Origin of the sequence: Paenirhodobacter populi (assembly GCF_004022215.1) — a bacterium.
GTDB lineage: Bacteria > Pseudomonadota > Alphaproteobacteria > Rhodobacterales > Rhodobacteraceae > Rhodobacter > Rhodobacter populi.
The window spans coordinates 1-55,991 of record NZ_SAUZ01000024.1 but is presented as its reverse complement, the minus strand read 5'-3'; the positions used below and the strand labels follow the sequence as shown (position 1 = coordinate 55,991).

At 64.6% G+C, this 55,991-nt stretch carries 54 protein-coding genes, 2 tRNA genes and 1 pseudogene (1 of these 57 running past the window's edge); 34 read left to right on the top strand and 23 right to left on the bottom strand.

Going from position 1 to position 55,991, the window contains the following annotated elements; genetic code table 11:
• The 8 genes from D2T30_RS18075 to phoB all read left to right on the top strand — a co-directional run.
• Positions 1 to 808: the 3' portion of a heme biosynthesis protein HemY gene (locus tag D2T30_RS18075; RefSeq protein ID WP_128179996.1), read on the top strand. It extends 647 nt beyond the left edge of the window; 808 of the gene's 1,455 nt are visible here — the last part of the coding sequence; its start codon lies beyond the left edge, outside the window; the stop codon is at positions 806 to 808.
• A 105-nt stretch (positions 809 to 913) separates the two neighbouring features.
• A tRNA-Thr gene (locus D2T30_RS18070) sits at positions 914 to 989 on the top strand.
• 589 nt (positions 990 to 1,578) lie between these two features.
• On the top strand, positions 1,579 to 2,634 hold the full coding sequence (locus tag D2T30_RS18065; protein ID WP_128179998.1) for a substrate-binding domain-containing protein: 1,056 nt from the start codon (positions 1,579 to 1,581) through the stop codon (positions 2,632 to 2,634).
• A gap of 60 nt (positions 2,635 to 2,694) precedes the next feature.
• Positions 2,695 to 4,155 (top strand): phosphate ABC transporter permease subunit PstC, encoded by a 1,461-nt coding sequence (gene pstC, locus D2T30_RS18060; protein ID WP_128210038.1) that lies wholly within the window; start codon positions 2,695 to 2,697, stop codon positions 4,153 to 4,155.
• The gene (gene pstA / locus D2T30_RS18055; protein WP_128210037.1) at positions 4,152 to 5,507 is read left to right on the top strand and encodes a phosphate ABC transporter permease PstA; all 1,356 of its coding nucleotides are present in this window, start codon (positions 4,152 to 4,154) and stop codon (positions 5,505 to 5,507) included. Before pstC ends, pstA begins: the two co-directional genes overlap by 4 nt.
• 11 nt (positions 5,508 to 5,518) lie before the next feature.
• Complete coding sequence (gene pstB, locus D2T30_RS18050) at positions 5,519 to 6,316, top strand: phosphate ABC transporter ATP-binding protein PstB (RefSeq protein ID WP_128180004.1); 798 nt, start codon at positions 5,519 to 5,521, stop codon at positions 6,314 to 6,316.
• Positions 6,317 to 6,327: 11 nt separating this feature from the next.
• Entirely contained in the window at positions 6,328 to 7,041 is a 714-nt protein-coding gene (gene phoU, locus D2T30_RS18045) for a phosphate signaling complex protein PhoU (RefSeq protein ID WP_128180006.1), read from the top strand.
• A 3-nt stretch (positions 7,042 to 7,044) separates the two neighbouring features.
• Positions 7,045 to 7,737, top strand: coding sequence for a phosphate regulon transcriptional regulator PhoB (gene phoB, locus D2T30_RS18040; protein ID WP_128180008.1), 693 nt, complete (start codon positions 7,045 to 7,047; stop codon positions 7,735 to 7,737).
• Here phoB and D2T30_RS18035 read toward each other — a convergent pair.
• Positions 7,722 to 8,609 carry a ribokinase gene (locus tag D2T30_RS18035; RefSeq protein WP_128210036.1) on the bottom strand — a complete coding sequence of 296 codons (888 nt, stop codon included), beginning with the start codon at positions 8,607 to 8,609 and terminating at the stop codon, positions 7,722 to 7,724. The two genes, phoB and D2T30_RS18035, sit on opposite strands and share 16 nt — an antisense overlap.
• Positions 8,610 to 8,620: 11 nt before the next feature.
• The gene (locus tag D2T30_RS18030) at positions 8,621 to 10,888 is read right to left on the bottom strand and encodes an NADP-dependent malic enzyme (RefSeq protein ID WP_128210035.1); all 2,268 of its coding nucleotides are present in this window, start codon (positions 10,886 to 10,888) and stop codon (positions 8,621 to 8,623) included.
• Positions 10,889 to 10,996: 108 nt separating this feature from the next.
• Here D2T30_RS18030 and mutS point away from each other — a divergent pair, with 108 nt between their 5' ends.
• Positions 10,997 to 13,636, top strand: a complete 2,640-nt coding sequence (gene mutS / locus D2T30_RS18025; protein WP_128210034.1) for a DNA mismatch repair protein MutS — start codon at positions 10,997 to 10,999, stop codon at positions 13,634 to 13,636.
• Positions 13,637 to 13,719: 83 nt separating this feature from the next.
• On the opposite strand, the gene D2T30_RS18020 is transcribed toward mutS, so the two are convergent.
• Complete coding sequence (locus D2T30_RS18020; RefSeq protein WP_128210033.1) at positions 13,720 to 14,268, bottom strand: nucleotide exchange factor GrpE; 549 nt, start codon at positions 14,266 to 14,268, stop codon at positions 13,720 to 13,722.
• A complete protein-coding gene (hrcA, locus tag D2T30_RS18015; RefSeq protein ID WP_128210032.1) occupies positions 14,265 to 15,329 on the bottom strand; it encodes a heat-inducible transcriptional repressor HrcA in 1,065 nt (354 codons plus the stop codon). Before hrcA ends, D2T30_RS18020 begins: the two co-directional genes overlap by 4 nt.
• A 116-nt stretch (positions 15,330 to 15,445) precedes the next feature.
• On the opposite strand from hrcA, the gene rph reads away from it, so the two are divergent.
• The 4 genes and pseudogenes from rph (at position 15,446) to hemW (ending at position 18,290) form a co-directional block, all read left to right on the top strand.
• Positions 15,446 to 16,159 (top strand): ribonuclease PH, encoded by a 714-nt coding sequence (gene rph, locus D2T30_RS18010; protein WP_128210031.1) that lies wholly within the window; start codon positions 15,446 to 15,448, stop codon positions 16,157 to 16,159.
• Positions 16,156 to 16,758 (top strand): annotated as a pseudogene (rdgB, locus tag D2T30_RS23400) (RdgB/HAM1 family non-canonical purine NTP pyrophosphatase); the annotation flags it as partial. The gene rph and the pseudogene rdgB, both read left to right, overlap by 4 nt.
• Positions 16,759 to 16,821: 63 nt before the next feature.
• The gene (locus D2T30_RS23715; protein WP_241649019.1) at positions 16,822 to 17,136 is read left to right on the top strand and encodes a Rid family hydrolase; all 315 of its coding nucleotides are present in this window, start codon (positions 16,822 to 16,824) and stop codon (positions 17,134 to 17,136) included.
• A complete protein-coding gene (gene hemW, locus D2T30_RS18000) occupies positions 17,133 to 18,290 on the top strand; it encodes a radical SAM family heme chaperone HemW (protein WP_128210029.1) in 1,158 nt (385 codons plus the stop codon). The genes D2T30_RS23715 and hemW overlap by 4 nt, the downstream gene beginning before the upstream one ends.
• Before the next feature lie 3 nt (positions 18,291 to 18,293).
• Here the strand turns inward: hemW and D2T30_RS17995 are convergent, their stop codons facing one another.
• From D2T30_RS17995 to D2T30_RS17965, 7 genes are all read right to left on the bottom strand, one after another.
• On the bottom strand, positions 18,294 to 19,181 hold the full coding sequence (locus D2T30_RS17995; protein ID WP_128210028.1) for a ParB/RepB/Spo0J family partition protein: 888 nt from the start codon (positions 19,179 to 19,181) through the stop codon (positions 18,294 to 18,296).
• A gap of 3 nt (positions 19,182 to 19,184) precedes the next feature.
• Positions 19,185 to 19,997, bottom strand: coding sequence for a ParA family protein (locus tag D2T30_RS17990; protein WP_128210027.1), 813 nt, complete (start codon positions 19,995 to 19,997; stop codon positions 19,185 to 19,187).
• Positions 19,990 to 20,613 carry a 16S rRNA (guanine(527)-N(7))-methyltransferase RsmG gene (rsmG, locus tag D2T30_RS17985; RefSeq protein WP_128210026.1) on the bottom strand — a complete coding sequence of 208 codons (624 nt, stop codon included), beginning with the start codon at positions 20,611 to 20,613 and terminating at the stop codon, positions 19,990 to 19,992. Before rsmG ends, D2T30_RS17990 begins: the two co-directional genes overlap by 8 nt.
• Complete coding sequence (mnmG, locus tag D2T30_RS17980; protein ID WP_241651327.1) at positions 20,610 to 22,481, bottom strand: tRNA uridine-5-carboxymethylaminomethyl(34) synthesis enzyme MnmG; 1,872 nt, start codon at positions 22,479 to 22,481, stop codon at positions 20,610 to 20,612. Before mnmG ends, rsmG begins: the two co-directional genes overlap by 4 nt.
• Positions 22,482 to 22,484: 3 nt before the next feature.
• Complete coding sequence (gene mnmE, locus D2T30_RS17975) at positions 22,485 to 23,768, bottom strand: tRNA uridine-5-carboxymethylaminomethyl(34) synthesis GTPase MnmE (protein ID WP_128210024.1); 1,284 nt, start codon at positions 23,766 to 23,768, stop codon at positions 22,485 to 22,487.
• A 15-nt stretch (positions 23,769 to 23,783) separates the two neighbouring features.
• Positions 23,784 to 25,061, bottom strand: coding sequence for a transcription termination factor Rho (rho, locus tag D2T30_RS17970; protein ID WP_128180034.1), 1,278 nt, complete (start codon positions 25,059 to 25,061; stop codon positions 23,784 to 23,786).
• A gap of 135 nt (positions 25,062 to 25,196) precedes the next feature.
• Positions 25,197 to 25,661: a CopD family protein gene (locus D2T30_RS17965; RefSeq protein WP_128210023.1), complete on the bottom strand. Its 465-nt coding sequence runs from the start codon at positions 25,659 to 25,661 to the stop codon at positions 25,197 to 25,199.
• Positions 25,662 to 26,052: 391 nt separating this feature from the next.
• Here D2T30_RS17965 and D2T30_RS17960 point away from each other — a divergent pair, with 391 nt between their 5' ends.
• The 4 genes from D2T30_RS17960 to dnaQ are packed head-to-tail and all read left to right on the top strand — an operon-like array spanning position 26,053 to position 28,766.
• Positions 26,053 to 26,655, top strand: a complete 603-nt coding sequence (locus D2T30_RS17960) for a Maf family protein (protein WP_128180038.1) — start codon at positions 26,053 to 26,055, stop codon at positions 26,653 to 26,655.
• Entirely contained in the window at positions 26,652 to 27,488 is an 837-nt protein-coding gene (locus tag D2T30_RS17955; RefSeq protein WP_128210022.1) for a shikimate dehydrogenase, read from the top strand. The genes D2T30_RS17960 and D2T30_RS17955 overlap by 4 nt, the downstream gene beginning before the upstream one ends.
• Positions 27,485 to 28,081, top strand: a complete 597-nt coding sequence (coaE, locus tag D2T30_RS17950; RefSeq protein ID WP_128210021.1) for a dephospho-CoA kinase — start codon at positions 27,485 to 27,487, stop codon at positions 28,079 to 28,081. The genes D2T30_RS17955 and coaE overlap by 4 nt, the downstream gene beginning before the upstream one ends.
• On the top strand, positions 28,074 to 28,766 hold the full coding sequence (gene dnaQ / locus D2T30_RS17945) for a DNA polymerase III subunit epsilon (RefSeq protein ID WP_128210020.1): 693 nt from the start codon (positions 28,074 to 28,076) through the stop codon (positions 28,764 to 28,766). The genes coaE and dnaQ overlap by 8 nt, the downstream gene beginning before the upstream one ends.
• Before the next feature lie 12 nt (positions 28,767 to 28,778).
• On the opposite strand, the gene D2T30_RS17940 is transcribed toward dnaQ, so the two are convergent.
• The 6 genes from D2T30_RS17940 to rsfS form a co-directional block, all read right to left on the bottom strand.
• Complete coding sequence (locus D2T30_RS17940) at positions 28,779 to 29,267, bottom strand: RNA pyrophosphohydrolase (RefSeq protein WP_128210019.1); 489 nt, start codon at positions 29,265 to 29,267, stop codon at positions 28,779 to 28,781.
• A gap of 46 nt (positions 29,268 to 29,313) precedes the next feature.
• The gene (locus D2T30_RS17935; protein WP_128180048.1) at positions 29,314 to 30,696 is read right to left on the bottom strand and encodes a S41 family peptidase; all 1,383 of its coding nucleotides are present in this window, start codon (positions 30,694 to 30,696) and stop codon (positions 29,314 to 29,316) included.
• Positions 30,697 to 30,705: 9 nt separating this feature from the next.
• The gene (locus D2T30_RS17930) at positions 30,706 to 31,839 is read right to left on the bottom strand and encodes a murein hydrolase activator EnvC family protein (RefSeq protein ID WP_128210018.1); all 1,134 of its coding nucleotides are present in this window, start codon (positions 31,837 to 31,839) and stop codon (positions 30,706 to 30,708) included.
• An 8-nt stretch (positions 31,840 to 31,847) separates the two neighbouring features.
• On the bottom strand, positions 31,848 to 33,368 hold the full coding sequence (gpmI, locus tag D2T30_RS17925; RefSeq protein ID WP_128210017.1) for a 2,3-bisphosphoglycerate-independent phosphoglycerate mutase: 1,521 nt from the start codon (positions 33,366 to 33,368) through the stop codon (positions 31,848 to 31,850).
• 257 nt (positions 33,369 to 33,625) lie between these two features.
• Positions 33,626 to 34,093 carry a 23S rRNA (pseudouridine(1915)-N(3))-methyltransferase RlmH gene (rlmH, locus tag D2T30_RS17920; RefSeq protein ID WP_128210016.1) on the bottom strand — a complete coding sequence of 156 codons (468 nt, stop codon included), beginning with the start codon at positions 34,091 to 34,093 and terminating at the stop codon, positions 33,626 to 33,628.
• A 9-nt stretch (positions 34,094 to 34,102) separates the two neighbouring features.
• Positions 34,103 to 34,462, bottom strand: coding sequence for a ribosome silencing factor (gene rsfS / locus D2T30_RS17915; RefSeq protein ID WP_128180056.1), 360 nt, complete (start codon positions 34,460 to 34,462; stop codon positions 34,103 to 34,105).
• A 394-nt stretch (positions 34,463 to 34,856) separates the two neighbouring features.
• Here rsfS and D2T30_RS17910 point away from each other — a divergent pair, with 394 nt between their 5' ends.
• From D2T30_RS17910 to D2T30_RS17880, 7 genes are all read left to right on the top strand, one after another.
• Entirely contained in the window at positions 34,857 to 35,042 is a 186-nt protein-coding gene (locus D2T30_RS17910) for a hypothetical protein (protein WP_128210015.1), read from the top strand.
• 92 nt (positions 35,043 to 35,134) lie between these two features.
• Entirely contained in the window at positions 35,135 to 36,544 is a 1,410-nt protein-coding gene (gene leuC, locus D2T30_RS17905) for a 3-isopropylmalate dehydratase large subunit (protein WP_128210014.1), read from the top strand.
• 48 nt (positions 36,545 to 36,592) lie between these two features.
• Positions 36,593 to 37,117: an HdeD family acid-resistance protein gene (locus tag D2T30_RS17900; RefSeq protein ID WP_128210013.1), complete on the top strand. Its 525-nt coding sequence runs from the start codon at positions 36,593 to 36,595 to the stop codon at positions 37,115 to 37,117.
• Positions 37,117 to 37,722, top strand: a complete 606-nt coding sequence (gene leuD / locus D2T30_RS17895) for a 3-isopropylmalate dehydratase small subunit (RefSeq protein ID WP_128210012.1) — start codon at positions 37,117 to 37,119, stop codon at positions 37,720 to 37,722. The genes D2T30_RS17900 and leuD overlap by 1 nt, the downstream gene beginning before the upstream one ends.
• Before the next feature lie 68 nt (positions 37,723 to 37,790).
• A complete protein-coding gene (locus tag D2T30_RS17890; protein ID WP_164884354.1) occupies positions 37,791 to 38,840 on the top strand; it encodes an endonuclease/exonuclease/phosphatase family protein in 1,050 nt (349 codons plus the stop codon).
• A gap of 196 nt (positions 38,841 to 39,036) precedes the next feature.
• Positions 39,037 to 40,143 carry a 3-isopropylmalate dehydrogenase gene (leuB, locus tag D2T30_RS17885; protein ID WP_128180066.1) on the top strand — a complete coding sequence of 369 codons (1,107 nt, stop codon included), beginning with the start codon at positions 39,037 to 39,039 and terminating at the stop codon, positions 40,141 to 40,143.
• 172 nt (positions 40,144 to 40,315) lie between these two features.
• Positions 40,316 to 40,489, top strand: coding sequence for a DUF1328 domain-containing protein (locus D2T30_RS17880; protein ID WP_128180068.1), 174 nt, complete (start codon positions 40,316 to 40,318; stop codon positions 40,487 to 40,489).
• 43 nt (positions 40,490 to 40,532) lie between these two features.
• On the opposite strand, the gene trhO is transcribed toward D2T30_RS17880, so the two are convergent.
• Positions 40,533 to 41,453, bottom strand: coding sequence for an oxygen-dependent tRNA uridine(34) hydroxylase TrhO (gene trhO, locus D2T30_RS17875; protein WP_128210011.1), 921 nt, complete (start codon positions 41,451 to 41,453; stop codon positions 40,533 to 40,535).
• Between the two features lie 211 nt (positions 41,454 to 41,664).
• On the opposite strand from trhO, the gene D2T30_RS17870 reads away from it, so the two are divergent.
• From D2T30_RS17870 to D2T30_RS17845, 6 genes are all read left to right on the top strand, one after another.
• Positions 41,665 to 43,419 (top strand): alkaline phosphatase, encoded by a 1,755-nt coding sequence (locus D2T30_RS17870; RefSeq protein ID WP_128210010.1) that lies wholly within the window; start codon positions 41,665 to 41,667, stop codon positions 43,417 to 43,419.
• A 65-nt stretch (positions 43,420 to 43,484) separates the two neighbouring features.
• Entirely contained in the window at positions 43,485 to 43,928 is a 444-nt protein-coding gene (locus tag D2T30_RS17865) for a hypothetical protein (RefSeq protein ID WP_128180074.1), read from the top strand.
• A gap of 8 nt (positions 43,929 to 43,936) precedes the next feature.
• Positions 43,937 to 44,623, top strand: a complete 687-nt coding sequence (locus D2T30_RS17860; protein ID WP_128210009.1) for an ABC transporter ATP-binding protein — start codon at positions 43,937 to 43,939, stop codon at positions 44,621 to 44,623.
• Positions 44,620 to 45,933: an FtsX-like permease family protein gene (locus D2T30_RS17855; RefSeq protein ID WP_128210008.1), complete on the top strand. Its 1,314-nt coding sequence runs from the start codon at positions 44,620 to 44,622 to the stop codon at positions 45,931 to 45,933. The genes D2T30_RS17860 and D2T30_RS17855 overlap by 4 nt, the downstream gene beginning before the upstream one ends.
• A 98-nt stretch (positions 45,934 to 46,031) precedes the next feature.
• Positions 46,032 to 46,640 (top strand): bifunctional nicotinamidase/pyrazinamidase, encoded by a 609-nt coding sequence (gene pncA / locus D2T30_RS17850; protein WP_128210007.1) that lies wholly within the window; start codon positions 46,032 to 46,034, stop codon positions 46,638 to 46,640.
• 5 nt (positions 46,641 to 46,645) lie between these two features.
• Positions 46,646 to 47,953, top strand: a complete 1,308-nt coding sequence (locus tag D2T30_RS17845; protein WP_128210006.1) for a nicotinate phosphoribosyltransferase — start codon at positions 46,646 to 46,648, stop codon at positions 47,951 to 47,953.
• Positions 47,954 to 48,010: 57 nt separating this feature from the next.
• On the opposite strand, the gene arfB is transcribed toward D2T30_RS17845, so the two are convergent.
• The 3 genes from arfB to dapF all read right to left on the bottom strand — a co-directional run bounded on the left by arfB (position 48,011) and on the right by dapF (position 50,934).
• Positions 48,011 to 48,433, bottom strand: a complete 423-nt coding sequence (gene arfB / locus D2T30_RS17840; protein WP_128180084.1) for an alternative ribosome rescue aminoacyl-tRNA hydrolase ArfB — start codon at positions 48,431 to 48,433, stop codon at positions 48,011 to 48,013.
• A gap of 420 nt (positions 48,434 to 48,853) precedes the next feature.
• A complete protein-coding gene (gene mtaB / locus D2T30_RS17835; protein ID WP_128210005.1) occupies positions 48,854 to 50,107 on the bottom strand; it encodes a tRNA (N(6)-L-threonylcarbamoyladenosine(37)-C(2))-methylthiotransferase MtaB in 1,254 nt (417 codons plus the stop codon).
• Complete coding sequence (dapF, locus tag D2T30_RS17830; protein WP_128210051.1) at positions 50,104 to 50,934, bottom strand: diaminopimelate epimerase; 831 nt, start codon at positions 50,932 to 50,934, stop codon at positions 50,104 to 50,106. The genes mtaB and dapF overlap by 4 nt, the downstream gene beginning before the upstream one ends.
• Positions 50,935 to 51,037: 103 nt before the next feature.
• Between dapF and D2T30_RS17825 the strand changes: the two genes are divergently transcribed.
• Positions 51,038 to 51,113, top strand: a tRNA-Lys gene (locus D2T30_RS17825).
• Positions 51,114 to 51,727: 614 nt separating this feature from the next.
• Positions 51,728 to 52,945 carry an AAA family ATPase gene (locus D2T30_RS17820; RefSeq protein WP_164884353.1) on the top strand — a complete coding sequence of 406 codons (1,218 nt, stop codon included), beginning with the start codon at positions 51,728 to 51,730 and terminating at the stop codon, positions 52,943 to 52,945.
• Between the two features lie 335 nt (positions 52,946 to 53,280).
• Here the strand turns inward: D2T30_RS17820 and D2T30_RS17815 are convergent, their stop codons facing one another.
• Positions 53,281 to 54,033, bottom strand: coding sequence for an SDR family oxidoreductase (locus D2T30_RS17815; protein WP_128210003.1), 753 nt, complete (start codon positions 54,031 to 54,033; stop codon positions 53,281 to 53,283).
• 106 nt (positions 54,034 to 54,139) lie between these two features.
• Between D2T30_RS17815 and D2T30_RS17810 the strand changes: the two genes are divergently transcribed.
• Positions 54,140 to 55,066: an AraC family transcriptional regulator gene (locus D2T30_RS17810; RefSeq protein WP_128210002.1), complete on the top strand. Its 927-nt coding sequence runs from the start codon at positions 54,140 to 54,142 to the stop codon at positions 55,064 to 55,066.
• A 140-nt stretch (positions 55,067 to 55,206) separates the two neighbouring features.
• Here D2T30_RS17810 and D2T30_RS17805 read toward each other — a convergent pair whose 3' ends face one another.
• Entirely contained in the window at positions 55,207 to 55,611 is a 405-nt protein-coding gene (locus D2T30_RS17805; RefSeq protein ID WP_206613000.1) for a winged helix-turn-helix transcriptional regulator, read from the bottom strand.
• 98 nt (positions 55,612 to 55,709) lie between these two features.
• Here D2T30_RS17805 and D2T30_RS17800 point away from each other — a divergent pair.
• A partial coding sequence (locus D2T30_RS17800; protein WP_164884352.1) for an NmrA family NAD(P)-binding protein occupies positions 55,710 to 55,991 on the top strand: 282 nt, incomplete at its 3' end.

Here is a 55,991-nt window from a genome sequence, read left to right as displayed (position 1 = left end):
GCGCGAGGTGCTCAGCGCCAAGCGCTGGCAGGGCCTGCTGCCGAAAGACGTGCATCGCCGCCGCGACGCCGTGATGGCCCTGCAGGAGGCGAAGGGCGTTTTCGAGGAAGGCGCCACGATCGAGGCGCGCGAAGCCGCGATCGCCGCCAACAAGGCCTCGCCCGACCTGATCCCCGCCGCGGTGATGGCTGCGCACGCCTATATCGACGAGGGCAAGCCGAAACATGCGTCGCGGGTGATTCTCAAGGCGTGGGAGGCCCAGCCCCACCCCGATCTGGCGGCCGTCTATGCCGCGATCCTGCCCGAGGAAACCCCCGAGGCGCGGCTGAAACGCTTCGGCAAGCTGCTGGCCCTGCGCCCGGATCACGAGGAAACCCGCCTGCTCGACGCCGAGCTGAACATCGCCGCCGAGGATTTCCCGGCCGCGCGGCGCGCCCTTGGCGATCTGGTCACCACCCATCCGACGGCGCGCGTCCTGACCATCATGGCCGCGATCGAGCGGGGCGAGGGCGCGGCCGATGCGGTCGTGCGCGGCTGGCTGACCCGCGCACTCACGGCTCCGCGCGGGCCGCAATGGTGCTGCGACAAATGCCAGAACATCCAGTCCGACTGGACCCCGATCTGCGAAAACTGCGGCGGCTTCGACACCCTGTCCTGGCGCGAGCCGGTGCAGTCGCAGATGCCCCTGCCGAACGGGGCCGAGATGCTGCCGGTCATCATCGGCCGCCCCGACGCGACGCAACCGCCGGACGCGGCGCCGGAGCCCGCCAAAGATTATGCCCCCGAACAGGTGGCGGAGAAAAATTAGGGCTACACATCGGTCGATTGGCGTGCTAACTGCCCGCCAACGACCGATCCGGTCATGTTCCCGCCGCGTCACCGATGATGCGTCACGGAATATGGCGGTCCGGTTGCCGGTGTAGCTCAGCTGGTAGAGCACGTCATTCGTAATGATGGGGTCGGGGGTTCGAGTCCCTTCACCGGCACCAGTAACTTACTGGAATACCAGAGAAAAATGGCCGTCCTTCGGGGCGGCCTTTTGCTTCTCGAATTCGCGGGACCAAGCAGAACAGGCATTAAGGCATCCTATCCTCGCGCCGATGTGATGGGTGGCGCGCACTCCCAAGGTCAGAGAACGGCAGAGCCTCGCGATTCATAGGGTGAGGTGCCATCTCGCTGGCGATGATCCGTCCCACGGCCATCGCTGCGGCAACTGCTCCGTCAATCCGCCCTCGGGCCTTGGCCTTCGTGAACTTCTCGTTCTCGGCCACCCTGTTGGCGAAGCACAGGCTCGCCAACGCCGTCGCCGTTCACAAAGGCGGTGGCTTCCTTCTTCCCGAAGTCTTCTGCCAGCAGGCCGCAGCGCCGGGACCTGCTGATCCCGACCGGACGGACCGGAAAGAGGCTGTCCAGCGAGGCAATGACATCGCCCGGCGCGCATATATCGTTTCCGGCCGGATGACACATCCGGGGTGCCGCCTGTCATGCAACTGTCATATTACTTTTGCATAAGCGTCACGCAGTGCGCCTAGGGAAAGGTGCGCGGCCATGATGGCCCCAGATATTCAGGAGTGATCCATGAACAGCGTGAAACTCGGCGTCTCGGCCCTTGCCCTGGTGGCCGTGTCTGCCACGGGCTCGTATGCCCGCGACCAGATCCAGACGGCCGGCTCGTCGACCGTGCTGCCCTATGCCACGATCGTCGCCGAAGCCTTCGGCGAAAACTTCGACTTCCCCACCCCGGTCGTCGAATCCGGCGGTTCGGGTGCCGGCCGCAAGAAACTGTGCGAAGGCGTCGGCGAAAACACCATCGACATCGCCAACTCCTCCTCGCGCATCTCGCAGTCGGACATCGACACCTGCAAGGCGAACGGCGTGAACGAGATCATGGAAGTCCGCTTCGGCTATGACGGCATCGTCTTCGCCAGCGACATCAATGGTCCGCAATTCGCCTACACCCCGGCCGACTGGTACAACGCCCTTGCCGCGAACGTGGCGAAGGACGGTGCGCTCGTCGCCAACCCGAACAAGACCTGGCAGGACGTCAACGCCGACTTCCCGGCGCAGGAACTGCTGGCCTTCATCCCGGGCACCAAGCACGGCACCCGTGAAGTGTTTGATGAAAAGGTCATCGTCGCGGGCTGCAAGGCCTCGGGCGCGTTCGACCTGTTCGCCGCCGCCTCGACCGGCGCCGACGACAAGGCCAAGGCCGCTGACGCCGCCAAGGCCTGCAACGACCTGCGCAAGGACGGCGTTTCCGTCGACATCGACGGCGACTACACCGAAACGCTCGCCCGCATCGCGGCGAACAAGAACGCCATCGGCGTCTTCGGCCTGTCGTTCTACCAGAACAACACCGACAAGCTGCGCGTCGCCACCGTGGACGGCGTGACCCCTTCGGTCGAAACCGTCGCCAAGGGCGAATATCCGGTGTCGCGTCCGCTCTACTTCTACGTGAAGAAGGCGCATATCGGCGTGGTCCCGGGCCTGCAGGAATACATCGACTTCTTCGTGTCCGATGACATGGCCGGCCCCGATGGCCCGCTGGCGGCCTACGGCCTGGTTCCCGATCCGGAACTGGCCAAGACCCAGGAAGACGTCGCCAACGACGTCGCGATGGGCCCGCTTCAATAAGACCAGGATCTGACGGTGGCGCCCCCGGGCGCCACTTTTCCCTTTTCATCGGAAAGTTCCATGAGCATCGGCCTTCTTTCCCTGATCGTGATCGTGCTGGCGGTTGCAGGCTATTTCGCGGGGCGCCGGCTGGCGGTCTCGAAAGTGGCCGGCGACATCCGCAAGCTGCATTCGCTGCCCAGCTATTACGGACAGACCGTATTCCTTTTCACCGCCGTTCCGGCGCTTTTGTTTCTGGCCGCGTGGCTGCTGATCCAGCCCCTGCTGATCGAATCGCGGGTTTCCGCGATGCTGAATGTCGCCGATGTGCCTGATGGATCCTCCGTCTCGCTGATGATGACGGATGTGCGGCGGATCGCCAACGGCATCGACCTGATGCTTGCGAAGGGCGGACTGAACAGCGCCGACATCGCCGCGATGCGCACCGACCTGACGGATGTGCGCGGCCGTCTGGCCGAGGTGGGCGTCGCCCTTGGCACCAATGTCACCCCCGCCGTCTTCGCGGCCGGCAAGGCCTATCACGACCTCTCCGGCACCAGCCGGATGATGATGACGGTGGGCGTCCTCGCGCTGGCGCTGGCGGGGTTCGTCTATGCGATCTCGCGCATCCAGCCCGAATTCCGCGCCCGCAACGTGACCGAGGCCTTCGTCAAGGTCCTGCTGATAGGCGCGTCCTGCATCGCGATCCTGACCACGGTCGGCATCGTCCTGTCGCTTGTCTTCGAAACGATCAGCTTCTTCCGCATCTATCCGGCGAAGGACTTCTTCCTCAGCCTGACCTGGAACCCGAAATTCGGCGGCGGCTCCGACCTCGGCATCTGGCCGCTGATCTGGGGCACGCTCTATATCTCGTTCATCGCGCTCCTGGTATCGGTGCCGGTGGGCATCTTCGCCGCGATCTTCCTTGCGGAATACGCCTCGAAGAAGGTGCGCGCCGTCGCCAAGCCGCTGATCGAGATCCTCGCCGGGATCCCGACCATCGTCTACGGTCTCTTCGCGCTGATCACCGTCGGCCCGATGCTGCGGGACTATTTCGCCCAGCCGATGGGGTTCGGATCGTCTTCCAGCTCGGTGATGACGGCGGGCGTGGTGATGGGGCTGATGCTCATCCCCTTCGTGTCCTCGCTGTCGGACGACATCATCAACGCGGTGCCGCAATCGCTGCGCGACGGGTCCTACGGGCTTGGTGCGACGCAATCGGAAACCATCAAGCAGGTGATCCTGCCCGCCGCCTTGCCCGGCATCGTCGGCGCGGTGCTGCTGGCCGCCTCGCGTGCCATCGGCGAAACGATGATCGTGGTGATGGGCGCCGGTGCCGCCGCCAAGATGTCGCTCAATCCGTTCGAGGCGATGACCACCGTCACGGTCAAGATCGTCAGCCAGCTCACCGGGGATACCGAATTCGCCAGCCCGGAAACGCTGGTGGCCTTTGCGCTCGGCCTGACGCTTTTCGTCTTCACCCTCGGGCTGAACATCCTCGCGCTCGTCATCGTGCGCAAGTATCGGGAGCAATATGAATGACCGCGCCCTCGACGAACATTCCGGTTCCGGCCGCGGACTTCCGTCCGTCGCTGTACAAGACCGACAGCCGCACCAAGCGCCGCAACGCGGCAGAGACCCGGTTCCGCGCCTATGGGATCGCCGCGGTGGCCTTTGGCGTGCTGGCGCTGGTGGTGCTGCTGACCTCGGTGCTCAGCCAGGGGCTCAGCGCCTTCCGCCAGACCACGATGGTCATGCAGGTCGAACTCGACCCCGCGGTGCTGGACAAGACCGGCAACCGCGATCCGGCGGAACTGGGCAAGGTGACGACCATCACCTATGGCCGGCTTCTGGATGACGCTCTGAACAAGGAACTGGCCGGAAAGGGCCTGATCCCCGAGGGCATGTCGGCGCGCGACGTGTCGGCCATGATCTCCAAGGAGGCCCCGGCGCAGCTGCGCAAGATCGTGCTGGCCGATCCGTCGAAGATCGGCTCGACCATCAGCTTCGACGCCTGGACGGGGGGCCGGATCGACGGCTTCTTCAAGGGCCGCGTGACGATGGAAAGCGCGCAGCTCGACAGCAACGTCACGCCCGAACAGCTGCAACTGGCGCAGGCCATGCGCGACGCCGGGCTGATCACGATGCCGTTCAACTGGGCCTTCATCACCGGGCCGGACGCCTCCGAAGTGCGCCCCGAGGCCGCGGGCCTTGGCGTCGCGATCCTCGGCTCGGCCTACATGATGCTGATCGTGCTGGCGCTGGCGCTGCCGATCGGGGTCGCCGCCTCGATCTACCTTGAGGAATTCGCCTCCAAGAACTGGTTCACCGACCTGATCGAGGTGAACATCGCCAACCTCGCCGCGGTGCCGTCGATCGTCTTCGGTATCCTCGGCCTCGCGGTGTTCATCAACTTCGCCGGGATGCCGCAGTCCTCGCCGCTGGTCGGCGGGCTGGTGCTGACGCTGATGACCCTGCCCACCATCATCATCTCGACCCGTGCCGCGCTGAAGGCGGTGCCGCCCTCGATCAAGGATGCGGCACTTGGCGTCGGCGCGTCGAAGACGCAGACGATCTTCCACCACGTCCTGCCGCTGGCCATGCCGGGCATCCTGACCGGCACGATCATCGGCCTTGCGCAGGCCCTTGGCGAAACCGCGCCGCTGCTGCTGATCGGCATGGTGGCCTTCGTGCGCGACTATCCCGGCGCCCCGCCGGAAGGCTTCCTCGACCCCGCCTCGGCCCTGCCGGTGCAGGTCTACAACTTCACCCAACGTGCGGATCCCGCGTTCGTCGAACGGGCATCGGGCGCTATCATCGTGCTTCTGGTCTTCCTCCTGGCGATGAACATCCTCGCGGTCATTCTGCGTCGCAAATTCGAGCGCCGCTGGTAAGGATTGATATGATGAACGACATGAGACTTACGGAGAGAGTCGTGGACGCCACCAAGATCAAGATTTCCGCCAAGGACGTGCAGGTCTATTACGGCGCCTCCCACGCGATCAAGGATGTGAACATCGAGATCCTCGACAAGACGGTCACCGCCTTCATCGGGCCGTCGGGTTGCGGCAAATCGACCTTCCTGCGCTGCCTGAACCGGATGAACGACACGATCCCGATCTGCCGGGTGGAAGGCAAGATCCTGCTGGACAGCGAGGACATCTACGACCGCAAGGTCGACCCGGTGCAGCTGCGCGCCCGCGTCGGCATGGTGTTCCAGAAGCCGAACCCCTTCCCGAAATCTATCTACGACAACGTGTCCTACGGACCGAAGATCCACGGCCTGACCCGCAACAAGGCGGAACTGGACGCGGTGGTCGAAAGTTCGCTGCGCAAGGCCGCCCTGTGGAACGAGGTCAAGGACCGTCTGGACGCCCCCGGCACCGGCCTGTCGGGCGGTCAGCAACAGCGCCTGTGCATCGCCCGCGCCGTCGCCACCTCGCCCGAGGTTCTGCTGATGGACGAACCGTGCTCGGCGCTCGACCCGATCGCCACGGCGCAGGTCGAGGAACTGATCGACGAACTGCGCACCAACTTCTCGGTGGTGATCGTCACCCACTCGATGCAGCAGGCCGCGCGGGTCAGCCAGAAGACCGCCTTCTTCCACCTCGGCAACCTGGTGGAATACGGGGATACGGCGCAGATCTTCACCAAGCCCTCGGACCCCCGCACCGAAAGCTACATCACCGGCCGCATCGGCTGACGGAGGAAGATATGGAAAACCAACACATCCTTTCCGCATTCGACCGCGACCTGGAGGCCGTTCAGGCGATGGTCGTCAAGATGGGCGGGCTGGTGGAGGCGCAGATCGTCGATGCGGCGACCGCGCTCGAAACCCGCGACGAGGAACTGGCCGAGGCCGTGCGCAAGCGCGACAAGGCCGTCGACAAGCTGGAGGAACAGATCAACGCCGAGGCCGCGCAGCTGATCGCGCTGCGCGCCCCCACGGCGTCCGACCTGCGCATCGCGCTGTCGGTCATCAAGATTTCCGGCAATCTGGAACGGGTCGGCGATTATTCCAAGAACATCGCCAAGCGCACCAAGGTCCTGTTGCAGATGCAGCAGATCAACGGTTCGACCAGCGCGCTGCGCCGGATGGCGCTGGCGGTCGAGGGGATGCTCAAGGACGCGATCGACAGCTACATCCAGCGCGATGAAAAGCTTGCGGCCGACGTGCGTTCGCGCGACATCGAGATCGACCAGATGTACAACGCGCTCTTCCGCGAATTCCTGACCTACATGCTGGAAGACCCGCGCAACATCACCGCCTGCATGCACCTGCATTTCATCGCGAAGAACATCGAGCGGATGGGCGATCTGGCCACCTCGATCGCGGAACAGGTGATCTACCTCGTCACCGGCGAGATTCCGGATGACGAACGGCCCAAATCAGAGGGCGTGACCCTTGCCAACCACCCGGAGATATAAGTCATGAGCCCCGCCCAACAGCCCTGCGTGCTGGTGGTCGAGGATGAATCGGCCCAACGCGAAGTCCTGCAATACAATCTCGAAGCCGAGGGGTTCCGCGTCGCGGTTGCCGTGAACGGCGACGAGGCGCTTTTGATGGTACGCGAGGAAAAGCCCGATCTGATCGTGCTCGACTGGATGCTGCCCAATGTCTCGGGGATCGAGATCTGCCGCCGGGTGAAGGCGAACCCGGAAACCCGCCAGATCCCGATCATCATGCTGTCCGCCCGGTCGGAGGAATCCGACCGCGTGCGGGGGCTGGAGACCGGCGCCGACGATTACGTCGTGAAACCCTATTCGGTGGTGGAACTGATGGCGCGCCTGCGCACGCAGCTGCGCCGGACGCGGCCGGCCTCGATGGGGGAACGGCTGGCCTATGACGACATCATCCTCGATTCCGGCGAACACCGGGTGTTCCGCGACGGTCAGATGCTGAAGCTCGGCCCGACCGAATTCCGTCTGCTGTCCACGCTGATGGAAAAGCCGGGCCGGGTCTGGACGCGGGATCAGTTGCTGGACCGGGTCTGGGGACGGGACATCTACGTGGACACCCGCACGATCGACGTGCATGTGGGCCGTCTGCGCAAGGCGCTGATGGCGCATGGCGGCACGGATCCCGTGCGCACCGTGCGCGGCACGGGCTATTCGCTCGGCTGAGTTTTCAGGAAAGCCTCGACTTCGGCGCGGGCGGGGATGGCATCGGCCGTTCCCGCCCGTGTCACCTTCAGCGCCGCCGCGGCCGAAGCCAGCCGCATCGCATCCGCCGGGGGCAGCCCTTCGGCCAGACCGGCCACCAGATAGCCCGCGAAAGTGTCCCCCGCCCCCGTCGTGTCGACGGGCGTCACGTGGAACGCGGGGGCCGAAACCTGCGTTCCCGCGGCAAGGTCATACCACATCGCGCCCCTTGCCCCGAGTGTCACGACAAGCCGCGCCACCGGAAGCTCCTGCAAGGTCACGCCGAAATCGGCGCACAGCTGCGCCGCCTCGATTTCATTGACGATCAGCAGCGAGATGTGGTCGATCACCGCGCGCACCGATCCGGCGTCGAAGGGGGCGGCGGAATAGACGACCGTCATCCCCGCGGCCCGGGCGGCCTGTGCCGCCTCGACCTGCGCCGAGGTTTCGTTCTGCATCACCAGCCAGTCGCCCGCCCGCGCGGTATTCAGCGCGAACAGCGCCTGCCCGGGCGAGATCGCCCGGTTCGCGCCGGGATAGACGATGATGAGGTTTTCACCCGAAGCCTCGACCTCGATGATCGCATGGCCGGAGGCGCCGGGCAGCTCGGCGACGTGGCGGCAATCCACCCCCGCCGCGGTCATCCGGTCAACCATCCACCGCCCGTCCTCGCCGATCGCGCCGACATGGCGCACCTCCGCCCCGGCGCGGGCCAGCGCCACCGACTGGTTCGCCCCCTTGCCGCCAAGGCCTGTCGCATAGTCCTGCGCGGCCAGCGTCTCCCCCGGCGCCGGCAGATGCGGCAGCCGGTAGAAGTGATCGGCGTTGATCGACCCGAGGTTGAAGACCGTCATCGCCGCCCCCGTTACTTGCCCTGACCGAGTTCGCAGGCCGCGATCGCCGCCATGTTCAGGATATCGTTCACCGTGGCGCGCGTGGTGCACAGCTGGATCGGCTTTTCCACCCCCGTCAGCACCGGCCCGATCACGGTGGCCCCGGCCATTTCCTGCATCAGCTTGGTCGAGATCGAGGCCGCGTGCCGCGCCGGCACCACCAGCACGTTGGCGGGCCCGGTCAGGCGGCAGAACGGATAGGATTTCATCTGGTCCATGTTCAGCGCCACATCGACGGTCATTTCGCCATCATATTCGAAATCGACCCCGCGCGCGTCCAGCACCTTGGGCGCCATATACATCTTGCTCGCGCGTTCCGAGACGGGATAGCCGAAGGTCGAGAACGAGGCGAAGGCCACCCGCGGCTCCAGCCCGAGCCCGCGCGCCACCATCGCACCCGCCTCGGCGATGTCGGCGAGGTCTTCGGCTTCGGGCCATTCATGCACCAGCGTATCGCCGACCAGAACCACCCGCCCGTTGTGCAGGAGCGCGGTGATGCCCACCGCCCCGTCCGAGGGCTTGGCGTCGAACACCTTGTTGATGCGTTCGAGGATATAGCCGGATTTCCGCGTCGCCCCGGTCACCAGCCCGTCGCCATGCCCATGCGCCAGCATCAGCGCGGCAAAGACATGCCGGTCGCGGGTGGCAAGCTTGTGGACATCCTCGGCGTCGTGGCCCTGCCGTTGCAGGCGCTCATACAGGAAGGCCTTGTAGGCATCGAGATGCCGGGAATTCGCCGCGTTCACCACCGTGATCTCGCGGTAGGCATCGCCCAGACCGGCGGCTTCCAGCTTTTCGCGCACATCGGCCTCGCGGCCCACGACCAGCGCGCGGCCCATGCCGCCACGCTGCCATGCCACGGCGGCGCGCAGCACGCGGGGGTCGTCCCCCTCGGCAAAGATCATCGTCGCCTGCGCCTGCCGGGCGCGGGACTGGATGCCCTGCAGGATCGCCGCCGTCGGGTCCATGCGGACGCGCAGGTCTTGGGTATAGGCCTCCATGTCGATGATCGGGCGGCGGGCGACGCCGGTATCCATCCCGGCCTTGGCCACGGCGGGCGGGATCACATGGATCAGCCGCGGGTCGAAGGGCGTCGGGATGATGTAGTCGCGCCCGAAAGTCAGCTTGCGGCCATAGGCCATCGCCACCTCGTCCGGCACGTCCTCGCGCGCAAGGCGGGCCAGCGCATGGGCACAGGCGATCTTCATTTCCTCGTTGATCGCGCGGGCGTGGATATCCAGCGCGCCACGGAACAGATAGGGGAAGCACAGGACGTTGTTGACCTGGTTCGGATAGTCGGACCGCCCCGTCGCCACGATCGCATCCGGGCGGACGGCATGGGCCTCTTCGGGGGTGATTTCCGGGTCGGGGTTCGCCATGGCGAAGATGACCGGATTGTCGGCCATGGTCTTGACCATCTCGGGCGTCAGCGCGCCCTTGGCCGAAACGCCCAGGAACACATCCGCGCCCTTCATCGCATCTTCCAGCGTGCGGGCGTCGGTCACGGCGGCATGGGCCGATTTCCACTGGTTCATGCCCTCAGTCCGGCCCTGCCAGATCACGCCCTTTGTGTCGCACATCAGGCAGTTCTGCGGCCGCGCGCCCATCGACTTGAGCAGCTCGAGGCACGCGATCCCCGCCGCGCCGGCACCGTTGAGGACGATCCGCACATCCTCGATCTTCTTGCCCGACAGTTCCAGCGCGTTGATCATCCCCGCCGCGCAGATCACCGCGGTGCCGTGCTGGTCATCGTGGAACACCGGAATGTCGCAGATCTCTTTCAGCCGGCTTTCGATGATGAAGCATTCCGGCGCCTTGATATCTTCGAGGTTGATCCCCCCGAAGGTCGGCGCCATCAGGCTGACGGCCTTGATGATCTCGTCCGGGTCCTCGGTCGCCAGTTCGATGTCGATCGAGTTCACATCGGCGAAACGCTTGAACAGGACCGACTTGCCCTCCATCACCGGTTTCGAGGCCAGCGCGCCCAGATTGCCCATGCCAAGGATCGCCGTCCCGTTCGAGATCACCGCGACCATGTTGCCCTTGACGGTATAGTCATAGGCGGTTTCCGGACGGTCCGCGATCGCCTGCACCGGCACGGCGACGCCCGGGCTGTATGCCAGGCTCAGGTCGCGCTGCGTCGCCATCGGCTTCGAGGCGACGACCTCGTATTTGCCGGGCTTCGGTTCGATGTGGTAGGCCAGCGCCTCCTCGGGCGTGACGCGGTTCTTGTTGGTCATGGGGGTCTCCTCGGATCTGGAACCTCCTTAGCGTCGGGCCGCGGACGTCTCAATGGATTTGCACGCGGTTTTCGCCTTTTGTAGGGTCGCGCCAAATCAGGGGGCATCATGACCGAACCGACAGTCACGCCGATGATGGCACAATATCTGGCGATCAGAGAGGCGAACCCGGGGGCACTGCTGTTCTACCGGATGGGCGATTTCTACGAAATGTTCTTTGAGGATGCCGTGGCGGCATCGGCGGCGCTGGACATCGCGCTGACGAAACGCGGCAAGCATCTGGACCAGGACATCCCGATGTGCGGCGTGCCGGTCTTTGCCGCCGAGGGGTATCTGCTGACGCTGATCCGCAAGGGCTTCCGCGTCGCCATCGCCGAGCAGATGGAAGACCCGGCCGAGGCGAAGAAGCGCGGCTCCAAATCCGTGGTGAAGCGCGACGTGGTGCGGCTGGTGACGCCGGGGACCCTGACCGAGGACAGCCTGCTGGAAGCGCGGCGCAACAACTTCCTCGCCGCCTGGGGCGAGGTGCGGGACGAAGGCGCGCTGGCCTGGGTCGACATTTCCACGGGCGAGATCCGGGTGATGCCCTGTCCTCTGGTGCGGCTGGGGGCGGAGCTGGCGCGGCTCGCCCCGCGCGAGCTGCTGGTGGGTGAAATGCGCGAGGCCGACTGCCGCCCCGTGACCGAGGATATGCGCGTCGCGCTGACGGTGGTGCCGCGCGCGGGCTTCGACAGTCAGGGGGCGGAAAAGCGGCTGCTGGATCTTTACGGGATCGGCTCGCTCGACGCTTTCGGCGGGTTCTCGCGGGCCGAGGTCTCGGCGCTTGGGGCGATCGTCGATTATCTGGACCTGACGCAGCGGGGCAAGCTGCCGCTGCTGCGCCGCCCGGTGCGCGAGGAAGCCGGCGCCCTGATGCAGATCGACGCCGCCACCCGGCGCAATCTGGAACTGACGCAGGCGCTGTCGGGCGGGCGCGAGGGATCGCTGCTGTCGGTGATCGACCGGACGGTGACGGCGGGGGGCGCGCGGCTGCTGGAACGGCGGATCTCGGCGCCGTCGCGCGATCTGGCACAGATCCGCGCGCGGCACGATGCGGTGCGTTTTCTGCTGGAACAGAGCCGCTTTTGCGAGGATCTGCGCGCCGATCTGAAGCGCGCGCCGGATATGGACCGCGCGCTCGGGCGGCTGGCGCTGGACCGGGGCGGGCCGCGCGACATGGTTTCGATCCGGGCGGCGCTGACGCAGGCGGGGCATATCGCCGGGCGGCTGCCCCCGGACGCGCCCGCCCTGCTGACCGAGGCGGCCCGCGCCCTGACCGGGCATGAGGACCTCGTGGCGCTGCTGGATGCCGCGCTGGTGGCCGAGCCGCCCTTGCTGGCACGCGATGGCGGCTTCATCGCGGCGGGCTATGATACGGAACTGGACCGGACGCGGCAGCTGCGCGACGAAGGGCGCGGCGTCATCGCCGGGATGCAGGCGCAGTATATCGGGGACACCGGGATTTCCTCGCTGAAGATCAAGCACAACAACGTGCTGGGCTATTTCATCGAGACGACGGCGACCCATGCAGAACGGATGCTGGCGCCGCCCCTGTCGGAACGGTTCATCCACCGGCAGACGACCGCCAATCAGGTGCGCTTCACCACGCTGGAACTGAGCGAGCTGGAAACCCGCATCCTGAACGCCGGCGCCCATGCGCTGGAGATTGAAAAACGCCTGTATGACAGCCTGAAATCCGCGATCCTCGCCCATGCCGGTCCGATCGGCGAGGCGGCCCGGGCGCTTGCCGAAATCGACCTTGCCACGGCTTTCGCCGATCTTGCCGCCGGGGAGGATTGGGTCGAGCCGCTGATCGACGAAAGCCGCGCCTTCGAGGTGGAAGGCGGCCGTCACCCGGTTGTCGAGGCCTCGCTGAAACGCCGGGGTGAATCCTTCATCGCCAACGACTGTGGCCTGACCTCCGGCGCCACGCCGGCGATCTGGCTGCTGACCGGGCCGAACATGGCGGGGAAATCCACCTTCCTGCGGCAGAACGCGCTGATCGCCCTACTGGCGCAGGCGGGCAGCTTCGTTCCCGCGCGGCGCGCGCATATCGGGCTGGTGAGCCAGCTTTTCAGCCGCGTCGGCGCGGCGGACGATCTGGCGCGGGGACGTTCCACCTTTATGGTGGAAATGGTGGAAACCGCGGCAATTCTCAATCAAGCGGATGACAGGGCGCTGGTTATTCTGGATGAAATCGGGCGCGGCACGGCCACCTATGACGGGCTGTCGATCGCCTGGGCGGTGCTGGAACATCTGCACGGCGCGAACCGCTGCCGCGCGCTTTTCGCCACGCATTACCACGAAATGACCGCACTCGCCCGCAAGCTCGACGGCGTGGAAAACGCCACCGTCAGCGTCAAGGAATGGGAAGGCGAGGTGATCTTCCTGCACGAGGTGCGCAAGGGCGCAGCGGATCGCAGCTACGGCGTGCAGGTGGCGCAACTGGCGGGCCTGCCCGCCTCGGTCGTGTCACGGGCGCGGATCGTTCTCGACGCGCTGGAAACCGGCGACCGCGAGGGTGGGTCGAAGAAGCAGATGGTGATCGACGACCTGCCGCTGTTCTCGGTGGCGAAACCGGCGCCCGCGCCCGCCGCACCGTCGAAGGTCGAGGAGCGCCTGCGCACCCTCCATCCCGACGAGATGACGCCGAAACAGGCGATGGAGGCGCTTTACGAACTCAGGGGGCTCCTGAAGGAAGCCCCCTGATCTTCATTCTTCCATAAATATCCCGGGGGAATCCTTGCGGCTTTGCCGCAAGGATGGGGGCAGCGCCCCCCGCCCGCCATCGGTCAGCTTTTCGGTGTGGAACTCACGCCGACCTTCGCCGGACGCAGCAGCCGGTCATGCAGCATGAAGCCGTTGTCCATCACCTGAATGATGTCGCCCGCCTTGGTGCCGGGAACCGGCGCCTCGAACATCGCCTCGTGATGCTGCGGATCGAAACGGTCGCCGACCACGGGCGTGATGGCGACGATGCCGTGGCGCTTGAAGACGTTCAGCAGTTCGCGCTGCGTCAGTTCCACGCCCTCGATCAGCGCGGGGGCCGCGGCGCGCACATCCTCGCCCGCCGCATCCAGCGCGCGGTTCAGCGCGTCGAACACCGGCAGCATGTCGCGCGCCAGTTTCGAGCCACCGTAGTTTTCCGCCTCGCGGCGGTCGCGGTCGGCGCGCTTGCGGGCATTCTCGGCATCCGCCAGCGCCCGCATGAACCGATCCCTGAATTCATCCCGCTCGGCGCGCAGCGTTTCCAGTTCACCGCTTTCGTCCACCGAATCTTCGGCCAGCGGTTCGTTCAGTTGCTCCTGATCTTCGAGCATCTCGTCTTTCTTTTCACTCATGGTCCTACCCTTTTGCCGGACAGAACGCGCCCGACAAGCTGCGCCGTGAAATCCACGATCGGCACGATGCGTCCGTAGTTGAGCCGTGTCGGCCCGATAACCCCTATCGCCCCGATGATCTTGCGTTCAGCGTTCATATAGGGAGAGACGACGACAGAGGAACCCGAAAGTGAAAAAAGCTTGTTCTCCGAGCCGATAAAAATGCGCACACCGTCGCCTTTCTCGGTCAGATCGAGGAATTCGGCGATGTCGCGCTTGCGTTCCAGATCGTCGAACAGGCTGCGGACCCGGTCGATATCGCCCTCGGCATCCAGAAGGTTCGACTGGCCGCGCACGATCAGCCGTTCATAGGACTCGCCCTTGTCGGCCCATTGCGCCAGACCGCTTTCGACCAGCGCCGAGGCGAGCGTATCCAGTTCCTGCCGGCGCGAGGCGATCTCGGCCGTGATCTGCTTGCGCAGGTCGGCGAGCGTCAGCCCCTCGGCCAGTGCGTTGAGGAAATTCGCCGCCTCGCGCATCGAGGACGGCGTCTGCCCCGGCGGCGGAGTGAATACGCGATTTTCGACCTGTCCGTCAGCAAAGACCAGCACCACCAGCGCCCTGTCAGGCCCGAGCGAGACGAATTCGATATGCCGGATCGCCGCTTCGTGTTTCGGCGCCAGAACGATGCTCGCCCCATGCGTCAGCCCCGACAGCGCGCCGCTGACCCGATCGAGCAGCGAGCCGACATCCGGGTCGCTTTCGCCCAGTGTCGCCTCCAGCGCCTGTCGGTCCCGGGCGTGAAGCTCGCTCATCTCCATGAAGCCGTCGACGAAGATCCGCAGGCCCAGCTGCGTCGGAACCCGTCCGGCGGAAACATGCGGGCTGCCCAGAAGCCCCATGTATTCAAGGTCCTGCATCACATTGCGGATCGTCGCGGCGGACAGCTTTTCGCTGAACTGCCGGGTCAGGGTGCGCGATCCGACCGGATCCCCGGTTTCCAGATAGCCCTCGACCACCCGGCGAAAGACTTCACGCGAGCGTTCATTGAGGTCGGACAGCAATCTGGTCTGGTCGTCCATCACGTTCTTCATTGCCAGCATTAAAGCCCAAGACACGATCAGGTCAATCGTGCCTTCGGGCTTGCATCGCGGCCTTCCTCGCCTCAAATGAGGCAAACTCTTCGAAAGGAACGATCATGCGCCCTTCTGGCAGGAATCTAGGCGAAATCCGCACGATTTCAATCGAGACCGGCATCACCAGACATGCGGAGGGATCCTGCCTGATCAAGGTCGGCGACACCCATGTGCTGTGCACCGCCACGCTTGAGGAAAAGGCGCCCTCTTTCCTGAAGGGCACCGGGCTCGGCTGGGTCACGGCGGAATACGGCATGCTGCCGCGCGCCACCAATTCCCGCACCCGGCGCGAAGCCGCGGTGGGCAAGCAATCCGGCCGAACGCAGGAAATCCAGCGGCTGATCGGGCGGTCCTTGCGGGCCGGCGTTGACCGCTCGGCGCTTGGCGAACGGCAGATCGTCGTCGATTGCGACGTGATTCAGGCGGATGGCGGGACGCGCTGCGCCTCGATCACCGGGGGCTGGGTGGCGCTGCGTCTGGCGGTGAACAAGCTGCTGAAGGCCGGCGTGATCTCCTCGGACCCGATCCTCGACCACGTGGCGGCGATTTCCTGCGGCATCTACGCCGGGCAGGCGGTGGCCGATCTGGACTATGCCGAGGACAGCGAGGCCGGCGTTGACGGCAATTTCATCCTGACCGGCGCGGGCAAGCTGGTCGAGGTGCAGATGTCAGCCGAGGGCGCGACCTTCACCCGAGACCAGATGAACCAGTTGCTGGATCTGGCCGAAGCGGGGATCGCCAAACTCGTCGCCGCGCAGAAGGAAGCCGTGGCATGAGGAAGTTCACCGGCAAGACGCTGCTCTTCGCGACGCATAACGCGGGCAAGGTCGAAGAGATGCGGGCGCTGCTGGCGCCCTACGGGATCGAGGTGAAGTCGAACGCCGATTTCAATCTGCCGGAACCCGAGGAAACAGGCACTACTTTTGCCGAAAACGCCCGGATCAAGGCCCATGCGGCGGCGCAGGCGACCGGCCTGCCGGCGCTGTCGGACGACAGCGGGATCGAGGTCGACGCCCTTGGCGGTGCCCCGGGGGTCTATACCGCCGACTGGGCCGAAACGCCGAACGGGCGCGATTTCACCATGGCGATGACCAAGACCTGGACCGAATGCGAAAAGATCGCGGCGCCGTTTCCGCGCACCGCCCGGTTCCGCTCGACGCTGGTTCTGGCCTGGCCCGATGGGCATGACGAGATCTTCGACGGCAAGGTGGAGGGCCAGCTCGTCTGGCCGATGCGCGGCACGCATGGGCATGGCTATGACCCGATGTTCCAGCCCGACGGTTACGACATCACCTTTGGCGAGATGGAACCAGCGGAAAAGAACCGGATCAGCCACCGCGCCAATGCCTTCCGCAAGCTGGTGACCTGCTTTGGCGGGCGCAGGAATGTGTCCAGCGGCTCGCCCTATGAGCCGAAGCTGGGCTATTCGCGGGCCGTAATGCAGGGCGACTGGTGCTTTGTCGCCGGGACCACGGGCGCGGATCCGGTGACAAGAACCTTCCCCGACAGCGTTCTGGATCAGGCCCGCAACGCGCTGGCGACCATTCGGGGCGTGCTGGAGGCGCAGGGCTTCAGCCTGTCCGACGTGGTGCGGGCGAATTACGTGATCACCGATCCGTCCTATGTCGAGGCGATCATTCCTGCCCTGTCGGAGACCTTCGGCGAGATTCGCCCGGCGGCGATGATGATCGTGGCAGGGCTGGTGAATCCGGCGATGAAAATCGAAATCGAAGTCACGGCGCTGCGCGGATGACCGAGGATTGGCGGCACGGAGGGTTCGGCCTTTACCTCCACTGGCCCTTCTGTGCCGCCAAATGCCCTTATTGCGACTTCAACAGTCATGTCTCGGCGGCGATTGACCAACGCCGCTGGCAGGCCGCCTATCTGGCCGAGATCGACAGGGTTGCGGCGGAGGTGCCCGACCGTATCCTGAACACCGTATTCTTCGGCGGCGGGACACCTTCGCTGATGGAGCCGGAATTGGTCAGCGCCATTCTGGACCGTATCCGCGCCCGCTGGCGGTTGTCGAACGATCTGGAAGTGACGCTGGAAGCGAACCCCACCAGTATCGAATCCGGCCGGTTCAGAGCCTATTCCGAGGCCGGGGTGAACCGGATTTCCATGGGAATGCAGGCGCTGAACGACACCGACCTGCGTCGCCTTGGCCGGATGCACACCGCTGCCGAGGGGCGCCGGGCCTTTGACATCGCGCGGACGCATTTCCAGCGGGTGAGCTTCGATCTGATCTATGCCCGGCAGGAGCAGGATCTTGCCGCATGGGAGGCGGAGCTGCGCGAGGCGATCGGCATGGCGGTGGATCACTTCTCCCTTTATCAACTGACGATCGAGGAAGGCACAGCCTTTGGCCGCCGCGCGGCGATCGGCAAACTGCCCGGTCTGCCGGACGAGGATCTGGGCGCGGATATGTATCTGCGCACGCAGGAAATTTGCGACAGCGCCGGCCTGCACGCCTATGAGGTGTCGAACCACGCCCGCGAAGGCGCGGAATGCCGGCACAATGAGGTCTACTGGCGTTATGGCGATTATGCCGGTATCGGCCCCGGTGCGCATGGACGGTTGACGCTTGCCGGCCAGCGCCACGCCACGACAACGCCGAAGGCACCGGGAGCATGGCTGGAGATGGTCGAGCGGGACAGATGCGGGGAGCTGCCGCGCGAAGCCCTGCCCCGTGACGAACAGGCGATCGAATTTCTGCTGTTCGGGCTGCGACTGGCCGAAGGGATCGATCCGCTGCGGTATCGCGCCCTTTCCGGCCGCGATCTGCCGCAGGACAAGATCCGCGATCTGCAGGAATTGGGCCTGATTAGTGACGATTCCGGTCGGATTCGTGCGACCGCCGAGGGCCGCGCCGTGCTGAATGGTGTGATCCGCGAGCTGATGCCCTGAGCTTCAGTGACTGCTGAGAAGCTGGCACAGGCGGTCAAGTTCATCCAGATCGGCGTAGGAAATCACCAACTGCCCGCTTTGTGCCGATTTAGGCATGATCGAGACCTTGAGACCGACAGCGGCGCTCAGATCGTTTTCCAGCGCGACGGTATCAGCATCCTTGTTGCGCGTGGGAGCGGGGTTGGATTTTGCGCCGGTCTCGCGGGGCTTCTGCGCCAGACGTTCGACCTCGCGCACCGAAAGCCCGCGCGAAACAGCCTCGCGCGCAAGACGGATAGGGTCTGCCGAAGTGATCATCGCCCGCGCATGACCCGCCGTCAGCTTGCCGTCGCGCAGAAAATCCTGAACTTCGTCAGGGAGTTGCAGCAGACGAAGCTGGTTTGCGATATGGCTGCGGCTTTTTGAAAGCGCTTCGGCCAGTTTTTCCTGCGTATGGCCGAAACGGTCCATGAGCTGGCGATAGCTGAGCGCCTCTTCCAGCGGGTTCAGATCGGCGCGCTGGATGTTTTCGATGATGGCGACTTCGAGAACCTCGGTATCGCTCAGATCGCGAACGATGGCCGGAAGTTCGTGCAATTGCGCGATTTGCGCGGCGCGCCAGCGGCGTTCGCCGGCAACGATTTCGTAATGGCCATCTTTGTGCGGATGCTTGCGAACGATCAGCGGCTGGATGACGCCCTTTTCGCGGATCGAGGCCGCAAGTTCATCGAGCGCCTCCGGGTCGAAGGTGCGGCGCGGCTGGTCCGGATTGGGCTCGATCATCTCGATCGGAAGATGGGTTTCCGGCCTGCGCGGCGCCGCATCGACATCCGCCGGGGTCAGATAGGCATCCGCCATCAGGGCCGAGAGGCCCCGGCCCAATCCGCGACGTTCCGGCTTTTTGTCGTTCATCTTTTATCCCTTCGTCTGCGCCGCATGATGGGCAAGGAATTCGCGCGCCAAGGCCCGATAGGCTTCGGCCCCGCGCGAGGAGGAATCGTAGCTCAGAACCGGCATCGCATAGGACGGCGCCTCGGATACGCGGACATTGCGCGGAATCATCGTCCGGAATACCAGTTCGCCCAGGGTCGCGCGGGCATCTGCCTCGACCTGTTGCGAAAGGTTGTTGCGCACATCATACATTGTCAGCACGATTCCGTCGATCCGCAGGTCCGGATTGGCGGATTGGCGAACCTCGCGCACCGTCAGCATCAGTTGCGACAGACCTTCGAGCGCAAAGAACTCCGCCTGCAACGGCACAAGCACCGAATCGGCCGCAACCATCGCATTGACCGTCAACTGGTTGAGGGACGGCGGACAATCTATCAAGATATAGTCTACATCAAGGTCATCGACCAAAGGCTGGCGGAGCGAATCGTGCAGCAGAAAGCTGCGCTTTTCGTTCGAAACCAGCTCCATATCTGCCGAGGACAGATCGGTGGTCGCCGGACAGATCATCAAACCGTCAATCGCAGTCTTCTGAATGACCGAGGCAAGCGGCACAGCATCTATCAGCAGGTCATAGCTGGTGAAATCGCGGCTGTCCGGCTCAATCCCCAGTCCGGTCGACGCATTTCCCTGCGGGTCCAGATCGACGAGAATCACGCGCTTACCGTGTTCGATCAGCGCCGCGGCCAGGTTGATCGCCGTCGTGGTCTTGCCCACCCCACCCTTCTGGTTGGTGACCGCGACAATTCTGGATCGCCTTTGACGCAGCGGATCAGACATGGACGGGCTCTTTCATCTTCAGGATCACGGCGTCTTTGTCGGTAAGGCTTGGAAACTGTTCATGGGAGAATGACCAGTTTTTCGCGGCCTCGGCAAGCTCATCCCGCCACCGGATGCCTTTTGGGAAAAGACAAATGCCATCCTTCGCAAGATGTCGCGCAGCATATCCCAGAAGGTCCGACAGCGGCGCCAAGGCCCGGGCGCTGAGAATGTCGCAATTGGCTGGCGGCAGTGCCTCGATCCGATCGGCTTTGACGGTCACCTTGAGGCCGAGCTTCACGGCGGCCGTCGTCAGAAATGCCGCCTTTCGGCGATCGCTCTCAACCAGCATAACCGATAGGTCCGGACGTTTCTCCGCCGCCAGAATGGCCACGATCAGCCCCGGAAATCCCCCGCCACTGCCAATATCCATCCAAAGGCCACTCCGTCCCTCTGACAGATCGAAAATCTGAGCGGAATCAAGGAAGTGACGGCTCCAGATTTGCCTGATCGTATGCGGCGAGACCAGATTGATCGCCCCATTCCATTTGATCAGGAGCTGTTCAAACCCCTCAAGACGCTCCAATGTTTCACGTGAAACATCCACGGATTTCAGAAATTCGGCCTTTTCGCTCATGCGATCGCAGCCCGCCTACCCTGCCGCAGCCGCGCAAGAATCAGCGCGAGCGCCGCGGGCGTCATTCCGTCAATCCGTCCCGCCTGAGCCAATGTCTGCGGTCGCGCCCGGCCAAGCTTGAGCTTCAGCTCGTTCGACAAGCCCGAAAGCGCGGAGTAATCGAAATCGTCCGGAATCACCCAATCCTCATCACGCTTGAGCGCGGCGATATCGTTTTCCTGCCGGATGATATAATGCGCATAGAGTGCGTCCCGCGCAAGTTGCTCACCGATTTTCGGATCCATCGCCCCAAGTTCAGGGATAACGGCCGCGAGTTGGCTGAAATCGATATCAGGGAAGGACAAAAGCGAATAGGCGCTCCTTTTAGCGCCATCCTGATTGACCCGCAGACCCCGCAACGCGGCTTCTTTCGGCGTCAGAACGATCGACGCGAGAAGATCCTTGCCCGCGGAAAGCCTCTCCATCTTGTCGGAAAAGCTCCGCCGCCGTTCCTCCCCAACGCATCCAAGCGCGAGTCCCACGCCCGTCAGGCGCTGGTCCGCGTTATCTGCGCGCAGAGAAAGCCGGAACTCCGCACGCGATGTGAACATCCGGTAGGGTTCGGACACGCCACGGGTCACCAGATCGTCGATCATGACCCCGATATAGCTGCTGGTCCGGCTGAAGATCATCGGATCGCGCGATTGAACGCACAGCGCCGCATTCAGGCCGGCAACAAGCCCCTGAGCGGCGGCTTCTTCATACCCGGTCGTGCCATTGATCTGGCCCGCCAGATACAGACCCGGCAGGTCGCGCAACTCCAACGTCGGCTTCAATGCGCGCGGATCGACGAAATCATATTCAATCGCATAGCCCGGCTGCAGGATCCGGACATTTTCAAGACCACGAATCGACCGGATATAGCGTTCCTGCACATCCTCGGGCAGCGAAGTCGAAACCCCGTTGGGGTAAATGGTATCGTCATCCAGCCCCTCGGGCTCCAGAAAGACCTGATGCGCATTCTTATCCGCGAAGCGGACAACCTTGTCCTCGATCGACGGGCAATAGCGCGGCCCGACGCCCGAAATATGCCCACCATACATTGCCGAACGATTAAGGTTTTCTCGGATGATGTCGTGCGTCTGTTCGTTCGTGTGCGTGATTCCGCAGGAAACCTGCCTGACGAATGGCTTGTCATGCAGAAAGCTGAACATTTCCGGATCGTCGTCACCAGGCTGGCTATCCAGGATATCCCAGCGAATCGTCTTCCCATCCAGACGCGGCGGGGTGCCGGTCTTGAGCCGCCCCAGTGGCAAGGATAGATCGCGCAACCGGGCCGCCAGTGCAACCGACGGCTGATCTCCAATTCGCCCGCCCGGCTTCTGCCGGTCGCCGATATGGATCACACCATTCAGGAAGGTCCCCGTCGTCAGCACAATGCCACCCGCCGCCAGCTGACTGCCATCGGCCAGGATAACGCCTGAAACCTTTCCTTCGGTCACGATCAGATCCGCGACCTCACCCTCAATCACCGTCAGGTGTGGTTGATCGTCGGTCAGTTTTTGCATCGCTTCGCGATAAAGCTTGCGGTCTGCCTGAGTCCGGGGTCCCTGCACCGCCGGTCCCTTGCGGCGATTCAACAGCCGGAACTGGATCCCGGCAAAATCCGCCGCACGGCCCATCACGCCATCCAGCGCATCGATTTCCCGAACCAGATGCCCCTTACCCAGCCCACCGATCGCCGGATTGCAGGACATCACCCCGATTGCATCGCGACGCAAGGTGACCAGCGCCGTTTCCGCACCCATACGGGCCGAGCCATGCGCCGCCTCGGTCCCGGCATGACCGCCGCCGACAACGATGACGTCAAAATGTTTCACGTGAAACACTCCTCACTTCCCGATGCAAAAACTCGCAAAAATCTCGTCAAGAAGATGTTCGACATCCACATGTCCGACAAGAGCTTCCAGCGCCCGCAGAGCCTGCCTTAGCGATTCCGCCGCCAGTTCTGCCCTCTCGGTGCCGCGCAATACCTCATTCCGCGCCGAATCCAAAGCATCAAATGCGCGTGACAGGGCGGCGCGATGACGTTCCCGACTCATGACACCGGCACCTGCCGCGCGATTGGCCAGTATTGCCGTCACTTCAGCGATCAGCCGATCAAGCCCCTCGCCCGTCTTTCCGGAAATCGCAAAGCCATCCACTGACCGCAAATCCGCCTTGCCAAACACGATCAGATCATCCGGCTTGGGCGCAATCATCGGCACATCCGCATCATCCAGAAGAAAAATCCGCAGATCCGCACCCTGCGCGCGCTGAACAGCGCGCTCGACCCCAATCGCTTCCACCACATCAGCGGTCTCACGCAGGCCCGCCGTATCCAGAAGCGTCACCGCGAGACCGCCAAGATCCATCCGCACCTCGATCACATCGCGGGTCGTGCCCGCGATTTCCGAGGTGATAGCCGCTTCCCGTCCCGCCAACATATTGAGAAGTGTGGATTTTCCGGCATTCGGACGGCCCACGATCGCGACTTCGAATCCTTCGCGAATGCGTTCTGCCGCGCCGCTGCGATCCATTTCCCACCGAAGATCGCGGCGCAGATCGTCGATCAATTCAATCACTTCCGGCGTCACATCGACCGGAACATCCTCATCCACGAAATCAATCGTCGCTTCAAGCAATGCCGCGGCCCGCACCAGCTTTGCCCGCCAGCCCTCGACCATCGTTCCGACCGCCCCGGAAAGAACGGCAAGTGCTTGTTTTCGTTGTGATTCTGTTTCGGACTCAATCAGATCCGACAGGCCCTCGACCTGCGCAAGATCCAGCCGGCCATTTTCCAGCGCGCGCCGGGTGAATTCCCCCGGTTCCGCCAGCCGCAGCCCCTCCATCCCCGAAAGCGCACGCAGAACGGCGGTCACCGTCGCCATGGCACCATGCAGATGCAGCTCGGCGACCTCTTCCCCCGTGAAACTCGCACCTTCCGCGAAGCAGATCACCACCGCCTCGTCCAGCGTCTCCCCGTCCAGCCGCAGATGCCGCAGGCCGGCGACGCGCGGCTCCGGCAGGCGCCCCGCCAGACGGCCAGCCGCCTCCCACGCCAGCGCCCCGGAGATACGAATAACGGCGACGCCCGCCTTTCCGCGGGCCGTCGCCAGGGCAAAGATCGTCTCCATTTGCCCCTCCGGGCGTCAGCCGTTCATGGAATCGAAGAATTCCGCGTTGGATTTCGTCTGTTTCAGCTTGGAAATCAGGAATTCGATCGCATCCGTGGTGCCCATCGGGTTCAGAATGCGGCGCAGCAGATAGGTCTTCTGCAAGTCCTTGGAATCGACCAGCAATTCCTCTTTCCGCGTGCCGGATTTGAGGATGTCCATCGCCGGGAAGACACGCTTGTCCGCCACCTTGCGGTCGAGCACGATTTCCGAGTTGCCGGTGCCCTTGAATTCTTCAAAGATCACCTCGTCCATCCGCGATCCGGTGTCGATCAGCGCGGTGGCGATGATGGTCAGCGAGCCGCCTTCCTCGATATTCCGCGCGGCACCGAAGAAGCGCTTCGGCCGTTGCAGCGCATTTGCGTCCACACCGCCGGTCAGCACCTTGCCGGACGACGGCACGACGGTGTTGTAGGCCCGCCCGAGCCGCGTGATCGAGTCGAGCAAAATCACCACGTCGCGCTTGTGCTCAACCAGCCGCTTGGCCTTCTCGATCACCATCTCCGCAACCGCCACGTGGCGCGAAGCCGGCTCGTCGAAGGTCGAGGAAATCACCTCGCCCCGCACCGAGCGCTGCATGTCGGTCACTTCCTCGGGCCGCTCGTCGATCAGCAGCACGATCAGATAGCATTCCGGGTGGTTGCGTTCGATCGAATGGGCGATGTTCTGCAACAGGACCGTCTTACCCGTGCGCGGCGGCGCCACGATCAGCGACCGCTGCCCCTTCCCGATCGGCGACACAAGGTCGATGATCCGCGCCGATTTATCCTTCAGCGTCGGATCCTCGATCTCCATCTTCAGCCGTTCGTCGGGATACAGCGGCGTGAGGTTGTCGAAGGCCACCTTGTGGCGCGCGCGCTCCGGCTCCTCGAAGTTGATCCGTTCGACGGCGGTCAGCGCGAAATAGCGTTCGTTCTCGCCCGGCGCGCGGATGATTCCCTCGACCGTATCGCCGGTGCGCAGCGAATATTGCCGGATCATCTCGGGGCTGACGTAGATGTCATCGGGACCGGGGAGGTAGTTCGCCTCGGTCGAACGCAGGAAGCCGAAACCGTCCTGAAGAACCTCAAGAACGCCGTCGCCGCCGATCTCGACGCCATCCTCGGCATGTTCCTTGAGGATCGAGAACATCATCTCGCCCTTGCGCATGGTCGAGGCGTTCTCGATTTCCCAGTCTTCGGCCATCGCCAGCAGGTCTTTCGGGCTTTTCGCCTTCAGATCCGCAAGATTCAACCGTTCCGTTTCCGTGCTCATCGCATACCCGTCTGCAAAGGGGCGCCTGCCCCGATGGGCGGCGCTGCGTCATGTCATTTGGTGCTGAAACCTTTCGGTCGGACGACCGGGGCTGACCTTGCAGATAAGACCGCAACCGCCACGAGTCAACGCCTGTCAGAATTTCACGATCACGGCGATGACGATGACGATCATCAGAACCGTCGGTATTTCGTTCATCATCCGCCACTGGCGGCCACTCAGCCGGTTCTCCCCTTCGGCAAAGCCTCTGCGTGCCCGCGCCAGCCCCATGTGGAACGCCGTCATCGCGATCACCCCCGCCGCCTTCGCCCAGGGCCAGGCGGCCGTCCAGTCCACCACACCGGGCGTTGCAACCAGCAGCAGCCCGAAAACCCAGCTGGCGATCATCGCCGGATTCATGATCGCCCGCAGCAGCAGCCTTTCCTGATGGCGAAACAGCAGATCCATCTCGGATCCCGGCGCCACGCCGCGCTTTTTCAGGCCTTCCACATGATAAACGTACAGCCTCGGCAGGTAGAACAGCCCCGCCATCCACGCGATCACGGAAATCACATGCAGGGCTTTCACCCAAGGATAGTGGATCAAAAGGAAGTCGGTCATCGCACCTCCGGGGCCGGACAACTTCTTAAAGATAAATATTTAAAAGAAAAGATGATGATGATGTAAGGCCTGTGGATGGTGGGGATAAATCACTTTTCAACAGATTGTTCCCGGCGTGGACAAAATCCGGCCTTCCCGTCGCATGGGCTGTGGATTTCACGGTTTCGGCCATGATTTCAAAATCTTGCGAAAACGAAAACTGTGGATAGTTTCGCGGGAATCCCGTTTCGTTCTGTGGGCGGCCAGAGTCATGCACATCTTGCCGGAGTCCCTGCCAACAGCTGGAAAAACGCTCTTCGTTCCGCTACAAAACGGCGTCGGTCGGTGGGAAACAATCTGTCCCCAGTGCGATCCACATCGCCCGCCCCTGAGTCCTCCCGGAGTTTTCCACATGGCTGAACCGGACATTCTGCTTGCCTCAAGCTCGGAAATCCGCGCGAAACTGCTGCGCGATGCCGGTCTGTCGCTGCGGGTGGAACCTGCCCGCATCGATGAAGAGATGATCCGCGACGCGCTTCTGGCCGAGGGTGCCAATCCCCGCGACGTGGCCGATACGCTCGCCGAAATGAAGGCGGCCAAGGTCTCCGCCCGCAATCCCGGAGTCATGACGCTGGGGGCCGATCAGGTGCTGGAGCTGAAAGGCCGGATATTTTCCAAACCCGAGACGCCCGAGCAGGCGGTGGAACATCTGCACGCGCTTTCGGGCCGCACGCACCGGCTGCTGTCGGCGGCGGTGGTGTTCCGCGACGGCACGCCGATCTGGCGGCATGTGGGTGAGGTGCGGCTGACGATGCACCGGCTGTCGGACGGGTTCGTTCAGGATTATGTCAACCAGAACTGGGAGAACATCCGCTGGTCCGTCGGTTGCTACCGGCTCGAGGCCGAAGGCGTGCGGTTGTTTTCCGCCGTCGAGGGGGATTACTTCTCTGTCCTCGGGTTGCCGCTGCTGCCCTTCCTCAACTGGCTCCATATCCGGGGAGATATCAGAACATGACCGCGCATCCCGCCATCCCGCTGGCCGGAGTCATCGGCAATCCGATCGGCCATTCGCTGTCACCGGCGGTGCATGGCTTCTGGCTGCGCCGTTACGGTATTCGCGCTCACTATATCCCCATGCAGATCGCGCCCGAGGATCTGGCCGAGGTTTTGCGCGCTCTGCCCAAGGCCGGTTTCGTCGGCTGCAACGTCACCATTCCGCATAAGGAGGCGGTCTTCGCCCTTGCCGATGCGGTGACGGACCGGGCCGCCCGGATCGGTGCGGCGAATACCCTGACATTTCAGCCGGATGGCACGATCCACGCGGACAATACCGATGGCTACGGCTTCATCGCCAACCTGCATGCCGGCGCGCCGCTCTGGCGCGCCGACGCGGGGCCGGCGGCGGTTCTGGGGGCGGGCGGCGCGGCGCGGGCGATCGTCGCCTCTCTGCTCGACGCTGGAGTGCCGGAGTTGCGCATCGCCAACCGCACCCGCGCCCGGGCCGAGGCCTTGCAGGCTGAATTCGGCGACCGGATCCGGGTTCATGACTGGGCCGCGGTGGGCGCAATGCTGGCCGATGTGGCGACGCTGGTGAATACATCGTCGCTCGGCATGGGCGGCGGCGGTGATCGCGTGCCGATGGCGGCGCTGCCCCCGGATGCGGTGGTGACGGATTGCGTCTATACGCCGCTGATCACCCCGTTTCTGGCCGATGCGGCGGCGCGGGGCTGCACGGTGGTCGACGGCCTTGGCATGCTGCTGCATCAGGCCGTGCCGGGGTTCGAACGCTGGTTTGGCCGCACGCCCGAGGTCACGCCCGAACTGCGCCAGACGGTGCTGGGTCAATGACCCGCCCGTTCCTGCTGGGCCTGACCGGCTCGATCGGTATGGGCAAGTCCACCACCGCGCAGATGTTCGCGGATGAAGGCATCCCCGTCTGGGATGCCGATGCCACGGTCCATGCACTCTACGCACGGGGCGGTGCGGCGGTGGCGCCCATTGCCGCCGCCTTCCCTGAGGCGGTGCTGGATGGCGCCGTTGACCGCAGCCGCCTGCGCACCGCGTTGGCGGCGCAGGAAGGCGCCCTCGCCCGGCTCGAATCCATCGTCCACCCGCTGACCACCGCCGCGCGCCAGGCTTTCATCGCGGCCCATGCCGATGCCGATCTGATCCTTCTGGATATCCCGCTGCTCTATGAAACCGGCGCGGATGCGGAATGTGATGCCGTTCTGGTCGTCACCGCCGCGCCCGAGGTGCAACGAGACCGGGTGCTCGCGCGGGGCACGATGACGGGCGAACAGTTCGACCTGATCCTGTCGCGCCAGATGCCCGATGCCCGCAAGCGCACCCTTGCGCATCATGTGATCGAGACGCACAGTCTGGACGAAACCCGCGCCGCCGTGCGCGATCTGATCCGCACCATCAGGAGCCGCCATGCGTGAAATCGTCCTCGATACGGAAACCACCGGCTTTGAACCCGGCGAGGGCGACCGGATCGTCGAAATCGGCGCGGTGGAGCTGTTCAACCACGTGCCGACGGGCCGCACCTATCACCAATATATCAACCCCGAACGCGACATGCCGACCGAGGCCTTCAACGTCCACGGGCTGAGCGCCGAATTCCTCTCCGACAAGCCCGTCTTTGCCGCGATCGCACAGGATTTTCTGGATTTCATCGGCGCGGATTCCAAACTGGTGATCCACAACGCCAGCTTCGACATGAAATTCCTGAACGCCGAGCTGAGCTGGGTGAAAAAGCCGCTGATCGCCGATGACCGGGCGGTCGACACGCTGATGATGGCGCGGCGCAAGTTTCCGGGCTCGCCCGCCTCGCTCGACGCCCTGTGCCGGCGGTTCAACATCGACAATTCGTCGCGGACGCTGCACGGCGCGCTGCTCGACTCGGAAATCCTTGCCGATGTCTATCTGGAACTGATCGGCGGCCGTCAGCCCGTCTTCGGCCTGACGATCGAGCCCGCGCGCAACCGCACCACCGCGATCAGCGAGGAATGGCGCCCGCGGCCCCGGCCCGTCCCCCTGCCCCCGCGCCTTACCGAAGAAGAGGCGCAGGCGCATGAGGCATTCGTGGCCAAACTCGGCGAAAACGCGATCTGGCTCAGGTCCTGATCGCGCGACCCGTCACCACTTCAGGTAGTCCTTGAACTCGGTGAAGACCTGCGCATAGACGGCGCGCTTGAACGGCACGATGCCCGTCAGGATCTCTTCCGGCGATTTCCACGCCCAGACGGAAAATTCCGGAATCTTGGTCTGGATGTTCACATCGCTGTCTCCGCCCAGAAAGCGGAACAGGAACCATTTCTGCTTCTGGCCCTTGTATTTGCCCTTCCAGACCTTGCCCAAAAGCTCGTCCGGCAGGTCGTAGGTCAGCCATTCATGGGTCTTGGCGACCTTCTCGACCAGATTGGCGGTGACGCCGGTTTCTTCCCACAGTTCGCGCAGCGCGGCTTCCTTGGGCTTTTCACCCTCGTCGATCCCGCCTTGCGGCATCTGCCAGGCGGGGACCGGGTTGTCGATCCGCTGCCCGGCGAAGATCAGGCCATCCTTGTTCATCAAAACCACGCCCGCGCAGGGGCGATAGGGCAATGCGTGCAGATCCTTGGCGGTCATTTTCGTCTTCCGTGAAATAAGGGGGCCCGAAGGCCCCCGCTTGAAATCAGTTCGCGCTTTTCTGTTCGGGGACAGGCACCGCCGCGGTATTCGTCGGAACGTCCTGACCCAGAACGACCATCCCCTTGAGAATGTCGATCGCATAGGCAAGCTGGTAATCGTCCTGCCGAAGTTTTGCCGCCGCCTCGGCCTTTTCCTGATCCGCCTTGTATTGCTGCTTCTCTTCCTCGGTCATCGAGTCGTTCGACAGCACGCCGCGCAGATCGGCTTCCGAGCGGGTCTGCGCCGCCGCCTTGTCCTGATCCTCCTCGTTCGCCGGAACGGGATCGGGCTGTTGCACCACGATGTCGGGCGCGATGCCAAGCGCCTGGATCGAGCGGCCCGACGGCGTGTAATACCGCGCCGTGGTCAGCCGCATCGCGCCTTCGCCCTTGATCGGGATGACCGTCTGGACCGAGCCCTTGCCAAAGCTCTTGGTGCCGACGACGACCGCGCGGTGATGGTCCTGCAACGCCCCGGTGACGATTTCCGAAGCCGAGGCCGACCCGCCGTTGATCAGCACGACCATCGGCTTGCCCTCGGCCAGATCTCCGGGGGTGGCGTTCCAGCGTTCGCTGTCTTCCGGGTTGCGGCCACGGGTCGAGACGATCTCCCCCTTGTCGAGGAAGGCGTCCGATACCTCGATCGCCTGATTCAGCAGCCCGCCCGGGTTGTTGCGCAGGTCGATGACGATGCCGTTCACCTTGTCCATGCCGCCCGCATCCTGCACCGCCTTGGCAAGGTTTTCCTTCAGGTTGGGGAAGGTCTGGTCGTTGAAGGTGGTGATCCGCAGCACGACGGTATTGCCTTCGACCCGGCCCCGGACGGCGGTCATCTTGATCGTGTCGCGGGTCATGGTGACGTCGAAGGGTTCCTGCTGCCCCTGCCGGACGATGGTCACGGTGATCTCGCTGCCGACCGGGCCGCGCATCTTGTCCACCGCCTGATCCAGCGACAGGCCCATCAGGCTTTCGCCGTTGACCTGCGTGATGAAGTCGCCCGACTGGATCCCGGCCTGATCGGCCGGGGTGCCGTCCATCGGCGAGACGACCTTGATCGCGCCGTCTTCCTGCGTGACCTCGATCCCCAGCCCGCCGAACGAGCCGCGCGTCTGCACCTTCATGTTGTCGTAGTCGTCGGGGGGCATGTAGCTCGAATGCGGATCGAGCGAGGTGAGCATGCCGTTGATCGCGGCTTCGATCAGCTTCTTGTCGTCGACCTTTTCGACATAGCCCGCGCGGATGCGTTCAAACACATCCCCGAACAGGTCGAGCTGTTCATAGACCGAAGCGGGCTTTTCCGCGCCCTGGGCCAGCAGCGGCGCCACCTGCGTGGAAATCACCGCTCCGGCAACGGTGCCGCAGATCGCGGCCATGACGAATTTTTTCATTGCCAACCTTCAGTCTTTCGTCTGGATGAACCACTCGGCGGGGTCCACGGGCGTCTTGCCCTTCCTAAGTTCCATATAAAGCGTTTCGGTCCGGTCGGCGCTACCGCCTTTCAGCGCCGCGCGAACGAATTCCGCCCCGAATTCCTGTGCTGCCGGTTCCGCACCACTCATCAGACCCACGGGTGCCCCCGCGGCAAGCACGTCCCCGACTTCACCATAGACGGTCCCGAGCCCGGCAAGAACCAGAAGATACCCCCTCGCGGGCTCCAGAATCATCACATTTCCGTAGTCGAGCAGCGGACCGCGGTAGCGGATGGTCGCGGGCCAGGGTGCCGTGACCAGCGCCGAGGGCGCCGTCGCGACCACCAGACCGGGCCGCCGGATCCCCGCCGCATCGGCTTCGTTGAACTTGCGCAGCACCTTGCCCAGCACCGGCATCGGCAGGCTGCCCTTCGCCCCGTCGAAATCCGCCAGCGGCGGGCCGATGTCGCTGTCGATCCCCGCCATGCCTGTGGCGAATTCGTCCAGCGTCTTGGCGCTGTCGACAAGGCTGCGCAGTTCCTCGGGGTCTTCCAGATAGCGGCGCGGCAGGTCGGTGCGTTCCGAAATCGCCTGACTCAACGCGGTCCGCGCCGCCTGAACCGAGGCGAGCCCCTCTTCCAGCACCTGTTCCGCATTGCCCTGAACCGCCCGCAGCGCGGCGATTTCCTCCAGCGAGGCGCGCATCTTTTCCGCCTCGTCCTGCAAGGCCGGCGCGATGGAGCCCATCACCATCCCCGACCGCGCCGAGCCAAGCGCCCCCGCCGGATGCAGCAGCAACAGCGGCCCCTCGGATTGCTGCATCGTGCTCATCATGCCCAGAAGGCGGCCGAGTTCCGCCCGCTTGCGGCTGAAACCGGCCTCGATCTCCTGCTCGCGGATGGCGGCGCGGCGCAGCCCGCCGCGCAGCGCGGACAGCCCCTCTTCATAGGCGGTGATCGTCGTGGTCAGGGCGGCGATGCGATCCGATCGCGTCTGCGCCGCGTTCAGCGCGGAAACGGCCTCGCGCAGACCCGCCGCCGCGCTCAGCGCGGCATCGGTCGAAGAATCCGCCATCGCCGCCGTTGCCGAGGCGATCAGACAGGCCAGCAGGGCAGCGCGCATGCCTTGCCTCAGCGCCGGATCAGCGTCTTGCCGGTCATCTCGGGCGGGACGGGCAGTTGCATCAGGTCCAGAAGCGTCGGTGCCAGATCGGCCAGCCGTCCGTCGCGCAACGTGACGCCCTCGGGCCCGCCGACCAGCGCCACGGGCACAAGGTTGGTCGTATGCGCGGTATGCGGCTTGCCGGTTTCCGGGTCGATCATGGTTTCGCAATTGCCGTGGTCGGCGGTGATGATCATCGCCCCGCCCGCCTGTTTCAGCGCCGCCAGAACCCGGCCGATGTCGCGGTCGATTTCCTCGCAGGCGGCGATGGCGGCGGGCAGGCTGCCGGTATGGCCCACCATGTCGGGGTTGGCATAGTTCACCACGATCAGGTCGTAGCCCTTCTCGATCGCGCCGACGAACTGATCCGTCACCTCCGGGGCGCTCATTTCCGGTTGCAGGTCATAGGTCGCCACTTTCGGCGATTTCGGCATGAAGCGATCCTCGCCCGTCCACGGCTCCTCGCGCCCGCCATTCAGGAAGAAGGTCACATGGGGATATTTCTCGGTCTCGGCGCAATGGAACTGCGTCAGACCCTGTTTCGAGACCCATTCGCCAAGCGTGTTGACCAGATCGCGTTTCGGATAGGCGGTGGCCATATAGGCGTTGTGGCCCGAGGAATATTCGACCATGCCCAGCATCGCCGACCATTCCGGCCGGGCGGAGGTGTCCAGCTCTCCAAAACCCGGCTCTGCCAGCGCGCGCAGGATTTCCCGCGCCCGGTCGGCGCGGAAGTTGAGGCAGAAGAACCCGTCGCCATCCTTTGTGCCCGCATAATCGCCGATGACGGTGGGCTGGATGAATTCGTCCATTTCCTTCAGCGCATAGGATTGCGCCACCGCTTCGGCGGGCGTGGCGGCGTGCAGCCCCTCACCCTTCACGATCGCGTCATAGGCGCGGCCCACCCGTTCCCAGCGGTTGTCGCGGTCCATCGCCCAGTAGCGGCCGATGACCGTGCCGATGGTCGCTCCTTCCGGCAGGCGGGCGGCAAAATCGTCGATGAAAGCGGCGGAGGAATCCGGCGCCACGTCGCGCCCGTCGGTGATCGCATGAACGACGACCGGCACCCCTGCCCCGGCGATCATCCGGCACGCCGCCAGCACATGCTCGATATGCCCATGCACCCCGCCGTTCGAGATCACGCCCATCAGATGCGCCCGCCCGCCCGCGGTCTTCACCGCGTCGATGAAGGAAAGGATCGCCTCGTTCTCGAAGAAGGATCCATCCTCGATCGCCAGATCGATCTGTCCCAGATCCATCGCCACCACCCGGCCCGCGCCGATATTGGTGTGCCCGACCTCGGAATTGCCCATCTGCCCGGTCGGCAGGCCGACATCCGGGCCAAAGGTGATCAGCGTCGATTTCGGGCAGGTCGTCCAGATCCTGTCGAGGTTCGGTGTATTCGCCTGAGCGGGGGCATTGCCCTCGGTCTCGGCACGTTCGCCCCAGCCGTCAAGAATGCACAGGACAACGGGTTTCGGACGGGTCATCGCAGCCTCCACGGAATTATCGCCCCCGTCTTACGCCGCTACGCGCGATGCGGCAACAGCACTAAGGCCCCCGCGTCCGCATATCCCGGTGAACGCATGGCTGGGCGCTCCGAAGGGCGCTTCAAAACCGCCCCATCGGATGATCTCTTTCATCTTTCCTTAAATATCCCGGGGGTGAATTTGCCGTAAGGCAAAGAGGGGGCTGGCCCCCTGCCGACCTGTCCACGCAGGCCAAAGACCGCGGTTCTGAAGCCGCTCTAGACCCGGTGATAGGGCGTCCCGGCCAAAATCTGCCCCGCCCGGTAAAGCTGTTCCGCCAGCATCACCCGCACCAGCATATGCGGCCAGACCATGCGCCCGAAGCTCAGCGACCAGTCGGCCCTGGCGCGCAGGCCGGGCGCAATGCCGTCCGCCCCGCCGATGACAAAGGCCACATCGCGTGCGCCATCGCGCCATCCGCCCAGCTTCGCCGCGAATTCGGGCGAGGAGACCAGATCCCCCCGCTCGTCCAGCGTCACCAGAACCGATCCGGCGGGAATGGCGCGTTCCAGCAGAACCGCCTCCGCCTCCATGCCAAGGTTCTTCTTGTCCTCGACCTCGATGATCGAGGCCTGCCCAAAGCCGATCGCGCGACCGCCCTTGTTGAAACGGTCGAGGTAATCCCCGGCCAGCGCCTGTTCAGGACCCTTGCGCAGCCGGCCGACCGCGCAGACCGTCACTTTCATCCGTCAGCCTCAGACCCGACCGCCCGCCGGCAGCCACATCTTTTCAAGCTGGTAGAACTCCCGGACCTCGGGGCGGAACACATGGACGATCACGTCCTGCGTGTCGATCAGCACCCAGTCGCCCTGATCCTTGCCCTCGATCTTGCTCTGCCGGCCGAAATCCTCTTTCAGCCGCTCGGTGAGCTTTTCGGCGATCGCCCCCACCTGCCGCGAGGACCGCCCCGAACAGATCACCATGTAATCCGCGATCGAGGACCGGCCCCGAAGGTCGATGGTGACCACATCCTCGGCCTTGTCGTCGTCAAGAGAGGTCAGGACGCGCTCCAGAATCTGGTCACTCGTCACTTCGGCACCCGCAAGATCGCTCATCGGGGCCGCCTTTGCATCCCTGTCCGTGGATGCGAGAGAAATATGAGACAGGACATTGTCCTCCGAAGGTTCGCGCGCCGCCTCCGCCCCCGGCGCGGGGGATGTTGAAAATGTAGCATTGCGGGGGCCAAATCTCAACCAAGCCCGCAAAGGATCACGCCCCCTGCGCGACCGGACGCCGATTGTCAACCCTTGGCAGCACCGGAACACCCCGAGTATCCCGTCTTCTGCCTTCATTCTTCCCTAAATATCCCGGGGGTGAGCGCGCATGCGCGAGGGGGCTGGCCCCCTTTCCTGCTTTCCGCCCGCGTTCCGTGATTTCGGGGATTCCCGGACCCAACGTCGCCAAGGGGGCGCTGCCCCCTCGGCCTTCGGCCTCACCCCCGGGATATTTATGGAAAAACGACGGCAGAAAAACCGCCACAATCTTAGGTCAGCCCCCCTGACCCGAGATTTTCTTGCGGGAATCCGCGCGCCGGCGTATATCGCCCGGATGATCGTGGTGTTCGACATAACCGAACGCGTCCGCCTGAGCGAACGCTTCACCGGCGAAAGCCGCTCCGCCCTCGCGCGACTTTGATGTCCGCGGGGCAGCCCTGCCCCATGCCTTTCCCTGCCCCGCCGCGCCCGCGTGGGGAATGATCATATCCAGAGCCATCGAGAGAGAGAGCCATGTCCGCTCCGAAAACGCTGTATGACAAGATCTGGGATGCCCATGTCGTCTCCGAAGACGACGACGGCACCTGTCTGCTGTATATCGACCGCCATCTGGTCCATGAAGTGACCAGCCCGCAGGCGTTCGAGGGCCTGCGCATGGCGGGCCGCAAGGTGCATGCGCCCGACAAGACGATCGCGGTGCCAGACCACAACGTGCCCACGACCGAGGGCCGCGAGACCCATATCGAGAACGAGGAATCCCGGATCCAGGTCGAGGCTCTCGACCGCAACGCCCGGGAATTCGGCGTGCATTACTATCCGGTGACCGACATCCGTCAGGGCATCGTGCATATCGTCGGCCCGGAACAGGGCTGGACCCTGCCCGGCATGACGGTCGTGTGCGGCGACAGCCACACCGCCACGCATGGCGCCTTTGGCGCGCTGGCACATGGGATCGGCACCTCCGAGGTGGAACATGTTCTGGCCACCCAGACGCTGATCCAGAAGAAATCCAAGAACATGAAGGTGGAAATCACCGGCAGGCTGCGCCCCGGCGTGACGGCGAAGGACATCACCCTTGCCGTCATCGGCAAGACCGGCACGGCGGGCGGCACCGGCTATGTCATCGAATATTGCGGCGAGGCGATCCGGTCGCTGAGCATGGAAGGCCGCATGACCGTGTGCAACATGGCGATCGAGGGCGGCGCCCGCGCCGGGCTGATCGCGCCGGACGAAACTACCTTTGAGTATGTGAAGGGCCGCCCGCATGCGCCCAAGGCCGCGCAATGGGAAGCGGCTGTGAATTGGTGGAAGACGCTCTTCACCGACGAAGGCGCGCATTTCGACAAGGTCGTCACGCTCCGCGGCGAGGATATCGAGCCGGTCGTCACTTGGGGCACCTCGCCCGAGGACGTGCTGCCGATCACCGCCACCGTCCCCGCCCCCGAGGATTTCCACGGCGGCAAGATCGAGGCGGCGCGCCGCTCGCTCGAATACATGGACCTGAAGCCGGGCACCCGGCTGACCGATATCCGCATCGACGCGGTGTTCATCGGCTCCTGCACCAACGGCCGGATCGAGGATCTGCGCGCCGCCGCCGAAATCCTGCGTGGCCGCAAGGTGGCCGAGGGCGTGCGCGCGATGATCGTGCCGGGCTCGGGCCTCGTGCGGATGCAGGCCGAGGAAGAGGGTCTGGCGCAGATCTTCATCGAGGCGGGCTGCGAATGGCGGCTGGCGGGTTGCTCCATGTGCCTCGCCATGAACCCCGACCAATTGGCGCCGGGGGAACGCTGCGCCTCGACCTCGAACCGCAATTTCGAGGGCCGGCAGGGCCGCAACGGGCGCACCCACCTCGTCAGCCCGGCAATGGCCGCGGCGGCCGCGGTGACCGGACATCTGACCGACGTGCGGGAATTGGTGGCGTGACGCGGCTTTCACGCTAAGTTGAAGGCAAACAATCGCAGGAGTCGCATCATGAAGGGCACCACCGTTCTTGTCGTTTCAGGCATTCTCGCACTCGTGGGCGGGTTTGCGGCGCTGATCTTTCCGCTTCCCGCCTCGCTGGCGGTGACGGTGCTGGTCGGCTGGGCATTCCTGATTTCCGGCGTGCTGGGCCTCTGGGCGGCATTTTCCGACAAGGAGATGTCGCACCGGGGCTGGGCCGGGTTCTTCAGCCTGCTCGATGTGATCGTCGGCGTCTGGATGCTGGCCAATCCGCTTGCCGGCATGGTGTCGCTGACGCTGGTGGTGGGGGCGCTGTTCTTCGCCTCGGGTCTGACGCGGCTGTTCCTCGCCTTTTCCAACTTCCGCGGCACGGACATGTTCTGGCTGATGCTGCTGTCGGGTCTGATCTCGACCGGGCTTGGCCTGTTCATCCTCGTCAAGCTGCCTGCCGCCAGCCTCGTCATCCTGGGCACGCTGGTCGCGATCGAGCTGATCGTGATCGGCACCACGCTTTTGTCGATGGGCATCGCCCTCAAGAAACACGGAAAATTCTGATGGATAAATTCACCCAACTGACCGGGATCGCGGCGCCCATGCCGCTGGTCAATATCGACACCGACATGATCATCCCGAAGCAGTTCCTCAAGACGATCAAGCGGTCGGGTCTGGGCGTCCATGCCTTTGACGAGATGCGCTATGACGACAACGGCGCGGAAAAACCGGATTTCGTGCTGAACAAGCCGCAATACCGCAAGGCCGAGATCATCGTCGCGGGCGACAATTTCGGCTGCGGATCGTCGCGCGAACATGCGCCCTGGGCGCTGGCGGATTTCGGCATCAAGGCGGTCATCTCGACCTCCTTCGCCGATATCTTCTACAACAACTGCTTCAAGAACGGCATGCTGCCGATCAGGCTGCCGCAGGAACAGGTCGACATCCTGATGAAGGATGCCGAGCGCGGCGCCAATGCGCGGATGACGATCGACCTCGAAAAGGAGGAGATCACCACCTCGGACGGTGAGGTGATCCGCTTCGACATCGATCCGTTCAAGAAGCACTGTCTGCTGAACGGGCTCGACGATATCGGGCTGACGATGAAGAAGGCGCCCAAGATCGACAGTTACGAACAGGCGCTGGCGCAGTCGCGCCCCTGGGTCTGAAAGCTGGGCCGCCCTCGGGCGGCCCTTTTCATGTTGTGTTTCGCCGGATTCCGGGCTTCCGTTCCTCCATGATCGGGACGAAACGGATATTCTGCTGGCTGTTGCCGCTTTGCGCGGCCGTCCTGCCCGTTCAGGCGGAAACCCTCCGCATCGCAACCTATGACCCATCCCTGACCCGCGACGGGCCGGGGCTGCTGCTGCGCGATCTGACGGCGGGCAGGGACAGGCAGATCGACGCCGTGGTGGCGGTGATCGCCGGGGTTTCGCCCGATATCCTGCTGCTGACCGGCTTCGATTGGGACCTGCAAGGCGCCGCCCTGCGCGCGTTTCAGGCACGCCTTGCCGACGCCGGAGCGGATTACGATCACCTTTATGCGCCGCGGCCGAATACGGGAATGGCGACAGGCCTTGATCTCGACGGCGACGGCCGCAAGGGCGGGCCGCGCGACGCACAGGGTTACGGCCTGTTTTCCGGCGCGGACGGGATGGCGCTGCTGTCGCGCCTGCCGATCCGGACCGGGGAGGCGCGCGACTTCTCCGCCTTTCTCTGGAACGATCTGCCGGATTCTCTCATTGACGGCGCGGATCTGACGCCCGAGGCCCGCGCCCTGCAACGGCTTTCGACCACGGCGCATTGGGATGTGCCGGTCACGCTGCCCGATGGCAGCACGCTTAGCCTCCGGTCCTTCGCCGCCACGCCGCCGGTCTTCGATGGGCCCGAGGATCGCAACGGCCGCCGCAATCATGACGAAACCGCCTTCTGGCTGCGCTATCAGGAGGGACGCCTGCCGGTCGCCCCACACCCGGGACCCTTCATCGTGCTGGGCTATATCGGCCTGGATCCGGCGAAGGGGGAGGGCAGGCGCCCCGCCTTGCAACAGCTCATGGCCCGCATGACCGACCCGCTTCCAGAATGGATCGACCACTCAGGCGATCGATCGTCGGATACCGCGGATTACGGCGATTCCGTCGGTCGTTTGCGGGTGGATTACGTGCTGCCCTCATCCGATCTGACCATCACCGGATCGGGCGTCTACTGGCCCGCGGGCGCCGAAGGCGAAACCGCCGCGCGCGCCTCGCGCCATCGGCTCGTCTGGGTCGATGTGGCCCTGCCCTGACGAACCGGCCCCGCAGCCAAGCGCGCTTCCCCGGTCTCCGGGCTTTTCATCTTTCCGAAAATATCCCGGGGGTGAGCCCGGAACGGGCGAGGGGGCTGGCCCCCTTGCTTCCTCTCCGTGAACCGCACAGCGCCGCGCTTGACCCACGCCGCCCCTTTGGCTAGGCCATTCCCGACCCTGTCGGAGGAGAAAACGCATGGCCAATCCTTCCCTTCTCATCCTCGCCGGTGACGGCATCGGCCCCGAAGTCATGGCCGAGGTGAAAAAGATCATCGGCTGGCTTGGCGACAAGCGCGGCCTTGTCTTCGACGTCAGCGAGGATCTCGTCGGTGGCGCGGCTTATGACGCGCATGGCGTGCCACTGACCGATGAAACCATGGCCAAGGCGCAGGCGGTGGATGCCGTGCTGCTCGGCGCCGTGGGCGGGCCGAAATACGACACGCTCGATTTCGCGGTGAAACCGGAACGCGGCCTGCTGCGCCTGCGCAAGGAAATGGACCTCTACGCCAACCTGCGCCCGGCGCAATGCTTCGACGCGCTGGCGGATTTCTCCTCGCTCAAGCGCGACGTGGTGGCGGGGCTCGACATCATGATCGTGCGCGAGCTGACCTCGGGCGTCTATTTCGGCGAACCCCGCGGCATCTTCACCGAGGGGAACGAGCGCGTCGGCATCAACACCCAGCGTTACACGGAATCGCAGATCGCCCGGGTGGCGCGCTCGGCCTTTGAACTGGCGAAGCGGCGCGGCAACAAGGTCACCTCGGTCGAAAAGGCCAATGTGATGGAATCCGGCATCCTTTGGCGCGAGGTCGTGCAGAAGATCCGCGACGAGGATTACCCCGAGATCGCGCTGAACCACATGTATGCCGACAACTGCGCCATGCAGCTTGTCCGCACGCCCAAGCAGTTCGACGTGATCCTGACCGACAACCTGTTCGGCGACATCCTTTCGGATTGCGCGGCGATGCTGACCGGCTCGCTCGGCATGCTGCCGTCGGCCTCGCTCGGCGCGCCGATGGCGAATGGCCGGCCCAAGGCGATGTATGAACCCGTCCACGGCTCGGCGCCCGACATCGCGGGGCAGGGGAAGGCGAACCCGATCGCCACGATCCTCAGCTTTGCCATGGCCCTGCGCTATTCCTTCGATCAGGGGGACGAGGCCACGCGGATCGAAGCGGCGATCGAGAAGGTTCTGGCCGACGGCATCCGCACCGCCGATCTGATGGGGCCGGACGGAGGCGTGCCGGTCACCACCTCGGGCATGGGCGATCATATCGTCGCCGCGCTGGACGCGAGCCTCTGATCCAGCCGCCCGCGCGGTTACTGCCCCGGCCATCGGCCGGGGCTTTTCCTTGCCATCCCGCCAGAATTCCTCTGCGGAACCATTCCGCGCCACCATGCGTTGCTGGCTCATGGTCCGAGTAACGATCATGGGCCGCCCCAGCGGCCGATCAACTCACCCGAAGGAGGACGACATGCTTGGATGGGCACTGACTTTTCTGGTCATCGCACTGATTGCGGCGGCGCTCGGCTTCGGCGGCATTGCGGGGACTTCGGCCGGGATCGCAAAGATCCTGTTCCTGATCTTCATCGTGCTGTTCGTCGTGGCGATGATCGCCCGCGCCGTGCGTGGCAAACCACCGGTCTGACGCGGTTTCCCGCCGCCTTTCCCTCGCGGCGGGTGACGACGGCTCAGTCCGGCATCCGGTTCGCCTTGGAATGCGGCTCCGCGCCGCGTTCCGCGGCAAGGCGGATCTGATGCTCGCGCTCGCGAAAGCGGGCGCGATCGTCGTTTGAATACTCGCCGATGCAGCGCGGGCAACTGACGCCCTGTTCGTAATCCGGGCTCAGCTTGTCCGCGGCCGAGATCGGCCGGCGGCAGGCGTGGCACAGGTCATGTTCGCCCTGTTTCAGCCCGTGCTTCAGGCTGACGCGCCGGTCGAAGACGAAGCATTCCCCCTGCCAAAGGCTTTCTTCCTCGGGCACCTGTTCCAGATATTTCAGGATGCCGCCCTTCAGGTGGTAGACCTCGTCCACGCCCTGCGACATCAGGTAATTGGTCGATTTCTCGCAACGGATACCGCCGGTGCAGAACATCGCGATGCGCTTGTTGTGGAAACGCGCCGCGTTTTCCTGCCACCAGCGCGGGAAGTCACGAAAGCTGCGGGTCTGCGGGTCGATGGCGCCGTCGAAGGTGCCGATCCCCACCTCGTAATCGTTGCGGGTGTCGATCACCACCACATCGGGGGCCGAGATCAGCGCATTCCAGTCCTGCGGTTCGACGTAATGCCCGACGGAGGCGCGCGGATCGACATCCGGCTGGCCCATCGTGACGATCTCCGCCTTGAGCCGCACCTTCATCCGGCCGAAGGGCATCTCCCGCGCGCTGCTTTCCTTCCACTCCAGATCCGCGCAGCCGGGCAGGGCGCGGATATGCGCGAGTACCCTGTCGATCCCCTCCCGTGTGCCGGCGATGGTGCCGTTGATCCCCTCGCGCGCCAGCAGCAGCGTCCCCCGCACCCCGTTCGCGCAGGCGACCTTGGCCAGCGGCGCCTTCAGCGCCTCGGGGGATTCGAATCGGGTGAAATGATACAGCGCGGCGACGGTCAGCATGGGGTTCTCAAGGCTTGAGTGATTTTATAACATATTGTATTCGTTATGTTATCACTGGAATTTCGCACCCCGAAACGGGGTTCGCGCGGCGTTTCCGGCGACAGGACTGCTTATCGTCGCAAGAAGGGGCAAAAAACAATATCCTGTCACGGATCTGTGACAATCGGGGTCTAGCGCACCGGCAGGAGATCACGACCACAAGAGGCGATCCATGCGTATCCTGCTTGCTGCACTCGCGGCGACGACTGTTCTGACCGGTGCGGCATTTGCCGACACCACCATCTATCCGCTCGACCGGGCAACGATCCTTGTGAACTCGAAGTTCGACTTCAAGGTCGAGCTGGACAACGTCCATCCCGAAGATGCGGTAGAAGTCACCGTGAACGGCAAGCCCTACGCCGAGGTTTTCGGCGCACCGGCGCAATTCGTGACCGAGGAAAAGGGCAAGGACGACAAGGTTCTGGGCTCGGCCCTGATCCTGCGCGATCTGGCGCTTGCCGAACCGGGCGCCTACACCGTTTCGGTCAAGGCAGGTGACGAGGCGAAATCGGTCACCTGGGACGTCTTCGGCACGGACGCGACGCCCAAGGCCAAGAACATCATCTTCATCCTCGGCGACGGCCTGTCGGTCGCCCACCGCACCGCCGCGCGGATCATGTCCAAGGGCATGACCGAGGGCAAGGCCGACGGCCGGCTGGCGATGGACGACCTCGACCGGATGGCCTTCATCGGCACCTCCTCGACCCATTCGATCGCGACCGACTCGGCCAATACGATGTCGGCTTACATGACCGGCCACAAAAGCCGGGTGAATGCGCTTGGCGTCTATGCCGACCGCACGCCGGACAGCTTCGACGATCCCAAGGTGGAAACCATCGCCGAGGCGCTGCGCCGCGCCTCGAACAAGTCGATCGGCATCATCTCGACCGCCGAGCTGGAAGATGCGACGCCCGCCGCGCTCGTCGCGCACACCCGCAAGCGCGCCGACAAGCCCGAGATCGTGGGCATGTTCTACGACGTTCAGCCCGACGTTCTGCTGGGCGGCGGTTCGGCCTATTTCCTCAAGTCGGATATCCCGGGCTCCAAGCGCAAGGACGACAAGGACTACATCCAGCTGTTCCAGGATGCGGGCTACAGTGTCGTCACGACCAAGTCCGAACTCGCCGCGGCCGAAGGCTCGAACCAGGGCAAGCTGCTCGGCCTGTTCCACACCGGCAACATGGACACCTGGCTTGACCGCAACCAGCTCAAGAAGGGCACCGTCGGCAAGTTCGGCGATCAGCCCGGCCTCGTCGACATGACGAAGGTGGCGCTCGACCAGCTGTCCAAGAACCCCGACGGCTTCTTCCTGATGGTCGAGGGCGCCTCGGTCGACAAGATGTCCCACCCGATGGACTGGGAACGTGCGGTGGTCGAGACGATCGAGCTTGACCATGTCGTCGCGCTCGCCCGCGAGTTCGCCGCCAACAACCCGGATACGATGATCGTCGTGACCGGCGACCACACCCACGGCGTCGGGCTCATCGGCACGATCGACGAGGACAAGCCCGGCGAAGGCCGCGACAAGGTCGGCGTTTATGACGAGGCCGGCTTCCCGAACTATGTCGACGCCGACGGCGACGGCTATCCGGACAGCATCGCGGTGTCGCGCCATATCGCGATGTTCGCCAACAACTTCCCCGACTATTACGAAACCTGGGGCCCGAAGCTTGACGGTCCGTTCGAGCCGGCCGTGAAGAACGAAAACGGCGAATACATCGCCAACGAGGCCTACAAGGACGTTCCCGGTGCGGTTCTGCGCGTCGGCAACATCCCCAAGGACAACGACACCGCCGTCCACGCGGTCGATGATGTGGTCCTTCAGGCGACCGGCCCGGGCTCCGAAGGCTTCAGGGGCTACATGGAACAGTCGGACGTCTACAAGGTGCTGGTCGACGCCTTCGCCCTTGGCGCCGACAAGAAGTGATGTGACCATGAACCTGTCCGGGCGGCGAGCCCCGGGCAGGTTCCCCTGATTTCAGGAGGCTGACGATGCAACGCAGAGACTGTCTGACCGGAATGGCGGCAACCATGGCGCTTGTCGCGGCGCGACCGGCGCTGGCCGCACCCCCCGAGATCACCTTTGACGAGCTTTACGCATCCTTCAGCGCGCTTGGCCTGAAATTCTCCGACAAGGTGCTGAACCTGACGGATCAGACCATCCGCATTCAGGGGTTCATGGCCCCGCCGCTCAAGGCCGAGGCGCAGTTCTTCGTCCTGACGCAGATCCCGATGTCGATCTGTCCCTTCTGTTCCAGCGATTCCGACTGGCCGGACAACATCATGGTCGTCTATCTGGACAAGCGGCAGACCTTCGTGCAGCCGAACCAGCGGATCGCGGTGACCGGGCGGCTGGAACGCGGATCCTGGATGGATCCTGAAACCGGCTTCGTCAGCCAGCTGCGGCTGCGCGACGCCCGCTACGGAATGGCCTGACACAGAGAATGCCCTCCCTTCATCTCGATGACATCGCGGTGACCTTTCCGGGTCTTGCCGCGCCGGTGCTGCATGTGCCCGCACTGGATATCCCCGCGGGCGACCGCGTCGTGGTGGTCGGCCCGTCCGGGTCTGGAAAATCCACCTTCGTCAATATCATCACCGGGCTCGAACGCGCGACGCGGGGCCGGGTGAACTGGGACGGGACCGACATCGGCACCCTGTCCGAAGGCGCGCGGGACCGCTGGCGCGGCGCCAACATCGGTCTGGTGATGCAGGATTTCCACCTGTTCCCCGGCCTTTCCGCGCTGGACAACGTGCTGCTGCCGGCGCGCCTGTCGCGGGTGGCCGATGCGGCGATGGTCGCGCGGGCAGGGGCGCTGCTGGAGCGGGTTGGCCTCTCGCGCCCCGGCCAGAAGGTCGAAACCATGTCGCGCGGCGAAATGCAGCGCGTCGCCGTGGCGCGGGCGGTGCTGCGCGATCCGGGTGTCATCGTCGCGGATGAACCGACGGCCAGCCTCGATCCCGAAAACGGCGCGGCGATCGGCTCGCTGCTGCTGGATCTGGCCGTGCAGACCGGGGCGACGCTGATCGTCGTTTCGCACGATCCGCGCCTTGCCGCGCAGATCCCCCGCCGCATCGCGCTGGCGGACGGCCGCATCGTTTCGGACACCATCGGGGAGCCTGTCGCATGATCCGTTTCGTTCTGGCGGACCTGAAACGGCTTTGGGCCGGTTCGGTGGTGATCGTCCTGCTGATCGCTCTGGCGGTGGCATTGGGCGTTGGCGTCAGCCTGCAGGAACGGGCCTTGCGGCTCGGCTCGGCGCGGGCGGCGGAGAAATTCGATCTGGTGATCGGCGCCCCGGGCAGCGAGACGCAGCTGATCCTGTCCTCGGTCTTCCTGCAACCCTCGGCACTGCCGCTGATCTCGGGCGACAACCTGATCGACCTGTCCGAGGATCCGCGCGTCGACTGGGCCGCCCCGGTGGGCTTCGGCGATTTTCACGCGGGCTATCCGATCGTCGGCACCACGACGACGCTGATCGACCGCACCGGCAGCGGCTTTGCCGCCGGCCATATCTTCGACGTCGAGGGGGAGGCGGTCATAGGCTCCGCCGTGGATCTGGCGATCGGCGAGACGATCACCCCGACCCACGGGCGCCTGTCCGAAGGCGGCCATGCCCATGGCGGGGTGAATTATACCGTCGCCGGCAAGCTGAACCCCACGGGCACGCCGTGGGACCGCGCCATCCTCGTGCCCATTCAGGCGGTCTGGCACGTCCACGGGCTGGGCCATGAGGAAGACGAGGATCATGACCACGAAGAAGAAGAGGCCGGCCACGACGGCCACGATCACGACCATGTCGAAGAGGCTGGCCATCACGATGACGAAGACGAACATGAACACGGCCACGAGGGGATCGACCCCGACGCGCCCCTGGGCGAACACTGGCATCGCGGCGCGGTGCCCGGCCTGCCCGCGATCCTCGTCAAGCCGAAGACCATCGCCGACGCCTACAAGCTGCGGCAGGAATACCGCGGCAACGGCCAGACGCTGGCGGTCTTCCCCGGCGAGGTGCTGACCAGCCTCTACGCCACCCTTGGCGACATGAAGAAGGTGCTGGCCGTCATCGCGGCGGGGGCGCAGCTTCTGGTGGCGGCGGCGCTGCTCTTGGTGACGGTGATCCATGTCGGGCAAAGGCGCAGGCAGATCGGCGCGCTGCGGGCCTTTGGCGCGCCGGGCGGGGCGGTCTTCGGCATCGTCTGGCTGGAGCTGTTCGTGCTGGTGGCGGCGGGCGTGCTGCTGGGCTTCGCGCTCGGCTGTGCGGCGGCGCAGGTGCTGTCGGGCATCTTCGCGGCGGAACGCGGCTTCGGCCTGCCGGTGGCTTTCGCCGCCGAAGACGGGATGCTGTTGCTGGTCCTGCTGGCGGTGGCGGCGGTGCTGGCGCTGCTGCCCGCGGTGCTGGCCTACCGGCAGGCGCCCGCCGAGGCGCTGCGCGGCTGAACGGACGGGGCAGGGGGCGAATCCCTGCCTCTTTCCTTCTGACGGCAATTGACCGGGGGGCATGCGCGTCCTAGGCATATGCCAAAGAGGGGGAAGACATGGCAGACGTTTCCGAAGCCCTGATCGTGATCGACATCCAGAATGATTTCTGCCCGGGCGGAGCGCTGGCCGTCGCCGGTGGCGATGAAATCATCCCGCGCGTCAACGCGCTGATGCAGGAATATCCGGTCACCGTGCTGACGCAGGACTGGCACCCCGAGGAACATTCCTCCTTCGCGGCGATGCACGAGGGCGCCACCCCCTTCTCGACGATCGAGCTGCCCTATGGGCCGCAGACGCTCTGGCCCGTGCATTGCGTCTGGGGGAGCGAAGGCGCGGCCTTCCATCCCGCGCTGACCGTCGATCCCGCCGATCTGATCCTGCGCAAGGGCTTCCGCCCCGCCATCGACAGCTATTCCGCCTTCTTCGAGAACGACCACAGCACCCCCACCGGCCTTGCGGGCTATCTGCGGGAACGCGGCATCACCGATCTGACCTTCGTGGGCCTCGCGCTCGATTTCTGCGTGGCCTGGTCGGCGATCGATGCGGCGAAGCTCGGCTTCAACGCCCGGGTGCTGCAAGGCGCGTGCCGGGCCATCGACCTGAACGGTTCGCTCGCCGGGGCGCGCGATGCGATGCGCGCCGCCGGCGTGGTTCTGGCGGAGTGACGGACATGGTCGACATCGCAACCCGCGTCTACAACCACAAATGGAAGATCGACCCGATCGTCCGCTCGCTGATCGACACCGATTTCTACAAGCTGCTGATGTGCCAGTCGGTGTTCCGCAACAAGCGCGACACGCGGGTGGAATTCAGCCTGATCAACCGATCGAAATCCATCCGCCTCGCCGAGCTGATCGACGAGGGCGAGCTGCGCGAACAGCTCGACTACGCCCGCGGCCTGCGGCTCACGCGCGGCGAAAGCACCTGGCTGCGCGGCAACAACTTCTACGGCAAGCGGCAGATGTTCCGCTCGGACTTCATGGAATGGTTCGAGAATGTCCACCTGCCGCCCTATCATCTGGAAAAGCGCGACGGGCAATACGAGCTGACCTTCGAGGGCGCCTGGCCCGAGGTGATGCTGTGGGAAATCCCCGCCCTCGCCATCCTGATGGAGCTGCGCTCCCGCGCCGTGCTGAACCGGATGGGGCGGTTCGACCTGCAGATCCTCTATGCCCGCGCGATGACCCGCCTGTGGGAAAAGATCGAGAACCTGCGCAAGCTGCCGGGGCTCAAGATCGCCGATTTCGGCACCCGGCGGCGGCACAGCTTCCTGTGGCAGGACTGGTGCGTGCAGGCGATGATCGAGGGGCTGGGGGACGCCTCCGAAGGCGGGGCCTTCACCGGCACGTCGAACTGCCTGATCGCCATGCGCCGCGACCTTGAGGCGGTGGGCACCAACGCCCATGAACTGCCGATGGTCTATGCCGCGCTGGCCGAGACGGATGACGAATTGCGCAAGGCGCCCTACCGCGTTCTGGCCGACTGGCACGAGGAACATGACGGCAACCTGCGGATCATCCTGCCCGACACCTACGGGACGAAGGGGTTCCTCGACCATGCGCCCGGCTGGCTGGCTGGCTGGACCGGCATCCGCATCGATTCCGGCGATCCGGTGGCCGGGGCGGAGATGGCGATCGACTGGTGGAAATCGCGGGGCGAGGATCCGCGCGACAAGCTGGTGATCTTCTCCGACGGGCTCGACGTGCCCGAGATCCGCGATCTCTACGCGCGATTCCATGGGCGGGTGAAGGTCAGCTTCGGCTGGGGCACGCTTCTGACCAACGATTTCCGCCATCTGGTGCCGAATGACGCGCTGGCGCCCTTCAGTCTGGTGTGCAAGGCGGTGTCGGCGAACGGCCGGCCAACGGTGAAACTGTCCGACAACCCCGAAAAGGCGACCGGCCCGGCCGAGGAGATCGCGCGCTACCGCAAGGTGTTCGAGGTCGGCCCGCAGCAGGCGCGGACGGTGGTGGTCTGATCATCCCGGTTTCGGTCTGCCCGGTCCTGACGAAAAGGCATCGGGGGCAATCCGGCCCTAGGGGTCGTCTTCTATGGTTCCGCGCAATGCCTTGACCGCGCCGCGCATGGTCTTTGCCTTCAACCGCCGCCGCTGACTGCCAAGCGTTGGCTTCGTCGCCACCCGGCGCTTCGGCGCGACAAGGGCCTGACGGATCATCTCCACCAGCCTTTCGCGCGCCAGTTCGCGGTTGCGCGCCTGACTGCGGGTTTCCTCGGCGCGGATCACGATGGCACCGTCCGAGGTCCATTTCCGCCCGGCGATGCGCTTCAGCCGCGCCTTCACCGCCGGTGTCAGCCCCGGCGAGCGGTCCGCCTCGAACCGCAGCTCCACCGCCGTCGAGACCTTGTTGACGTTCTGCCCCCCCGGCCCCTGCGCGCGGGTGAAGCTTTCCGTCAGTTCCCAATCGGCGATTGCCAGCGTGTCGTTGATCCAGAGCATTCCGCAAACCTATCCGCATCAGCGGAAAGCGCCAGCATATGCCGCTTGCTTTCCACAAGTATCTCACCCGAAAAGGGCCGAGGCTGTGTCAAAACTCACCTTTATGACAGTGGCTCAGAACGAAATTCTCTCACGAAGCCACCCTTAGGCCATCTGCGCGCGCCGATGTGAACATAGGTGCCACTGTGGAGAACCGCATTCTCCGGTGCTGTGCCGGAACTGAGTTTTGACACAGCCTGGGCCCGCGAAACCAATGGAAAAACCGCGGGGGAAGAATGGGCGGCCTTCCTGCCTTTCGTGTTTCCATAAATATCCCGGGGGGTGAGCCGGGAAAAGAGGCCTTCCAGTGGAAGGCCGCCCCGGCGAACGCGCGGCCCGTGGCCGCGCCGGGCCTTCCATCGACGGGGGCAGCGCCCCCGGCTACGCCTGCAACCGGGCGCCGTCATGTCCGCTGATGCGCAGCATCAGGATCGTGCCCTCGGGCATGTCGCGGTCAAAGGCCACCTCGGTGAAATATTCCGTCCGTCCGGCGCGCGGGCCTTCTGTCAGGATCACCCGTTCCTGCCCGACCTCGGATTCCAGATGCCGCCGCAGCGCCTCCTGCCCCTTGGCGCGCAGGCGGGCGGCGCGGTCCTTGATCGCCGGGCCGGGCACGCGCGGCATCCGCGCGGCGGGTGTGCCCTGACGCGCCGAATAGGGAAAGACATGCAGGAAGGTCAGCCCGCAGTCATCGACCAGCTTCAGCGAATTCTCGAACATTGCCTCGGTCTCCGTCGGGAAACCGGCGATGATGTCGGCGCCGAACAGGATGCCGGGGCGCAGGCGGCGCGCCTCCTCGCAGAAACGGATCGCGTCGTCGCGCAGGTGGCGGCGCTTCATCCGCTTGAGGATCATGTCGTCGCCTGCCTGAAGGGACAGGTGCAGATGCGGCATCAGGCGCGGCTCGGTGGCGATGGCCAGCATCAGGTTGTCGTCCGCCTCGATACTGTCGATCGAGGAAATCCTGAGCCGCGGCAGATCCGGCACCAGCCGCAGGATCCGCATCACCAGATCGCCAAGGCGCGGCTCGCCCGGCAGGTCGGCCCCCCATGAGGTCAGGTCCACCCCGGTCAGCACCACCTCGTTGAAGCCGCGATCGACCAGTCGTTTGATCTGTTCGATCACCACTCCGGCGGGGACGGACCGCGAATTGCCCCGGCCATAGGGGATGATGCAGAAGGTGCAGCGGTGGTCGCAGCCGTTCTGCACCTGCACATAGGCGCGGTGGCGGCCGAAGCCGTCGATCAGATGCCCGGCGGTTTCCCGGACGGACATGATATCATCGACCATCACCCGCTCGGTCGCGCCGATGAAATCGGGGGCGCGGAGCGATTGCCACGTTTCCGCCTGCATCTTTTCGTGGTTGCCGATGACGCGGGTGACCTCGGGCATTCCGGCGAAGGTTTCGGGTTCCGTCTGCGCGGCGCAGCCGGTGACGATCACCGGCGCGCCGGGGTTTTCGCGGGCGAGACGGCGGATTTCCTGCTTCGCCTTGCGCACCGCCTCGGCGGTCACGGCGCAGGTGTTGACGATGACGGCGTTTTCCAGCCCGGCGGCGGCGGAGAGTTCCCGCATCGCCTCGGTCTCATAGGCGTTCAGCCGGCATCCCAGCGTGGCGAAGACGGGCGGGTTCATGACGCGGCCAGAAATGCGGGCGACAGCCGCGCCTCGAACACCAGAGCCGTCGGCCCGGTCATCCAGACGCCATCCTCGCGCCAGTCGATCTCAAGCTGCCCGCCGTCGACATCGACCAGCACATGCCGCCCGGTCAGCCCTTTCAGATGCGCGGCGACGGCAGTGGCGCAGGTGCCTGAGCCGCAGGCCAGCGTGATCCCGGCGCCGCGTTCCCAGACCCGCATCCGCAGCCGGTCCAGCCCGGTCAGCGCGGCGAATTCCACATTCGTCCGCTCGGGGAAGATCGGGTCATGCTCGATCCGCGAGCCGATGGCTTCGACATCCACCGCTTCGGCATCCGGGACGAAGAAGATGCAATGCGGATTGCCCATCCCCACCGCGACCGGATCGCCATCCAGCGGCAGGTGCATCGGATCCGCCGCGACCGGGATCTGCGCGGCCTCAAGGATCGGCGCGCCCATGTTCACCGACACCAGCCCGTCCCCGCGCCGCACCGCCCGCAGCACGCCGCGTTCCGTCACCAGCGAGAGCCGATCCAGCCCGAGCTGCCCCATCATCCAGTCCGAAACGCAGCGCGTGGCATTGCCGCAGGCCCCCGCCCGCGATCCGTCGGAATTCCAGAACTCCAGCGCGAAGTCCGCCCGGTCCGAGGGCCGGATCACCGCAAGCTGATCGAATCCCACGCCCCGGTGCCGGTCCCCAAGCGCCCGCGCCAGCGCAGGCGTGACCGGATCGTCGCCCTCACGGGCGTCGATCACCACGAAATCATTGCCGAGCCCGTGCATTTTCATGAACGGCAGGCCGTCAGGGGCAAGCGTGCGAGTCATCCCGCGCATATACGCCCCGCCGTTCTATTTTTCCAGTGGCGCGTTTTCGGCGGGATTCGGCCTTGACCGGCAGGAACTTGGTTTGTAGAGAGCGCCCCAGTGTGAGCCGGTAGCTCAGCCGGTAGAGCAACTGACTTTTAATCAGTAGGTCCTGGGTTCGAACCCCAGCCGGCTCACCAATCCACCTATTGTCAGGTGACACCTGAGTTGTCCATTTGTGACAGGGTTCTGTCCATCGGGATGCAAGCGGCAAACAGATTTGTTCGCTGAAGCGCGTGCATCCGTCTGCCGAGAGCTTCTTCGTTCCTGAAAGACTCGCCGCCCGTTTCGATGGGGAGGCTGTCTTTCGCTCCTTCCCGGCCATAATGCCACCCGCTCTCGTCCATGATGCGGATCGGCAATAGTCGGTTTTGCCTCACCATTCACGCTTTGCCAGAATCGCTCCCGACCGTTAGAGAGACCGCCTCGGCCTTGTGCCCCAATCCGTAACCGCTGACAAAAGGAGAGCCTTACATGATCGTCAATCGCTGCGCCCTTCGCGGGCTGATCCTCGCCTGAAACGGAGCTTCCGGAAGGGCAGATCGCAAGGATGACCTCGGGTCGGCTCATCAACGGAACATCGGGGCATCATCATGGGCATTCCCGTTCTGGATGGCCACCCGGCTGCGGACGCGGCGGGGGCTGTCCGCAAATTTCATTTCGTTCTCGGCAGCGGCGTATCGTCTGGCTGGCTCCCTGATCTGCGGGAGGCCGTCCGATGACCGAGGCCCTTCAAACCTTACTTGCTAGCGCAATGGCCAGCGATATCTTCGCGGGTGGCCTCGCGCTTGGAACTATAGGCGTGACGGTGGCGCTTGGCCGGACGGCTGTTGGCGTGATCGGTCGCCTGCTGTCGCGCCGCCTCTGGGCGCAACTGGCGCTGGACAACCGCTCTACGGCCTATCGGCACCTTTCGCTGTGGATGGAGGCGAACGGGGTCCTCGCCCATGTCCTGCAGGTGCGGCTGACGGACACCCGCTGGAATGCGGGGACGAGCGGCTATGCCCCCGCCCCCGGAAAGCACTGGTTCATCGTGCAGGGCCATATCGCCCGCCTTACGCGCTCGATCAACGAAAAGGCCCGGGTCGGCGGATCGCACGAGCAGCGGCCGATGGAAACATTGGAAGTCGGCCTGCTCTTCGGCAGCATCGCCACGCTGACCGGCTGGATCGACGAGGGCGCCCGGATCGCCGCGCTGCGCGACCGCAGCGGGCCGATGCTGCATATCCTGCGCGACAGCTATTGGGACGATGTGGGTGAGGTGCCGCGCCGCAGCATCGACAGCGTTGTGGTCGAGGATGATCGGGCCTTGCAGGTGCTGGAAGACATGCGCTGGTTCTATGCCACCAGCGACTGGTATGCGACGCGGGGTGTACCGTGGCGGTGGGGCTATTTGTTCTACGGACCGCCCGGCACCGGCAAATCAAGCCTGATCCGCGCGCTTACCTCGGAGCTGGGGCTGGACATCGCCACGCTGGACGTAGGTCGCGCGACCCTGACAGACGATGCGCTGCGCGAGGCGATGATGTCGGCCCCGAAGCGCAGCCTGATCGCCATCGAGGATGTGGATGCCGTCTTCAGCCAGCGTGAGGCAGGCGACCGCCGGGGCGGCATCAGCTTTTCGGGCCTGTTGAACGCCATCGACGGTGTCGGCGCACAGGAGGGTCGGGCGCTGGTGATGACGACGAACCATCTCGACCGGCTCGATCCGGCGTTAATCCGGCCGGGCCGCGCAGATTTGCATGTCGAGATGGGCCTGATCGGCGCCGGAACCGCCCGCAGACTGTTCGAACGGTTCTTCCCCGGCGAGATCGCGCTGGCGCTGGCCTTCGAGCGGGTGATCGGGCAGGAACGCCTCAACCCCGCCGTAGTGCAGGGCTGGCTGCTGGCACATCGCGACGATCCCGGTGTCGCCGCCAGAGCCGAGGCGCTGGCTCCGGTTTCAGTGCGGGTGGCAACTGCGGCCGAGTAAGAAGCGGTTAGCGGCTTTCCTCTAGACCCATGATGGGGGCTAGAACCGCCCCCCTGCGCCGGAATGAATTCGGAGCACACTTCGGGCGCGGTCGATAGTGCCGCTGCCAATCTGCTAAGCGCTTCGAGCAACATGCTGCGGCACAGCAACCGGCAGGCTTGCCGATCTCAGGCAACCCGGCGCCCTAGCCGTAGAGGACGGCCTGAAACTGCCGCTCAACACGCGCTATCGCTGCGCAGCGGTGTTCCCGAGAACAGCCATTCGTCTTCAGCGCAGCAACTTCAATCTGGCGCGACCTCCTGCGCGGGAATCTCCGGATGAGGGCGCAGTACGACTCAGCCTTTGAACAGCGCCACGGCATCTGCGCCCGCGGGCATACACATCGGTGCGGTTGGATCGGTCGCGATGCGCCAGATCGCGGCGGCCACGTCTTCCGGTCTGGTCTTTTCTTCGCCTGACCCGCTGGTGAGCCGTGCGAAGACCCCTTCGACCATCTCGGCATAGGGCTCCGGAAAGCCGCCCGCCTGTGTCAGCCGTTCGCGGGCACTGGCGGAAAAGGCGGTCCCCGGTGCCTGCCCCGGCAGCACGACATGGCTGCGGATGCCGAAGGGGGCGAGTTCCAGCGCCATCACCTCGGTCAGCGCGTTCACCGCCGCCTTGCTGGCGGTATAGACCGACAGCAGGTCGTAATTCTTCAGCGTCACGCTGGAGGTCACGTTGATGATCACGCCCGCGCGGCGGGTGCGGAACTGCGGCAGCACCGCCTGGATCATCGCGATGGTGCCGATGGTGTTGGTCTCGAAGATGTCGCGCACGACGCTGATCGGGGTGCCCTCGAGCGCGTTAAGCCAGCCGATGCCGGCGTTGTTCACCAGCACGTCGATCTCGCCCGCGGCCGCCACCGCGGCGGCGATGCTCGCCGGGTCGGTGACGTCGAGCGGCAGGATCGTCAGCCGCTCGGAGGCGGGCAGCAGATCGGCCTTCGGGGTCCGCATCGTGGCGATGACGGTCCAGCCTTTGGCGAGGAAGTGCCGCGCGGTCTCGAGGCCGAAGCCCGAGGAGCAGCCGGTGATCAGGATGGTGGGCATGGTGGGGTCCTTTCGCTGTTGCCCATCCGATCTGGCCATCCCGCGCGCGACCACCTATAATCCGAAGTCCATGATGATTTACCGATCGTCCAAACCACAGGCCGCCATGACCGATCCGCTGACCCAGATCGTGACCTTGCTCCGCCCCGGCGCGCCCTATGCCAAGGTCGCCAGCGCCTCGGGCGCGTGGCGGGTGCGCCGGGAGGAAGACGGCATCGTCTTCTACAACCTGACCCTCGCCGGTCGGGCGCTGCTGGAAGTCGACGGGCGGTCGCCGGTCCTGCTGGAGGAGGGCGACTTCGCCCTGATCCCGGCCGCGCGGGGCTTCACGATCTCAAGCCCCGATCCGGTTCTGCCAAAGGGACGGCTCACCGAGCCCGTCCTGCTCGCGCCCGGGCAGATGCGCATCGGCGACCCTGACCTGCCGGTCACGACGCAGCAGCTGGTGGGCCACTGCACCTTCGCCGCGCGGGATGCCGCGCTGTTGCTGACCCTGCTTCCCGATCTGGTCGTCATCCGCGGCGAGGCGCGGCTGGCGACGCTGATCCAACTGGTGGCGGATGAGGCGCGGGCGACCCGGCCGGGGCGCGAGGTGGTGCTGGAACGGCTGCTGGAGGTCCTGCTGATTGAGGCCTTCCGCGCCTCGGGCGGCATCTCTGCCCCGCCGGGCCTGCTGCGGGGGCTGAGCGATCCGCATCTGTCCATCGCCCTGCGCGCCCTGCATGCCGATCCGGCGCGACCGTGGACGGTGGCGGAACTGGCCCGCGCCGCGGGCCTGTCGCGCTCCGCCTTCTTTGCGCGGTTCGAGCGCGAGGTCGGCCGCGCGCCGATGGCCTATCTGACCGGCTGGCGGATGAGCCTCGCCAAAGACCGGCTGCGGCGCGGCGACGGCAGCCTGGCCGAGATCGGCGCGGCCCTGGGTTATGGCTCGGCCAGTGCGTTCAATACGGCCTTCGCCCGCGAGGTCGGCCAGCCACCTGGGCAATATGCCTTGTCGACTGCCCGGCTCGCATCGGAGGATGCGCCTATCTGAGGAAGGACGCATCCTGTTCGGCATTAAGAGTCCGGTCGAGAAACATTGATGCCGCGCGGCGGCGTTCCCTAAAGCGGTCGTTTGGTCAAGCCCGGCGAAGGAACCGTATGCATCTGGCGTCCGATCTGAATGATATGGGGTTACAATCTCACTTCGTCGTAAGCGTGGCGGTTCTCTCTGATGGAATGCAGGTTGTCGCGGACCCAGAAGTTAAACTCCTCAAGAGCGCGCAAGGCGCCGATACCCATGTCGGTCAGTTCATATTCGACGCGCGGGGGCACTTCCGGGAAATAGTAGCGGGCAATCAGTCCATCGCGCTCAAGGTTGCGGAGCGTGCGTGTCAGCATGCGCTGAGTGACACCGTCCACCTCCTTTTTGAGCGTTGAGAAGCGGAGCCGATGTCCCTCCGCGAGTGAAAGCCGCCAAAGGACTGGAACAGTCCACTTGTCGCTCAACAGGGCGCAGACCCCGTTTGATGGAACGGGCCTGAACACCCGGCTATCCCCAGACCCTTGTGGTGCGTCGGCATGTATCTGTTCGTCCAAGGGTATCATCCTTGTGCCTGATGCAGAAAAATGTGCCGTCTTCCGGCAGGTTTATATTGGTATATATGGATAGCCCTTGTTCCATGCGAGGGTATCCAATGACCGATGACAAAAGACCCATGCTGGTTTTCGGCGCCACCGGGCGGCAGGGAGGATCTGTCGCCAAAGCCTTGCTGAAGGCAGGGTGGCCCGTTCGCGCGCTTGTATTGGACGCCGCCGGGACCGCATCCTTGAGGCTGCGGAATGCTGGCGTCGAGCTTGTGCAAGGCTCATTCGAGGACAGGGATGTCATCCGCGCAGCCATGGAAGATGCTTATGGCGTCTTCAGCGTGTTGCCGGGGAACCTGACTGCTGAAGAGGAAGTGCGCCATGGGGTCGCG

Bases quoted from the DNA above. Each gene is read 5' to 3' on its own strand.
- D2T30_RS18065 (WP_128179998.1), top strand. From the start codon at position 1,579: ATGAACAGCGTGAAACTCGGCGTCTCGGCCCTTGCCCTGGTGGCCGTG.
- pstC (WP_128210038.1), top strand. From the start codon at position 2,695: ATGAGCATCGGCCTTCTTTCCCTGATCGTGATCGTGCTGGCGGTTGCA.
- pstA (WP_128210037.1), top strand. From the start codon at position 4,152: ATGACCGCGCCCTCGACGAACATTCCGGTTCCGGCCGCGGACTTCCGT.
- pstB (WP_128180004.1), top strand. From the start codon at position 5,519: ATGAACGACATGAGACTTACGGAGAGAGTCGTGGACGCCACCAAGATC.
- phoU (WP_128180006.1), top strand. From the start codon at position 6,328: ATGGAAAACCAACACATCCTTTCCGCATTCGACCGCGACCTGGAGGCC.
- phoB (WP_128180008.1), top strand. From the start codon at position 7,045: ATGAGCCCCGCCCAACAGCCCTGCGTGCTGGTGGTCGAGGATGAATCG.
- D2T30_RS18035 (WP_128210036.1), bottom strand. From the start codon at position 8,609: ATGACGGTCTTCAACCTCGGGTCGATCAACGCCGATCACTTCTACCGG.
- D2T30_RS18030 (WP_128210035.1), bottom strand. From the start codon at position 10,888: ATGACCAACAAGAACCGCGTCACGCCCGAGGAGGCGCTGGCCTACCAC.
- mutS (WP_128210034.1), top strand. From the start codon at position 10,997: ATGACCGAACCGACAGTCACGCCGATGATGGCACAATATCTGGCGATC.
- D2T30_RS18020 (WP_128210033.1), bottom strand. From the start codon at position 14,268: ATGAGTGAAAAGAAAGACGAGATGCTCGAAGATCAGGAGCAACTGAAC.
- hrcA (WP_128210032.1), bottom strand. From the start codon at position 15,329: ATGGACGACCAGACCAGATTGCTGTCCGACCTCAATGAACGCTCGCGT.
- rph (WP_128210031.1), top strand. From the start codon at position 15,446: ATGCGCCCTTCTGGCAGGAATCTAGGCGAAATCCGCACGATTTCAATC.
- D2T30_RS23715 (WP_241649019.1), top strand. From the start codon at position 16,822: ATGCAGGGCGACTGGTGCTTTGTCGCCGGGACCACGGGCGCGGATCCG.
- hemW (WP_128210029.1), top strand. From the start codon at position 17,133: ATGACCGAGGATTGGCGGCACGGAGGGTTCGGCCTTTACCTCCACTGG.
- D2T30_RS17995 (WP_128210028.1), bottom strand. From the start codon at position 19,181: ATGAACGACAAAAAGCCGGAACGTCGCGGATTGGGCCGGGGCCTCTCG.
- D2T30_RS17990 (WP_128210027.1), bottom strand. From the start codon at position 19,997: ATGTCTGATCCGCTGCGTCAAAGGCGATCCAGAATTGTCGCGGTCACC.
- rsmG (WP_128210026.1), bottom strand. From the start codon at position 20,613: ATGAGCGAAAAGGCCGAATTTCTGAAATCCGTGGATGTTTCACGTGAA.
- mnmE (WP_128210024.1), bottom strand. From the start codon at position 23,768: ATGGAGACGATCTTTGCCCTGGCGACGGCCCGCGGAAAGGCGGGCGTC.
- rho (WP_128180034.1), bottom strand. From the start codon at position 25,061: ATGAGCACGGAAACGGAACGGTTGAATCTTGCGGATCTGAAGGCGAAA.
- D2T30_RS17965 (WP_128210023.1), bottom strand. From the start codon at position 25,661: ATGACCGACTTCCTTTTGATCCACTATCCTTGGGTGAAAGCCCTGCAT.
- D2T30_RS17960 (WP_128180038.1), top strand. From the start codon at position 26,053: ATGGCTGAACCGGACATTCTGCTTGCCTCAAGCTCGGAAATCCGCGCG.
- D2T30_RS17955 (WP_128210022.1), top strand. From the start codon at position 26,652: ATGACCGCGCATCCCGCCATCCCGCTGGCCGGAGTCATCGGCAATCCG.
- coaE (WP_128210021.1), top strand. From the start codon at position 27,485: ATGACCCGCCCGTTCCTGCTGGGCCTGACCGGCTCGATCGGTATGGGC.
- dnaQ (WP_128210020.1), top strand. From the start codon at position 28,074: ATGCGTGAAATCGTCCTCGATACGGAAACCACCGGCTTTGAACCCGGC.
- D2T30_RS17940 (WP_128210019.1), bottom strand. From the start codon at position 29,267: ATGACCGCCAAGGATCTGCACGCATTGCCCTATCGCCCCTGCGCGGGC.
- D2T30_RS17935 (WP_128180048.1), bottom strand. From the start codon at position 30,696: ATGAAAAAATTCGTCATGGCCGCGATCTGCGGCACCGTTGCCGGAGCG.
- D2T30_RS17930 (WP_128210018.1), bottom strand. From the start codon at position 31,839: ATGCGCGCTGCCCTGCTGGCCTGTCTGATCGCCTCGGCAACGGCGGCG.
- gpmI (WP_128210017.1), bottom strand. From the start codon at position 33,368: ATGACCCGTCCGAAACCCGTTGTCCTGTGCATTCTTGACGGCTGGGGC.
- rlmH (WP_128210016.1), bottom strand. From the start codon at position 34,093: ATGAAAGTGACGGTCTGCGCGGTCGGCCGGCTGCGCAAGGGTCCTGAA.
- rsfS (WP_128180056.1), bottom strand. From the start codon at position 34,462: ATGAGCGATCTTGCGGGTGCCGAAGTGACGAGTGACCAGATTCTGGAG.
- D2T30_RS17910 (WP_128210015.1), top strand. From the start codon at position 34,857: ATGGAAAAACGACGGCAGAAAAACCGCCACAATCTTAGGTCAGCCCCC.
- leuC (WP_128210014.1), top strand. From the start codon at position 35,135: ATGTCCGCTCCGAAAACGCTGTATGACAAGATCTGGGATGCCCATGTC.
- D2T30_RS17900 (WP_128210013.1), top strand. From the start codon at position 36,593: ATGAAGGGCACCACCGTTCTTGTCGTTTCAGGCATTCTCGCACTCGTG.
- leuD (WP_128210012.1), top strand. From the start codon at position 37,117: ATGGATAAATTCACCCAACTGACCGGGATCGCGGCGCCCATGCCGCTG.
- D2T30_RS17890 (WP_164884354.1), top strand. From the start codon at position 37,791: ATGATCGGGACGAAACGGATATTCTGCTGGCTGTTGCCGCTTTGCGCG.
- leuB (WP_128180066.1), top strand. From the start codon at position 39,037: ATGGCCAATCCTTCCCTTCTCATCCTCGCCGGTGACGGCATCGGCCCC.
- D2T30_RS17880 (WP_128180068.1), top strand. From the start codon at position 40,316: ATGCTTGGATGGGCACTGACTTTTCTGGTCATCGCACTGATTGCGGCG.
- trhO (WP_128210011.1), bottom strand. From the start codon at position 41,453: ATGCTGACCGTCGCCGCGCTGTATCATTTCACCCGATTCGAATCCCCC.
- D2T30_RS17870 (WP_128210010.1), top strand. From the start codon at position 41,665: ATGCGTATCCTGCTTGCTGCACTCGCGGCGACGACTGTTCTGACCGGT.
- D2T30_RS17865 (WP_128180074.1), top strand. From the start codon at position 43,485: ATGCAACGCAGAGACTGTCTGACCGGAATGGCGGCAACCATGGCGCTT.
- D2T30_RS17860 (WP_128210009.1), top strand. From the start codon at position 43,937: ATGCCCTCCCTTCATCTCGATGACATCGCGGTGACCTTTCCGGGTCTT.
- D2T30_RS17855 (WP_128210008.1), top strand. From the start codon at position 44,620: ATGATCCGTTTCGTTCTGGCGGACCTGAAACGGCTTTGGGCCGGTTCG.
- pncA (WP_128210007.1), top strand. From the start codon at position 46,032: ATGGCAGACGTTTCCGAAGCCCTGATCGTGATCGACATCCAGAATGAT.
- D2T30_RS17845 (WP_128210006.1), top strand. From the start codon at position 46,646: ATGGTCGACATCGCAACCCGCGTCTACAACCACAAATGGAAGATCGAC.
- arfB (WP_128180084.1), bottom strand. From the start codon at position 48,433: ATGCTCTGGATCAACGACACGCTGGCAATCGCCGATTGGGAACTGACG.
- mtaB (WP_128210005.1), bottom strand. From the start codon at position 50,107: ATGAACCCGCCCGTCTTCGCCACGCTGGGATGCCGGCTGAACGCCTAT.
- dapF (WP_128210051.1), bottom strand. From the start codon at position 50,934: ATGACTCGCACGCTTGCCCCTGACGGCCTGCCGTTCATGAAAATGCAC.
- D2T30_RS17820 (WP_164884353.1), top strand. From the start codon at position 51,728: ATGGCCAGCGATATCTTCGCGGGTGGCCTCGCGCTTGGAACTATAGGC.
- D2T30_RS17815 (WP_128210003.1), bottom strand. From the start codon at position 54,033: ATGCCCACCATCCTGATCACCGGCTGCTCCTCGGGCTTCGGCCTCGAG.
- D2T30_RS17810 (WP_128210002.1), top strand. From the start codon at position 54,140: ATGACCGATCCGCTGACCCAGATCGTGACCTTGCTCCGCCCCGGCGCG.